General features: G+C 67.0%; 46 protein-coding genes and 1 pseudogene (1 of these 47 running past the window's edge). 26 read left to right on the top strand and 21 right to left on the bottom strand.

Features of this window, described 5'->3' with window-relative positions; translation table 11 throughout:
- From AAGA11_09085 to guaB, 6 genes are all read right to left on the bottom strand, one after another.
- Positions 1 to 1,063: the 5' portion of a hypothetical protein gene (locus tag AAGA11_09085; protein MEM9603005.1), read on the bottom strand. 38 nt of this gene lie to the left of the window's left edge; the window shows 1,063 of its 1,101 coding nt (coding positions 1-1,063); its start codon is at positions 1,061 to 1,063; the stop codon falls past the left edge of the window.
- Positions 1,064 to 1,154: 91 nt separating this feature from the next.
- On the bottom strand, positions 1,155 to 1,850 hold the full coding sequence (gene tsaB, locus AAGA11_09080) for a tRNA (adenosine(37)-N6)-threonylcarbamoyltransferase complex dimerization subunit type 1 TsaB (GenBank protein ID MEM9603004.1): 696 nt from the start codon (positions 1,848 to 1,850) through the stop codon (positions 1,155 to 1,157).
- Positions 1,847 to 3,811: an ATP-dependent DNA helicase gene (locus tag AAGA11_09075; GenBank protein MEM9603003.1), complete on the bottom strand. Its 1,965-nt coding sequence runs from the start codon at positions 3,809 to 3,811 to the stop codon at positions 1,847 to 1,849. Before AAGA11_09075 ends, tsaB begins: the two co-directional genes overlap by 4 nt.
- Before the next feature lie 18 nt (positions 3,812 to 3,829).
- Positions 3,830 to 4,336 carry a tetratricopeptide repeat protein gene (locus AAGA11_09070; GenBank protein MEM9603002.1) on the bottom strand — a complete coding sequence of 169 codons (507 nt, stop codon included), beginning with the start codon at positions 4,334 to 4,336 and terminating at the stop codon, positions 3,830 to 3,832.
- A gap of 5 nt (positions 4,337 to 4,341) precedes the next feature.
- Entirely contained in the window at positions 4,342 to 5,919 is a 1,578-nt protein-coding gene (guaA, locus tag AAGA11_09065) for a glutamine-hydrolyzing GMP synthase (protein ID MEM9603001.1), read from the bottom strand.
- A gap of 42 nt (positions 5,920 to 5,961) precedes the next feature.
- A complete protein-coding gene (guaB, locus tag AAGA11_09060; protein ID MEM9603000.1) occupies positions 5,962 to 7,416 on the bottom strand; it encodes an IMP dehydrogenase in 1,455 nt (484 codons plus the stop codon).
- A 139-nt stretch (positions 7,417 to 7,555) separates the two neighbouring features.
- On the opposite strand from guaB, the gene xseA reads away from it, so the two are divergent.
- The 8 genes from xseA (at position 7,556) to acs (ending at position 17,892) form a co-directional block, all read left to right on the top strand.
- Positions 7,556 to 8,920 (top strand): exodeoxyribonuclease VII large subunit, encoded by a 1,365-nt coding sequence (gene xseA, locus AAGA11_09055; protein ID MEM9602999.1) that lies wholly within the window; start codon positions 7,556 to 7,558, stop codon positions 8,918 to 8,920.
- 35 nt (positions 8,921 to 8,955) lie between these two features.
- Positions 8,956 to 9,384, top strand: a complete 429-nt coding sequence (locus AAGA11_09050) for a TIGR01244 family sulfur transferase (protein ID MEM9602998.1) — start codon at positions 8,956 to 8,958, stop codon at positions 9,382 to 9,384.
- 123 nt (positions 9,385 to 9,507) lie between these two features.
- Positions 9,508 to 10,353, top strand: coding sequence for an RNA polymerase-binding protein DksA (dksA, locus tag AAGA11_09045; protein ID MEM9602997.1), 846 nt, complete (start codon positions 9,508 to 9,510; stop codon positions 10,351 to 10,353).
- A gap of 16 nt (positions 10,354 to 10,369) precedes the next feature.
- Complete coding sequence (gluQRS, locus tag AAGA11_09040) at positions 10,370 to 11,248, top strand: tRNA glutamyl-Q(34) synthetase GluQRS (protein ID MEM9602996.1); 879 nt, start codon at positions 10,370 to 10,372, stop codon at positions 11,246 to 11,248.
- 66 nt (positions 11,249 to 11,314) lie between these two features.
- Entirely contained in the window at positions 11,315 to 11,524 is a 210-nt protein-coding gene (locus tag AAGA11_09035; GenBank protein MEM9602995.1) for a hypothetical protein, read from the top strand.
- Positions 11,517 to 14,465, top strand: a complete 2,949-nt coding sequence (locus AAGA11_09030; GenBank protein MEM9602994.1) for an ATP-binding protein — start codon at positions 11,517 to 11,519, stop codon at positions 14,463 to 14,465. Before AAGA11_09035 ends, AAGA11_09030 begins: the two co-directional genes overlap by 8 nt.
- Entirely contained in the window at positions 14,462 to 15,790 is a 1,329-nt protein-coding gene (locus AAGA11_09025) for a sigma-54 dependent transcriptional regulator (GenBank protein ID MEM9602993.1), read from the top strand. Before AAGA11_09030 ends, AAGA11_09025 begins: the two co-directional genes overlap by 4 nt.
- A 158-nt stretch (positions 15,791 to 15,948) precedes the next feature.
- The gene (acs, locus tag AAGA11_09020; protein MEM9602992.1) at positions 15,949 to 17,892 is read left to right on the top strand and encodes an acetate--CoA ligase; all 1,944 of its coding nucleotides are present in this window, start codon (positions 15,949 to 15,951) and stop codon (positions 17,890 to 17,892) included.
- Positions 17,893 to 17,943: 51 nt separating this feature from the next.
- On the opposite strand, the gene ppsA is transcribed toward acs, so the two are convergent.
- The gene (gene ppsA, locus AAGA11_09015; protein MEM9602991.1) at positions 17,944 to 20,310 is read right to left on the bottom strand and encodes a phosphoenolpyruvate synthase; all 2,367 of its coding nucleotides are present in this window, start codon (positions 20,308 to 20,310) and stop codon (positions 17,944 to 17,946) included.
- Between the two features lie 134 nt (positions 20,311 to 20,444).
- On the opposite strand from ppsA, the gene AAGA11_09010 reads away from it, so the two are divergent.
- A complete protein-coding gene (locus AAGA11_09010; protein ID MEM9602990.1) occupies positions 20,445 to 21,272 on the top strand; it encodes a pyruvate, water dikinase regulatory protein in 828 nt (275 codons plus the stop codon).
- Between the two features lie 6 nt (positions 21,273 to 21,278).
- Here the strand turns inward: AAGA11_09010 and htpX are convergent, their stop codons facing one another.
- A complete protein-coding gene (gene htpX / locus AAGA11_09005; protein ID MEM9602989.1) occupies positions 21,279 to 22,148 on the bottom strand; it encodes a protease HtpX in 870 nt (289 codons plus the stop codon).
- 88 nt (positions 22,149 to 22,236) lie between these two features.
- Positions 22,237 to 24,477 carry a DNA topoisomerase IV subunit A gene (gene parC / locus AAGA11_09000; protein MEM9602988.1) on the bottom strand — a complete coding sequence of 747 codons (2,241 nt, stop codon included), beginning with the start codon at positions 24,475 to 24,477 and terminating at the stop codon, positions 22,237 to 22,239.
- Between the two features lie 94 nt (positions 24,478 to 24,571).
- On the opposite strand from parC, the gene AAGA11_08995 reads away from it, so the two are divergent.
- Positions 24,572 to 25,903, top strand: a complete 1,332-nt coding sequence (locus AAGA11_08995) for an amidase (protein ID MEM9602987.1) — start codon at positions 24,572 to 24,574, stop codon at positions 25,901 to 25,903.
- A 7-nt stretch (positions 25,904 to 25,910) separates the two neighbouring features.
- Here AAGA11_08995 and AAGA11_08990 read toward each other — a convergent pair whose 3' ends face one another.
- A complete protein-coding gene (locus AAGA11_08990; GenBank protein MEM9602986.1) occupies positions 25,911 to 26,657 on the bottom strand; it encodes a YdcF family protein in 747 nt (248 codons plus the stop codon).
- A gap of 1 nt (position 26,658) precedes the next feature.
- Entirely contained in the window at positions 26,659 to 27,132 is a 474-nt protein-coding gene (locus AAGA11_08985) for a DUF1249 domain-containing protein (GenBank protein MEM9602985.1), read from the bottom strand.
- 129 nt (positions 27,133 to 27,261) lie between these two features.
- On the opposite strand from AAGA11_08985, the gene infA reads away from it, so the two are divergent.
- Complete coding sequence (infA, locus tag AAGA11_08980) at positions 27,262 to 27,480, top strand: translation initiation factor IF-1 (protein ID MEM9602984.1); 219 nt, start codon at positions 27,262 to 27,264, stop codon at positions 27,478 to 27,480.
- A gap of 70 nt (positions 27,481 to 27,550) precedes the next feature.
- Here infA and clpA read toward each other — a convergent pair whose 3' ends face one another.
- Together clpA and clpS are read right to left on the bottom strand one after the other, a co-directional pair.
- Complete coding sequence (gene clpA / locus AAGA11_08975) at positions 27,551 to 29,812, bottom strand: ATP-dependent Clp protease ATP-binding subunit ClpA (GenBank protein ID MEM9602983.1); 2,262 nt, start codon at positions 29,810 to 29,812, stop codon at positions 27,551 to 27,553.
- 42 nt (positions 29,813 to 29,854) lie between these two features.
- Positions 29,855 to 30,175, bottom strand: a complete 321-nt coding sequence (gene clpS / locus AAGA11_08970; GenBank protein ID MEM9602982.1) for an ATP-dependent Clp protease adapter ClpS — start codon at positions 30,173 to 30,175, stop codon at positions 29,855 to 29,857.
- Between the two features lie 214 nt (positions 30,176 to 30,389).
- Between clpS and AAGA11_08965 the strand changes: the two genes are divergently transcribed.
- Positions 30,390 to 31,556: an HRDC domain-containing protein gene (locus AAGA11_08965; GenBank protein MEM9602981.1), complete on the top strand. Its 1,167-nt coding sequence runs from the start codon at positions 30,390 to 30,392 to the stop codon at positions 31,554 to 31,556.
- Positions 31,557 to 31,565: 9 nt separating this feature from the next.
- On the opposite strand, the gene AAGA11_08960 is transcribed toward AAGA11_08965, so the two are convergent.
- Positions 31,566 to 31,838: a hypothetical protein gene (locus tag AAGA11_08960; GenBank protein ID MEM9602980.1), complete on the bottom strand. Its 273-nt coding sequence runs from the start codon at positions 31,836 to 31,838 to the stop codon at positions 31,566 to 31,568.
- A 166-nt stretch (positions 31,839 to 32,004) separates the two neighbouring features.
- Here AAGA11_08960 and gpt point away from each other — a divergent pair, with 166 nt between their 5' ends.
- The 3 genes from gpt to AAGA11_08945 are packed head-to-tail and all read left to right on the top strand — an operon-like array spanning position 32,005 to position 34,450.
- Positions 32,005 to 32,502: a xanthine phosphoribosyltransferase gene (gpt, locus tag AAGA11_08955; GenBank protein MEM9602979.1), complete on the top strand. Its 498-nt coding sequence runs from the start codon at positions 32,005 to 32,007 to the stop codon at positions 32,500 to 32,502.
- Positions 32,503 to 32,523: 21 nt separating this feature from the next.
- On the top strand, positions 32,524 to 33,381 hold the full coding sequence (locus AAGA11_08950) for an ATPase (GenBank protein ID MEM9602978.1): 858 nt from the start codon (positions 32,524 to 32,526) through the stop codon (positions 33,379 to 33,381).
- 1 nt (position 33,382) lies between these two features.
- Positions 33,383 to 34,450, top strand: a complete 1,068-nt coding sequence (locus AAGA11_08945; GenBank protein ID MEM9602977.1) for a homoserine O-succinyltransferase — start codon at positions 33,383 to 33,385, stop codon at positions 34,448 to 34,450.
- A gap of 9 nt (positions 34,451 to 34,459) precedes the next feature.
- Here AAGA11_08945 and AAGA11_08940 read toward each other — a convergent pair whose 3' ends face one another.
- From AAGA11_08940 to AAGA11_08930, 3 genes are read right to left on the bottom strand one after another with little or no spacing between them, the layout of a single operon-like run.
- Positions 34,460 to 35,314 carry a hypothetical protein gene (locus AAGA11_08940; protein ID MEM9602976.1) on the bottom strand — a complete coding sequence of 285 codons (855 nt, stop codon included), beginning with the start codon at positions 35,312 to 35,314 and terminating at the stop codon, positions 34,460 to 34,462.
- Positions 35,311 to 36,009, bottom strand: coding sequence for a haloacid dehalogenase type II (locus AAGA11_08935; protein MEM9602975.1), 699 nt, complete (start codon positions 36,007 to 36,009; stop codon positions 35,311 to 35,313). Before AAGA11_08935 ends, AAGA11_08940 begins: the two co-directional genes overlap by 4 nt.
- On the bottom strand, positions 36,002 to 36,436 hold the full coding sequence (locus AAGA11_08930) for a PaaI family thioesterase (protein ID MEM9602974.1): 435 nt from the start codon (positions 36,434 to 36,436) through the stop codon (positions 36,002 to 36,004). Before AAGA11_08930 ends, AAGA11_08935 begins: the two co-directional genes overlap by 8 nt.
- 357 nt (positions 36,437 to 36,793) lie before the next feature.
- Between AAGA11_08930 and AAGA11_08925 the strand changes: the two genes are divergently transcribed.
- The 4 genes from AAGA11_08925 to AAGA11_08910 all read left to right on the top strand — a co-directional run bounded on the left by AAGA11_08925 (position 36,794) and on the right by AAGA11_08910 (position 43,049).
- Complete coding sequence (locus AAGA11_08925) at positions 36,794 to 38,206, top strand: sigma-54 dependent transcriptional regulator (GenBank protein MEM9602973.1); 1,413 nt, start codon at positions 36,794 to 36,796, stop codon at positions 38,204 to 38,206.
- A gap of 244 nt (positions 38,207 to 38,450) precedes the next feature.
- Complete coding sequence (locus AAGA11_08920; GenBank protein MEM9602972.1) at positions 38,451 to 40,103, top strand: electron transfer flavoprotein-ubiquinone oxidoreductase; 1,653 nt, start codon at positions 38,451 to 38,453, stop codon at positions 40,101 to 40,103.
- Positions 40,104 to 40,214: 111 nt separating this feature from the next.
- Positions 40,215 to 41,177, top strand: a complete 963-nt coding sequence (locus tag AAGA11_08915; protein ID MEM9602971.1) for a recombination-associated protein RdgC — start codon at positions 40,215 to 40,217, stop codon at positions 41,175 to 41,177.
- A 72-nt stretch (positions 41,178 to 41,249) separates the two neighbouring features.
- Complete coding sequence (locus AAGA11_08910) at positions 41,250 to 43,049, top strand: SulP family inorganic anion transporter (protein ID MEM9602970.1); 1,800 nt, start codon at positions 41,250 to 41,252, stop codon at positions 43,047 to 43,049.
- Between the two features lie 48 nt (positions 43,050 to 43,097).
- Here AAGA11_08910 and AAGA11_08905 read toward each other — a convergent pair whose 3' ends face one another.
- On the bottom strand, positions 43,098 to 43,874 hold the full coding sequence (locus AAGA11_08905) for an enoyl-CoA hydratase (GenBank protein MEM9602969.1): 777 nt from the start codon (positions 43,872 to 43,874) through the stop codon (positions 43,098 to 43,100).
- A 118-nt stretch (positions 43,875 to 43,992) separates the two neighbouring features.
- On the opposite strand from AAGA11_08905, the gene paaG reads away from it, so the two are divergent.
- From paaG to AAGA11_08880, 5 genes are all read left to right on the top strand, one after another.
- Complete coding sequence (gene paaG, locus AAGA11_08900; GenBank protein ID MEM9602968.1) at positions 43,993 to 44,781, top strand: 2-(1,2-epoxy-1,2-dihydrophenyl)acetyl-CoA isomerase PaaG; 789 nt, start codon at positions 43,993 to 43,995, stop codon at positions 44,779 to 44,781.
- 50 nt (positions 44,782 to 44,831) lie between these two features.
- A complete protein-coding gene (locus AAGA11_08895) occupies positions 44,832 to 45,503 on the top strand; it encodes an SOS response-associated peptidase (protein ID MEM9602967.1) in 672 nt (223 codons plus the stop codon).
- An 81-nt stretch (positions 45,504 to 45,584) separates the two neighbouring features.
- On the top strand, positions 45,585 to 46,289 hold the full coding sequence (locus AAGA11_08890; protein ID MEM9602966.1) for a hypothetical protein: 705 nt from the start codon (positions 45,585 to 45,587) through the stop codon (positions 46,287 to 46,289).
- A gap of 289 nt (positions 46,290 to 46,578) precedes the next feature.
- Positions 46,579 to 47,064, top strand: coding sequence for a hypothetical protein (locus AAGA11_08885; protein MEM9602965.1), 486 nt, complete (start codon positions 46,579 to 46,581; stop codon positions 47,062 to 47,064).
- Between the two features lie 90 nt (positions 47,065 to 47,154).
- Positions 47,155 to 50,778 (top strand): OmpA family protein, encoded by a 3,624-nt coding sequence (locus tag AAGA11_08880; protein MEM9602964.1) that lies wholly within the window; start codon positions 47,155 to 47,157, stop codon positions 50,776 to 50,778.
- Between the two features lie 44 nt (positions 50,779 to 50,822).
- Here the strand turns inward: AAGA11_08880 and hrpB are convergent, their stop codons facing one another.
- Complete coding sequence (gene hrpB, locus AAGA11_08875; GenBank protein MEM9602963.1) at positions 50,823 to 53,285, bottom strand: ATP-dependent helicase HrpB; 2,463 nt, start codon at positions 53,283 to 53,285, stop codon at positions 50,823 to 50,825.
- 113 nt (positions 53,286 to 53,398) lie between these two features.
- Between hrpB and AAGA11_08870 the strand changes: the two genes are divergently transcribed.
- Positions 53,399 to 54,277 carry a CoA ester lyase gene (locus AAGA11_08870; protein ID MEM9602962.1) on the top strand — a complete coding sequence of 293 codons (879 nt, stop codon included), beginning with the start codon at positions 53,399 to 53,401 and terminating at the stop codon, positions 54,275 to 54,277.
- An 8-nt stretch (positions 54,278 to 54,285) separates the two neighbouring features.
- On the opposite strand, the gene AAGA11_08865 is transcribed toward AAGA11_08870, so the two are convergent.
- Together AAGA11_08865 and AAGA11_08860 are read right to left on the bottom strand one after the other, a co-directional pair.
- Positions 54,286 to 55,410, bottom strand: coding sequence for an MltA domain-containing protein (locus tag AAGA11_08865; protein ID MEM9602961.1), 1,125 nt, complete (start codon positions 55,408 to 55,410; stop codon positions 54,286 to 54,288).
- A gap of 17 nt (positions 55,411 to 55,427) precedes the next feature.
- On the bottom strand, positions 55,428 to 57,302 hold the full coding sequence (locus tag AAGA11_08860; GenBank protein ID MEM9602960.1) for an ABC transporter ATP-binding protein: 1,875 nt from the start codon (positions 57,300 to 57,302) through the stop codon (positions 55,428 to 55,430).
- Between the two features lie 118 nt (positions 57,303 to 57,420).
- On the opposite strand from AAGA11_08860, the pseudogene arfA reads away from it, so the two are divergent.
- Positions 57,421 to 57,492: pseudogene (arfA, locus tag AAGA11_08855) on the top strand (alternative ribosome rescue factor ArfA).
- The last annotated feature ends 179 nt before the right edge of the window (positions 57,493 to 57,671 follow it).

The raw sequence follows: 57,671 nt of genomic DNA, 5'->3' as shown, positions 1-57,671 counted from the left end.
TCTCCTCGACCATCCCCAACCGTTCGAACGCGGACTCTGCGTCACGCAGCACATCCGAGGCCCGGTCGATGCTCCGGTTCGACCGGTACAACTCGACCAGCACGTCGGGCTGCCGACGGTACATTGCGCGGCGCGAGGTGCTGGTGCGCAGCTCCTCGGCCTGTCGCCGGTAGCGCCAGGCGCCAACCGGGTCGCCGCGCGCCGTGAGCTGGTGGTAAAGCTGCATGTAGTCCCGCACCAGACCCAGCTTCTGTGTCTCGCGCTCGAATGTCTCGAGGCCAAGCGCCATCGCAGACTCGGCGCGACGCACCGACTCGCGGTCCAGACCGTGATCGCGCAACGCCGTCAGCATGCGTTGTGCGCTGTGCAGGTTGCCCGCCGAGGCATGCAATTCGAGCGCGCGCTGACCGGCGTCGAGGCTGGCAGCGACATCGCCGGCCTTGAGGTGCAGCTCGAACAGCGAGCTCAACGCGCTGGCAGCCGTGCCGTAGCGGTTCAACTGAAGGCTCGACCCCACAATGTGTTCGAGGGCGACGCGCGCATCGTCGCGGTATCCGTTCGCCATCGCCCAGCGCGCGATCAGCAGTTCGTCGTAGTCGAACGCGGCGCGTTGCGCACGTTCGCGGAACGCCATGTGCAGTCGGCCCATGTCAAGCAGCACGCGCGCGCGGCCGCGTTCGTCACCCATCGCGTCGTATTCGGCAAGGGCATCCGCGAGCCAGACGTCGGCGCCGTCGAGGTCGCCGCGTGCCATCGCCAGCACGCCGAGTTCGTGTACCGCCTCGGCCATCGCCTCGCGGTCACCCACCGCGACAGCCCGCTCGGCCTGCTTGACCAGCGCCGCGCGCGAGGTGCGTGATTGCACGGTGTGCAAGCGGGCTTCAAACTGCTGCCGCAAGGTCGCCGACGCCAACTGCTCAAGTCGAGCCGCACGCGCGTCGAATCGGTCGACGTCGGTGGTGGGCGCGGGTGCCGGATCGCCACGCCATTCAATCCACACCATGCCGGCCGCCACGGCCGCGCAGAGGCACCAGCCCGCTGCCACGTTCGGGATTCGGACCATCATCCCCCTCCTTATCCCACGACAGGTCACCGCCCACCCTGCCGCGTCGCGCGTCCCGCTGCAAGTGCCGCCGGGGCCGCACACACCGCGGTCAGCGCTGTTGCCGTTCCGCGGTGGTCAAAGCGACCTTGTCGCGCAGATACACGGGCTCGGCCTCGGCGGCCGACACCGTGTCGCCGCGGTGGAACCGGGGCAGCGCGAGCAGGACCGTGTCGCGTGCGTCTGGCACCTGCTTGCCGAACTGCCGAATCACGTTCGGACACCGCGCCGCAAGCGCCTCGCCGTGGGCCGCCCAGCCGGTGCCCACGCCGACCCAATTGGACGACGCGGGCGCCATCACCTGCCCGGGGTCACTGACGTGCTCAGCGACCGTTTCGCGCCAACGGCTGCCCTCGCGCTCAAAACAGCCCCAGTAGACCTGGCCCATGCGCGCGTCGATCGCCGCCGCCACACGGGTGGTGCCCAGTTCCCGCTTGGCCCCTTCGGCCAGGGTCTCGAGCGTCGACACCGCAACGAGTGGGCGGTCCAACGCCAGCCCGAACGCCTGCGCGGTCGCCGTGCCGATTCGACAGCCCGTGAAACTGCCGGGACCGCGGGTGAAAGCGATCGCGTCGAGCTCGCGCCGACCGACACCGGCAGTCGAGAGCATTTCCTCGATCATCGGCAACAGCCTCACAGCGTGCTCACGCGTGTTGAGAAAGCGGTGTGCGTGCATTTCCGAACCGTCGAACACGGCGACCGAACAGGCTTCCGTGGTGGTGTCGAGCCCGAGCAAAACCGTGCTCACGAGACCGGTGCCCCTTCACCCTCGGTGCCGTCGGCCGACGCAGCGTCGCGGGCAAAGAAGGCCTCGACCTTGTCCGGCACGCGCGTGCGGTACATGCGCGGCAAGCTGTTGATGAACAGCGCACCGTAGTTCTTGGTGACCAGGCGCGGGTCACACAGCACCATCACACCGCGGTCACTCTCATCGCGGATCAGGCGACCGACGCCCTGCTTCAGTTGGGTGATCGCCTGCGGCAACTGGAAGTCCATGAAGGCGTTTCCACCCTTGCGGTTCAGTGCGTCGATCCGGGCGCGCATCACCGGATCGACCGGCGAGCTGAACGGCAGCTTGTCGATGAGCACACACGACAGTGCCTCGCCCCGCACGTCCACACCCTCCCAGAAACTCGAGGTGCCGAGCAGCACCGCGTCACCCGCGCGCCGAAAGGCGTCGAGCAACTCGGTCTTGGCGCGGCTGCCCTGCACCAGCATCGGGTACTCGATGCGGTCGGCGAGCGCCTCGGCCGCGTGGTTCATCGCGCGGTGACTGGTGAACAACAGGAAGCAGCGACCCCGGCTAGCCCGGATCACCCGACGCGCCACATCGAGCACCGCGGCGTCGTACCCGGGCGAGGCCGGTGCCGGCATGTCCGGAGGCACCAGCAGCATCGCGTTGCGGCGGTAGTCGAAGGGGCTTTCGGCGATGCATTCCTCGGCGTCGGTTTCGATCCCGAGCTGGGCGCGAAAGTGCGAGAAGGACCCACCGACCGCGAGCGTTGCCGACACGTAGACGCGCGCCCCGGACAGTGCGCCCATGTTGCGCGCAAAGGGCGCAGCGACATCGAGGGGCGTGACGTTCAGCGCCAACCCCGTGTTGTAGGTTTCGAACCAGCTGATCGACGCCTCGTCGCCAGCACCGAGGTAATCGGACAGCAACGCGCGCTGGCGCTCGGCGCGCTTGCCGCAGGCCTCGAGCCCGCGACTGCGCTCGGCGGCAACCTCCAATTCCTCTGCCAGAACCCGGTACGCTGCGAGCAGCCGCTCACTCGCCGCGGCCACGGCGGCGCGCTCCGCCACCTCGACCCAGGCTGCGCGTTGGGTGTCGACCCCGAGCGCGAGTCGAAGGTCGCGCATCGCACGCTCGAGCTCCTCGGCACTGTGGCGCAGGCCCGCCTGGTCTGGCGCGGCGCTCAGGTGCTCGGCAATGGTGTCGCGCGCCAGCTCGGTGGCGTGCCGTGTCGACAACCGCTTGCCGAAAAACTGGGTTGCCACGTCAGGGAGTTGGTGGGCCTCGTCGAAGATGAACGCATCGGCGGTTGGCAGGATCTCGCCGAAGCCCTCCTCGCGCAGCGCGAGATCGGCGCAGAACAGGTGGTGGTTGACCACAACGACGTCCGCCTCTTGCGCGCGCCGCCGTGCGTGCGTCACGTAGCAGCCGTCGAGTTCGTCGGGCTCGTGCTCGGCACAGTACTCGGCGTTGGAGGTCACGTGCTGCCAGATCGGGTCGTCCTCCGGCACCGCCGAGAACTGGCTGATGTCGCCGTCGTGGGTGCGCAGCGCCCAGCGCTCGATGGTCGCGAGCTTGGCCTGCGCGTCGGGGTTGTCGAGCTGTGCGAGCCCTTTGGCGCGCGCGAGGCGCGACCGGCAGAGGTAGTTCGCGCGTCCCTTGAGCAGCGCGGTGCGCGGCGACACATCAAAGACCTTGGCGACGACCGGCAGGTCCTTCTGGTAGAGCTGGTCCTGAAGGTGTCGGGTGCCGGTCGAGACGATGACCTTGAGGCCCGACCGCAGCGCGGGCACAAGGTACGCGAAGGTTTTGCCGACACCGGTGCCGGCCTCCGCGATCAAGGTACCGCGGTCGGCAAAGGTGGATTCGATGGCGTCGGCGAGCGCTTGCTGACCCGGTCGGGGTTTGAACCCGTCGATCAATGCCGACAGCGGGCCGTCGGCCCCAAGGACCTCGCCCGCAGATTGCGTAGTCAACGCACGGTCACCCGCGATTCAGATTCCAGGCTTGAACAAACGCGCTTGCAGCTTGGCCTGTTCGGCACCGTCGTAGTCGCGCATCTGCTCTCGAGATTGCACGATTATCAACCAGTTGCGGTAGCTCAGCAACGGTGGCACAGGTTTGAGGGTGTTCGAGCGCATGGCGTATTTCTCGGCCGCGTCCCACTGCTCGAGGCGAAGGGCGATTTCGCCGAGGCGGCTCCAGAGGGCCCGGTCGTCCGGCGCGATTTCCAACGCCGAACGCAGGTGGCGGAATGCGAGCGCGAAGTTGCCGACGGCACGCGCGTCCTCGGCGCGACGCCAGGCAATCACGACCTGCGGATCATCGAAGGTGTGGGTGACCTTCTGGGTCGGCACATCGACGGGCAGTACATCGGGCGTTGCGGCCGGGCCGCCGCCCACGCTGCCGCAACCGGCAACAGCGAGCAGCACAGGCAGCAGCAGGCCTGCCACCGGCCCCCGTCCTGTGCCCGTGCCATTGCGCGCCTGGAGAGCACCCATGTGCCTCACTCCCATTCGATGGTCGCCGGCGGCTTGCCGGAGATGTCGTAGACCACCCGCGACACACCCGGTAGGCGGTTGATGATGCGTCGCGAGACTTCGTCGAGAAGATCATAGGGCAAGTGTGACCATCTCGCTGTCATGAAATCGGTTGTCTCTACGGCTCGCAATGCCACCACCGGCGCATAGCGTCGGCCGTCACCGGTGACGCCAACGGAATTGACCGGCAGGAACACGGCAAAGGCCTGTGAGACCGAGTCGTACAAATCGTGCTCGCGCAACGCCGAAATGAAGATGTCGTCGGCAATTCGCAGGGTGTCGGCCGCCTCCCGGCTGACTTCGCCGAGAATGCGCACGCCGAGTCCCGGCCCCGGGAACGGGTGCCGGTACACCATGGTTGCCGGCAGGCCCAGCGCCACGCCCACAGCCCTCACCTCGTCCTTGAACAATTCCCTGAGCGGTTCGAGCAGTTCGAAGGCCATATGTTCCGGCAAGCCGCCGACATTGTGGTGGCTCTTGATCACGTGCGCCTTGCCTGTCTTGGCACCGGCCGACTCGATCACATCCGGGTAGATCGTGCCCTGCGCCAGCCAGCGCACGCCCTCGAGTTGCGCCGCCTCACGCTCGAACTCGGCGATGAACTGGTGGCCGATCGCCACGCGCTTGGCCTCGGGATCACTGACGCCTTCGAGGCGGGCCAGGAAGCGGTCAGCCGCGTCGACTCGCACCACCCGCACGCCCATGTTGTGGGCAAAGGCCTGCATGACCTGGTCGGCCTCGTTGAGCCGCAGCAGGCCGTTGTCGACAAACACGCAGGTCAGCTGGTCGCCGATTGCCTGGTGCAGCAACGCCGCCACGACCGAGGAGTCGACCCCGCCCGAGAGGGCCAGGAGCACGCGGTCCTCGCCCACCCGCTCGCGCATCTGGTGCACCAGGTCTTCGGCGATGGTGTCGGCACGCCAGAGCCCGGCACACCCACAGATGTCGCGCACGAAACGGCGGTAGATCGCACCGCCCTGCGGTGTGTGCGTGACCTCGGGGTGAAACTGCAGCGCGTAAAACCCCTTGGCCGGGTTTGCCATGCCGGACAGCGGCGCGTGCTCGGTGCTCGCGATGCAGACGAAGTCCGGGGGCAAGTCGGTGACCCGATCGCCGTGGCTCATCCAGACGTCCAGCAGCCCGTGGCCGGCCTCGTTGCGGCGGTCTTCGATGTCCCGCAGCAGCTCGGAGTGCCCACGGGCCCGCACCTCGGCGTAGCCGAACTCCGACGTCGACGAGGGTTCGACCGCCCCGCCGAGCATCGCAGCCATGATCTGCATGCCGTAGCAGATGCCGAGCACCGGCACGCCGAGTTCGAACACACTCGGGTCGGGTTTGAGCGCCTGATTCGCGTGGGTGGCCGACTCCGGGCCACCGGAGAGGATGATGCCGTTGGGCGCGTACGCGCGCACGGCCTCGGCATCGAGGTCACCGGGGTGCAGTTCGCAATAGACACCGGCCTCGCGCACGCGGCGGGCGATGAGCTGGGTGAATTGAGAGCCGAAATCCAGGACGAGGATGCGTGCCTGGTGGATGTCTGTCATGCGGTGTTTCGCCTGGGTCGGAGGGAGTGGAACCGATCGCGGTCAGCCGACACGGTAGTTGGGCGCTTCCTTGGTGATGGTCACGTCGTGCGGGTGGCTCTCGGTAATGCCGGCGTTGGTCGTGCGCACAAAGGCCGCGCGGTTACGCATGGCGTCGACCGTCTCGCAGCCGCAGTAGCCCATGCTTGCGCGCAAGCCGCCGAGCAGTTGGTGCAGCACACCGGCGAGCGGGCCCTTGTAGGGCACGCGCCCCTCGATGCCCTCGGGCACGAGTTTCTCGGTCGCACTGCCACTCTGGAAGTAACGGTCGGATGAACCCTGGCGCATCGCGCCGACGCTGCCCATGCCGCGGTAAGACTTGTAGCTGCGTCCCTGCCAGAGCTCGACCTCGCCGGGCGCTTCCTCGGTGCCCGCAAACAGGCTGCCCACCATGATGGCGTTGGCGCCGGTGGCAACAGCCTTGGCGACGTCGCCGGAGTAGCGAATACCGCCGTCGGCGATCGCGCCCACGTCGGTGCCCTGCAGCGCTTGCACGACACTGTCGATGGCCGTGATCTGCGGGACCCCGACACCGGCGACGATCCGCGTGGTGCAGATCGAGCCCGGACCGATGCCCACCTTGACGGCGTTTGCGCCCGCGTCGGCCAGCGCGCGCGCGGCGTCGGCGGTGGCAATGTTGCCGGCAATCACATCGATGTCGGACTGCTTCTTCACCCACTTGACCCGCTCGATCACGCCAGCGGAGTGGCCGTGCGCGGTGTCGATCACGAGCAGGTCGACGCCGGCGTCGATGAGTTGCTCGGCGCGCGACTCGGCGTCTTCGCCGGTGCCGACTGCCGCCGCGACCCGCAGCCGGCCTTCGCTGTCCTTGCAGGCGTTGGGAAAGTCGTGTGACTTCTGAATGTCCTTGACGGTGATCATGCCGCGCAACTCGAAACCGTCCGACACCACCAACACCTTCTCGATGCGGTGCTGGTGCAACAGGCCGACGACCGCATCGCGCGTGGCGCCCTCGGAGACGGTGACAAGCTTGTCCCTCGGTGTCATCACCACTGACACGGGTTCGTCCAGACGGGTTTCAAAACGCAGATCACGTTGCGTGACGATGCCCTGCAAGCGGTCGCCATCGACCACAGGCAGGCCGGATATGCCTTTGGACCGCGTGATGTCGAGCACCTCACGCACGGTCGTGGACGGACTGACACTGATCGGTTCGCGGATAACGCCGGACTCGAATTTCTTGACCTTGCGGACCTCGCGCGCCTGGCTCTCGACGTCCATGTTCTTGTGGACCACACCGATGCCGCCCTCCTGGGCCAACGCGATTGCGAGGTTGGACTCGGTGACGGTGTCCATGGCCGCCGACAGCAGTGGAATGTTCAGGTGAATGCGGCTCGTCAGGCGGGTCTGCAGGCTGACATCGCGGGGCAGGACATTGGACTCGGCGGGCACAAGCAGCACGTCATCGAAGGTGAGTGCTTCACTGAGGATGCGCATCGTGGGGTGGGGCTCCGTGTGGTGGGATCGACGCGGCGCGGGCGCGGCGTCACGACGATCAACGATGCGGCCACATTATACCCTGCGCCGGACCCGGATGCGCGCGCACTCGAACCGGCATTTCGCTACACTGCGGCGCGTGAACACCCACGCCCCACTGACTCGCACGGCGCGCGACGTCTACACCGTCAGTCGCCTCAACCGCACCGTGCGCGAGCTGGTCGAGCTCACGCTCGGCGTGATCTGGGTCGAGGGTGAAATCAGCAACCTCAGTCGCCCGGCGTCCGGCCACCAGTACTTCTCGCTGAAGGACGCCAGGGCGCAGGTGCGCTGCGCCTTCTTCAAACAGCGCGCGCGGCTGTCTCGGGTCGCGCTCGAGCCGGGCAAGCAGGTGCTCGTGCGGGCCCGCGCCTCGGTGTACGAACCGCGCGGTGACTACCAGCTCATCGTCGAGAGTGTCGAGCTCGCCGGCGACGGGCTGTTGCAGCAACGCTACCAGGAGAACCTCCAACGGCTGAACGCCGAGGGCCTGTTCGATGCGGGTCGGAAGCGGGCCCTGCCGCCTTTCCCGAAGCAGATCGGCGTTGTGACGTCCGCCACCGGCGCGGCCGTGCGCGATGTCGTCGACGTGCTGCGCCGCCGCTACCCGCTGGCCCCGGTCACCGTCTACCCCACAGCCGTACAGGGTGATCGCGCGGTGCCGGGCATCGTCGCCGCCATCGGGCTCGCCAACGACCACGCCGAGGTCGACGTGCTGCTGATCGTGCGTGGCGGCGGGTCACTCGAGGACCTCTGGGCGTTCAACGACGAAGCGGTGGTCCGCGCCGTGGCCGACAGCGTGATCCCGACGGTCAGCGGCGTGGGCCACGAGGTCGACACGACCCTCTGTGACCTCGCCGCCGACACGCGAGCCCCGACCCCCTCAGCCGCAGCCGAGCTCGTGAGCCCGCCCCTTGATCAGCTGATCAGCCGGTTGGCCAGCTGCAGCCGGCGCCTGAACCGCAGCATGCAACAGCGCACGGCGCGTGCGCGTGACGGTCTCGGCCGACTCCACGCGCGCCTCGCGCGGCAGCAGCCGGAACGCCAGCTCGAAACCGCGCAACAGCGGCTCGATCTCGCCCGTGTGCGCCTCGACCGTGCGATTACCGCGCAGTTGAGCCGACACGAAACGGCCTTGCGCGCACAGACCCGTCGCCTGCGCGCGCAGTCACCCGCACGGCAACTGGCAACCCAGCGCACGACCCTCCGCCGCGTCAGCGCCCAACTCGCCCAGGCCATCCGCCACCGCGTGCAGGATGCCGAACGGCTGTTGGGCACGCAGACACGGGCACTTGACGCCGTCAGCCCGCTGGCGACGCTCGAGCGCGGCTACGCGGTCGTCAGGCGCGCCGCCGACGGCCACGTCGTGCTGGACGCTGCGCACGTCAACCCGGGCGAGCGGCTTCGCATCACGTTGCGCGAGGGTGAATTGCACGCCGATGCAAGCGACCCTGTTGAGGGGTAAGCTGAGGCGCGTTCCACCGACACACGAGGTTCAACGTGGCATCATTCAAGCCCCTCGACGACGCCTTCGCCGTCAGTGCTCAGATCAGCCTTGACGACGTCCACACCGCAGCACAACAGGGTTTCAAGCACATCATCTGCAACCGCCCTGACAACGAAGACCCGGGCCAGCCGGATTTTGCCGAGATCAGTGCTGCCGCGTCGAAGCTCGGTCTCACGTCGCACCACATCCCGTTCGACAACACAAGCCTGTCGCCTGCTGTCATCGACACGATGCAGGACACACTCGCCACGCTCGACGGCCCGGTGCTGGCCTATTGCAGATCCGGCACGCGCTGCAGCATCGCCTGGAGCGCGCTGCAACGGCGTGCCGGGCGGGACAGGGGCGAGATCGAGGCAAGCACCACGGCCGCTGGCTATGCACTCGAGCCACAACGCGGTGTGATCGACGCCCTCGCCGAGTGAGCGGCTTTCGTTTGCACGGAAACACCCCGCCGGTCGGTGGGCCAGCGCAGCCGTTTTTGCTTTGCAATTCGGTGCTGATCATGCTATCAAGTCCGGCTTGATTTAGCGGGGAGGCACTCACGCATGGCCGCAAAGAAAAAAGCCGCCGCGAAGAAAGCGACTGCAAGCGCGAAACGGACGGCGAAGGCAGCGTCGGCAACACCGTCGGACAGCGGCGCGAAACGGGCTGCTGCGCCGACGAAAGAGACCGCTGCGGCCAAGAAGACGGCTGCCAAGAAGACGGCTGCGGCCAAGAAAACGGCTGCCAAAAAAACGGCTGCGAAGAAGACTGCCGCGAAGACAACAGCTGCGAAAAGGACTGCCGCGAAGAAAAAGGCAGCCAAGAAGACCTCGGCCAAAAAGGCTGCCAGCACAAAAAAAACCGCCACCGTGAGCAAGGCCCCGGTGGTGAAGGCCAAAAAGACCGCGTCTGCTACAAAAAAGGCGAAAGCTGCCGACACAGGCGCCGCAGCGGCACCCAAATCGCCGCCCAAACCGACACCCCGAAAAACGACCAAGACCGACACTGTGCCCACTGCCTCACAACCGACCGACAACCTCGACGACTACATGAATGCCGAGCAATCCGAGCACTTCCGCTCGAAACTGCTCGAATGGAAGCGCCAGCTCATGGAAGAGGTCGACCGCACCGTCGACCACATGAAGGACGACGCAACCAATTTTCCGGACCCGAACGACCGCGCCACACAGGAAGAGGAGTTCAGCCTGGAACTGCGCACACGCGACCGCGAGCGCAAGTTGATCAAGAAAATCGACGATTCGCTGCGGGACATCGACAGCGGCGACTACGGTTATTGCGAGAGCTGCGGCATCGAGATCGGCGTAGCCCGCCTCGAAGCCCGCCCGACCGCGACGCTGTGCATCGACTGCAAGACGATGGAAGAAATCCGCGAGCGTCAGTCGGCCTGACCTGCCCCACCGCGCCGTGACCCCCACCGGGCGGTTCGCACCGTCACCGTCCGGGCCGCTGCACGCCGGCTCCCTGCTGGCAGCACTCGCAAGCTACGTGGACGCGCGCCAGCGCGGGGGCCGCTGGTTTGTCCGCATTGACGATCTCGACCCGGCCCGCAGCAGTCCGGATGCGACACGCGATATCCTGTGCTGCCTCGCGGCACACGGCCTGCACCACGACGGGCCCGTGCGCCACGCCTCTGCACAGCGCGACCGCCATCAACAGACCCTCGACACGCTCTGGCAAGGCGGACACGTGTACGCGTGCCGCTGCAGTCGCGCGGTGTTGCGTGCGCGTGCTGACGACGTGGGTCACACGCGCTACGTCGGCACCTGCCGGTCGCTCGACCTGCCTCGCACCGGCCACGCCGCCCGCCTACGGGTCGACGCCACCCCGGCGCAGTGGTGCGATGCCCTGGGCCGGCAGCTGTTCGAGCGGGTCGACGCGGCCGTCGCCGACTTCGCGGTGCAGCGGCGCGACGGGGTGATCGCCTACCAGTTGGCTGTGGTTGTTGACGACGCCATCGAACGGGTGACCGACGTGGTACGCGGCGCCGACCTGCTCGACAACACCGGTCGCCAGGTGTACCTGCACCGCGTCCTGGGACTCGCCACACCACGCTACCTGCATGTCGCCGTGGTGCATAGCAGCGATGGCCGCAAGCTCAGCAAATCGAACGGGGCCAGTGCTGTCGACCCGAACACAGCGCTGGCAAACCTCCGTTCAGCCTGGCAGCGACTCGGCCAGGCGCCGCCGCCGGCCGACCTCCGGGACACCGACGCCTTTCTCGTCTGGGCCACGGCCCACTGGCAGCGCGAGCGGGCCGCGTGCGACCGCGTTCCACCAGCCTGATTGCTGCACCGATTTGACGGAATCACGCGCAGAGCGTTACCTTGAGTAACAACGCGCGAGGATCCCGTGGCCCCTCAGTCCCCCGAACCCAGCCCGCCGCGCGGGCGGCTTGACTATACCCTGCTGGCAGTTGCGCTCGGGGTTTTGCTGTTCAATTCGCCGCTTTTCGCCTGGTGGACGGCGGTGAAACCACCGTGGTTCCTGCCCTATCTGTTCTGGGGACTGTTGATTCTCGCCATTGCGTTGTGTCAATTCGGAACACGGCGCGATGATTAGCCTCTGGGTGTTGGTCGGCACGGCCGTCGGCTACCTGGGTGTTCTCTTCCTGATCGCCTGGGCAGCCGACAACGGCTTGATCCCGCGGTGGGTCATCCGCCACCCGATCACCTACACCCTGTCGCTGGGGGTGTACGCGACCTCCTGGACCTACTACGGCAGTGTCGGGTTCGCCCGCAGCGAGGGGATCGGCTTTCTGACGATCTACCTCGGGCTTACGCTCGCCTTCGCCGCCACGCCGTTCCTGCTGCAACCGATCCTGCGGCTGGTGCGCGAGTACCAGCTCTCGTCGTTGGCCGACCTGCTCGCCTTCCGCTTTCGCGGGCGGGTGACCGGCGCGCTGGTGACCGGGCTCATGTTGATCGGCCTGATCCCGTACCTGTCACTGCAGGTCCGTGCGATCACGCAATCGACCAACCTGCTGGTGGCGGACACCGAGAGCGACCTCATGGCAATCGCGTTCTGCGCGACCCTGGTGGTGTTTACCGTGCTGTTCGGCGCCCGGCACCTGACACCGCGCGAGCGCCACGCCGGACTGGTGGCGGCAATCGCGTTCGAGAGCGCGGTCAAACTCATCGCGCTGCTGTCGGTCGGCGCGTTCGCCTGGTTCGGGGTGTTCGGTGGCGGGCAACTGGGCGAGTGGCTCGCGGCCAACCCCGAGGCACTGGCCAGCCTCTACGAGCCGGTCGCCGAAAGCTCCTGGACCAGCCTCATGGTGCTGTCATTTTGCGCGGCCTTTCTGCTGCCCCGGCAGTTCCACATGATGTTCACCGAGAACGACAACCCGCGGTCGTTGCACATCGCGTCCTTCGCGTTTCCGCTGTACCTGCTGCTGTTGAATCTCCCGATCATCCCGATCCTCTGGGCCGGCCAGCACCTGGTGCCCGGCACCCCGGCAGACATGTACGTGCTCGCGATCACACGTCACGCCCAGGGTGACTGGCTGACCGTGCTGGCCTTTGTCGGTGGCATCTCGGCCGCCAGCGCGATGATCATCGTGACCACGCTGTCGCTGTCGGCCATGTGCATGACCCACTGGTTTCTGCCCGCGGGCCTGCGCCGCGCCAACCTCCGACTCGACCTGCACCGCAGCATCCTCTGGGGACGCCGGTGCCTGATTGCGTTGATCATGCTGCTGACCTACGGCTTTTACCGCATCATCGAGCTCAACGCCGGGCTCGCGCAGATGGGCTTGATCAGTTTCGTTGCCGTGGCCCAGTTTCTCCCAGGCGTGTTGGCCCTGCTGTTCTGGTCGCGCGCGACCCAGGAAGGCTTCCTGCTCGGCCTCGCCGGCGGCGCGGCGGTGTGGTTCGGCACCCTGATCCTGCCGCTGGTGACTCACATCGATCTGCTCGACCAGCCGCTGTTGGTGCAACAGTTGATCGGCGGCGGCCAGACGGTCTGGTCCGACGCCACCTTCTGGAGTCTGACGGTCAACGGCACGCTGCTGGTGATCGGCTCCCTGCTGACACGCCCGACACTGCCCGAGATCGAGGCCGCCGAGATCTGTGTGAGCAACATGGAGCGCCCATTGACCGGCACCGTCGCCGCTCTGTCGCCCGACCAGTTCGAACGCCAGTTGAGCAACGTCATGGGGCGCAAGGCCGCGCGTCGCGAGGTCGAGACAGCGATGTCGGAGTTGCAACTGAACGCCAAGACAATCACACCGACGCAGCTCCGGCAGCTGCGAGAACGCATCGAGCGCAACCTCTCGGGATTGCTTGGGCCGGTGTTGGCACGGCTCATCGTCGACGATCGTTTGCTGTTGAAACAGCGCACCCACGAGGCGCTGTCCGACAGCATGCGCTTCATGGAGGGCCACCTCGAGCAGTCGCGCACACAGCTGCGCGGCGCGATGCGGCAACTCGACGACCTGCGCCGCTACCACCGCGACGTGCTGCGCGAGCTGCCGATAGGCGTCTGTTCACTTGACGGCCAGGGCACCATCGTGATCTGGAATTCGGCGATGAAGCAAATCACCGGCATCGAGGCCGTGCTCGCCGAGGGCCGCATTCCCGCCACCCTGCCCGCCCCCTGGAACACCGTGCTCACCGGCTTTGTCGCCGGCACTGACACGCAACGCAGCGAGCGGCTCAGTGGCGACGCCGACACACACCGCTCGATCAATCTGCACAAGTCGAGCATTGAAACCAGCATGGACGCGCCCCAGGCGCGCAACGGCCTCGTGATCCTAGTCGAGGACCGCACCGCCGTCGAAACGCTGGAGGCCGAGTTGGCGCACTCCGAACGGCTCGCCTCGATCGGCCGCTTTGCCGCCGGGGTCGCACACGAGATCGGCAACCCGCTGACCGGCATCGACAGCATTGCGCAGAACCTCGCCTACGAGGACTCGCGTTCGGCAATCGAACAGGCGAGTGAGGACATCGTCACCCAGACACGCCGAATCGGTGCCATCGTGAAGTCGTTGCTGGCTTTTTCGCGTGGCGACCCCCTGGCCCCGCTCGATCGCCAGACCTTCGAGCTGCAGGCCTGCATCGACGAGGCCTGCGCCCTGGTCGCGCTCGACGAGCGCGCCCGCACGCGACACGTCCAGGTGAGCTGCCCACGCGGCCTGGAGCTGACCGGCGACCCGCAGAAAATCATGCAGGTCATCGTCAACCTGCTGAGCAACGCGTGCGATGCCTCAGACCCCGGTGACGAGATCCGCATCGACGTGCGGCAGCATGGCAACCATGCCCTGATTTCAGTCGTCGACCAGGGTTGCGGTATCGACCCCGCCCACACTAAGCGTCTGTTCGAACCCTTCTTCACGACCAAACACGCCAACCGCGGCACCGGGCTCGGGCTGCCACTGGTGCACGCGATCGTCAACGAACACGGCGGGAAGGTCTCAGTTCAAAGCACGCGCGGGGCCGGTACGACCTTCCGCGTCACCTTGCCCATGCCCCACACACAACTCACACGCCTGCACGCCTCATGAGCCGACTGTTGATCATCGACGACGAATCCGTCATCAGAAAGGCGCTGCGCCGCTTCTTTGAACGGTCCGGTTTCGACGTGGAAGTCTGCGGCTCGATCGAGGACGCCTCCGCACTGCCGCTGGCGAGCTTCGACATCATCATCAGCGACCTGCGGCTGCCCGGCGAGCCCGGCACCGCCATCCTGAAGTTGGTGGACAAGGTCCCGGTCATCATCATGACCAGCTACGCCAGTGTGCGCTCCGCCGTCGACGCGATCCGCGAGGGCGCGATCGACTACATCAGCAAGCCTTTCGACCACGAAGAGTTGCTGTTGCTGGTCGAGCGCACGCTCGCGGTCGGCCGCGATCGGCGGCAACGGTCCGCCCTCGAACACGACATCGCGCGGGACTACCCAAGCGATTCGCTGATCGGCGACAGCGACGCCATGCGCACCGCGGTCAACCACATGGAGAAAGTCGCACCGATCGACATGCCGGTGTTGATCTCGGGCGAGTCCGGTACCGGCAAGGAGCTGTTCGCGCGTGCCATCCACAACCGCAGCACACGCCGGCACGGGCCCTTCGTGACCGTGAACTGCGGCGCCGGTGGCGACGGCATGATCGAGGAGAGCCTGTTCGGCCGCGAGACCGGCGACGGGAACGGGCAGTCAGCGGCAAAGCAGGGCCTCGCTGAAGCCGCCAACGGCGGTACCCTGTTTCTCTCGGCGGTCGACGCCCTGCCCGCCGATGCCCAGGCGCGCCTGCTGCAGCTGCTGCGCCACGGTGATGTGCGGCCGATCGGGGCGAGCTACACCCGCAAGGTAGACGTGCGCATCCTCGCGTCGACCCGCTTCGACCTGTCCAACGCGGCGGCGGAAAACCGCTTCGACACGGCGCTGCTCTACACCCTGCGTGTGGTCGAGATCACCCTGCCGCCACTGCGCGATCGGCGGACGGACGTGCCGGTGCTCGCGCACCACTTTCTGCGCCGATCGGCCGAGCGGCTCAACCGCCAGCTCGACGGATTCGAGCCCGAGGCCTTGAGCGCGCTGAACGCCTACCACTGGCCAGGCAACGTGCGCGAACTCGGCAACGCGGTCGAGCGCGCCGCGATCCTCAGCGACGGCCCGCACGTGCTCGCCAGCCAGTTGGCCCTGGACGCGCAGGTCAGCACGCCACCGGCGGCCGACCTGAGCCTTGACGACTACTTTCGGCACTTCGTCGAAACCCACCAACAGCAACTCACCGAGACCGAGTTGGCGGCTCGGCTGGGGATCAGCCGCAAGGCCCTGTGGGAACGGCGTCAGCGTATGGGAATACCACGCCAGCGCGGCAACGCTGTTTAGTTTGGTAACAGTTTCGGCCAAAGCCCGTTCTCACATGCGGACCTCCAATCAGAACGTGCTGATTTCTCTCGGAAAATGGTTCGAATGACACACAAGGTGCAGACAGGAATAATAGTTCCAGGGACGCTACCCCGTTGATTGCCACAGGAGACCCGCGCATGTCTGACGAGACGCTCTACCCGGTGCCAGCCGATTTCGGCGACGGCAACACCCTGACGCCCGCCGACTACGACCGCATGTACACCGAGTCGGTCGAAGACCCGGAAGGCTTCTGGGCCGGTCAGGCCAATGCGTTTCTGACCCTGAGCAAGCCCTGGGACACGGTGCTCGAGTGGGACTACCACACCGCCCATATCCGGTGGTTCGAGGGCGCCGAGCTCAACGTATCGGAGAACTGCCTCGACCGTCACCTAGCCACGCGCGGCGACCAGACGGCCATCATCTGGGAGGGCGACGACCCGGCCGACAGTCAGCACATCAGCTACCGCGACCTGCACGCTGCGGTGTGCAAGTTTGCCAACGGTATGAAATCGCTCGGTGTCGAGCGCGGCGACCGGGTCTGCATCTACATGCCGATGATCTCGGAGGCCGCGGTGGCCATGCTGGCCTGCACGCGGATCGGTGCGATCCACTCGATCGTCTTTGGCGGCTTCTCGCCCGACGCCCTGCGCGACCGCATCCTCGACGCCGAGTGCAAATTGGTCATCACCGCGGACGAGGGTCTGCGAGGTGGCAAGGCCGTGCCGTTGAAATCCAACGCGGACATCGCCGTCGGCGGCGCGGACTGCGTGCAGCATGTTGTCGTCGTCAAGCGCACCGGTGGCAGTGTCGGCTTCGAGGCGCCGCGCGACGTCTGGTACCACGAACTGGTCGATGCGGCGAGCGCCGACTGCGCCCCCGAGCAGATGGGCGCCGAGGACCCGATGTTCATCCTCTACACCTCGGGCTCCACCGGCAAGCCCAAAGGCGTATTGCACACCACGGCAGGCTACCTGCTGCAAGCCGCCACCACGCACAAGTACACCTTCGACTACCGCGACGGTGAGGTGTTCTGGTGCACGGCCGACGTCGGCTGGGTCACCGGCCACAGCTACATCGTCTACGGCCCGCTTGCCAACGGCGCCACCACCCTGATGTTCGAAGGTGTGCCCAACTACCCGACTGTCAGCCGGTTCTGGGAAGTCTGTGACAAGCACAACGTTGCAACCTTCTACACCGCGCCGACTGCCATCCGCGCGCTCATGGCCCACGGCGACGCGCCGGTCAAGAAAACCGCGCGCTCCAGCCTGCGGCTGCTCGGCACGGTCGGCGAACCGATCAACCCCGAAGCCTGGGAGTGGTACCACAAGGTGGTCGGCGACAGCCGCTGCCCGATCGTCGACACCTGGTGGCAGACCGAGACTGGCGGCCACCTGATCACGCCGCTGCCGGGCGCGATCGACCTGAAGCCAGGCTCGGCGACCAAGCCCTTCTTCGGCGTGCAGCCGGTGCTGCTCGACGACCAGGGCAACGAACTGCCGGACACCGGCGAACAGGCCGGTGTGCTAGCGATCAAGCACCCGTGGCCCGGCCAGATGCGCAGCATCTACGGCAACCACAAGCGCTTCCACGAAACCTATTTCCAGATGTACCCGGGCTACTACTTCAGCGGCGACGGGGCGCGGCGCGATGCCGACGGTTACTGGTGGATCACCGGCCGCGTGGACGACGTGATCAACGTCTCCGGCCACCGCATGGGCACCGCTGAAATCGAGTCGGCGCTGGTGCTGCACGACGCGGTCGCCGAGTCCGCCGTGGTCGGATTCCCGCACGACATCAAGGGCCAGGGCATCTACGCCTACGTCACCCTGATGGCCGGTGTCGAGGCGACCGACGCGCTGCGCGCCGACCTGGTCAAGCACGTGCGCAAGGAGATTGGTCCGATTGCCACGCCGGACGTGTTGCAGTGGGCACCGGGTCTCCCCAAGACCCGCTCGGGCAAGATCATGCGGCGCATCCTCCGAAAGATCGCGCACAACGAGATCGACAGTCTGGGCGACACGTCAACCCTCGCCGACCCGGCTGTGGTCGAGGACCTGATCGAGAACCGCGCACAAGGCTGAGGCCCGCGCGCACAGGAAAAAAACCCGGCCAATGGCCGGGTTTTTCGTGTGTCAGCCGGCGAGTCGCCGCCAGGTGTCGACCACCGTGTCGGGGTTGAGCGACACGCTCTCGATCCCCTCAGACTGCAGCCACTGTGCAAAATCGGCGTGGTCGGAGGGTCCTTGTCCACAGATGCCGACGTACTTGCCGCGGCGCAGACAGGCCTGAATGGCCATCGACAACATGGCCTTGACCGCCGGATCGCGTTCATCGAACTGTTCGGCGACCAGTTCGGAGTCACGGTCCAGCCCGAGGGTCAACTGGGTCAGGTCGTTGGAGCCGATCGAGAAGCCGTCAAACAGGTCCAGGAAGGCATCGGCGAGCACAGCGTTGGTCGGCAGCTCGCACATCATGACCACGCGCAACCCGTTCTCGCCTTTGCGCAGCCCTTGCGCAGCCATCACATCGAGCACGCGCTGACCCTCGGCCACGGTGCGCACGAACGGCACCATGAGTTCGACGTTGCTGAAGCCCATGTCCTCCCGCACACGCTTCATCGCCTCGCACTCCATGTGGAAGCAGGCCCGGAAGGCCGGTGCCACGTAGCGCGCGGCGCCGCGGAAACCCAGCATCGGGTTTTCCTCTTCGGGTTCGAAGACGTCGCCGGCGATCAGCTTGCGGTACTCGTTGGATTTGAAATCCGACAGCCGCACGATGACCTTGCGCGGCCAGAACGCCGCCGCAATCGACGCCACGCCCTCGGCCAGCTTGCTGACGAAGAAGTCTCGCGGGTCGCGGTAGCCCGCGGCGCAGGCCAGCACCTGTGAACGCGTCGCGTCGTCGAGTTTCCCGGGCTCGAGCACCGCCTTGGGGTGCACCCCGATCATGTTGTTGATGATGAATTCGAGCCGCGCCAGGCCGACGCCGTGGTTCGGCAGCTGGCCGAACTGGAACGCCAGCTCCGGGTTGCCGATGTTCATCATGACCTTGAGGTCGATCTCGGGCAGTTCGCCGGTGCTCTGGGTCGTGATCTCGACGTGTTGGCGGTCGGCGTAGACGTTGCCGGTGTCGCCCTCGGCGCAGGACACGGTCACGATGCGGCCGTCCTCGAGCCGATCGGTCGCGTCACCGCAGCCGACCACCGCCGGGATGCCGAGTTCGCGCGCGATGATCGCAGCGTGACACGTGCGGCCACCGCGGTTGGTGACGATGGCGGCAGCGCGTTTCATCACCGGCTCCCAGTTGGGGTCGGTCATGTCGGTGACGAGAACATCACCGACCTCGACGCGGTCCATCTCGGAGGCGTCCTTGACCAGCCGCACCGGGCCGATGCCGATCTTCTGGCCGATCGCACGCCCCTCGGTGAGCAACTCGCCGGTGGTCTTGAGTGCGTAGCGCTCCGTCGTGCCGACGGTCTCGCGGCTTTTGACCGTCTCGGGACGCGCTTGCAGAATGAAGAGTTCGCCGGTGCGGCCGTCCAGTCCCCACTCGATGTCCATCGGACGGTCGTAGTGGCGCTCGATCGTCACCGCGTACCGCGCGAGCTGCTCGACCTGCGCATCGGTCAGTGAAAAGGCCTGCTGCTCGGCGGGTGTCACGTCGACGGTCTGCACCGAGTGTCCCGCGCTGGTGTCGTCGGTGAACACCATCTTGTGCTGCTTGCTGCCGAGGTTCCGGCGCACGATCGCGTGGCGACCCTGGGCCAGCATCGGCTTGTGCACGTAATACTCATCCGGGTTGACCGCACCCTGCACCACGGTCTCGCCGAGGCCGTAGCTCGAGGTGATGAACACCACGTCCTGGAAACCCGATTCGGTGTCGAGTGTGAACATGACGCCAGCGGCGCCGGTGTCGGAGCGCACCATCTGCTGTACACCGGCCGACAACGCCACCTGGCTGTGGTCGAATCCCTGGTGAACGCGGTAGCTGATGGCGCGGTCGTTGTAGAGCGAGGCGAACACGTGGTGAATGGCCTCCACCACATTGTCCTCGCCGACGATGTTGAGAAAACTCTCCTGCTGGCCGGCGAACGACGCATCGGGCAGGTCTTCCGCCGTTGCGGACGAGCGCACGGCGACGCTCAGGGTCGGGTCGGCTGTCACCATCTCGCGGTAAGCCGAGCGGATGGCGTGGTCGAGCGTCTCGGGAAACGGGGTGCGCATGATCCAGTCGCGAATCTCGCCGCCGGTGCGCGCGAGCGCAGTCACATCGTCCGGGTCCAGGGCGTTCAGCGCCTGATCGATGCGCTGATCCAGGCCGTCGGTGGCGAGAAACTCGCGGTAGGCCGCCGCCGTGGTGGCAAACCCGCCCGGCACCCGGACGCCGGTGCTCGCGAGCTGGCTGATCATCTCGCCCAGCGAGGCGTTCTTGCCCCCGACCGCCTCGACATCGGTCATGCGGAGGTCGCGGAAATCCGTGGTGTAGTCAGACTGAGCCATGGGCGCTATCCCGATTTGAGGCCACAGACGGGGCCGATTCGTGAAAAAGGTGGCACAACTCTATAACGGGTCACGGGGATTATCGGTGACCGTGTCTACAATTTGAAACATTCTTCGCGCAGGGTGAGGACAGCATGGGTTGGACGACGCGAACCGTGTTCTACGTCTCGGACAGCACCGGTATCACCGCCCAGACCCTCGGTCACAGCCTGATGTCACAGTTCGAGGCGATCGAGACCCACGCGGTGGTGGTGTCCTTCGTGACCGGACGGGAACAGGCTGAAGCCTGCGTTGCCCGGATTCGGGCGGCGGCCGAGACCTCCGTTCACCGCCCGCTGGTGTTTTCCACGCTGGTGGACAAGGACATCGCCGCGGTCATCGATCAGGCCGACGCCTTGCACATGGACCTGTTCCGCAGTTTCCTGACACCGCTCGAGCGTGAGCTCGGCATGAAGTCGACGCACTATGTCGGCCGTTCCCACGCCACCGTCGACACTTCGCAGTACATTCGGCGCATGGACGCGGTGAACTACACGCTGCAGCACGACGACGGCCAGAGCCACCAACACCTCGACCACGCAGAGGTGATCCTGGTCGGCGTGAGCCGAAGCGGCAAGACGCCGACCAGCCTCTACCTCGCCATGCACTACGGCATTTACGCCGCGAACTACCCGCTGATCCCGGAGGATTTCGAGCGCGATGCCCTGCCCGGGGTGCTCGAATCCCACACGAACCTGCTGGTCGGCCTGACCATCGACCCGGCGCGACTGTCGTCCATCCGCAGCGAACGGCGCCCGAACTCACGTTACGCCGCGCTGGCGTCGTGCCGTGCCGAGACGGTGGCCGCCGAACGCCTGATGAGCCGCCACGCAATTCCGTGGCTCGACTCCACCGCGAAGTCGATCGAAGAACTCTCTGCCGAGATCGTGCAGCTGCGCGAGTTGGACGCGCCGCTGCTGTAGGCCGCATCAGCGACCGGCTTCGAGTGCAGCGATGCGCTGGTCGAGCGGCGGGTGTGTCGAGGCGAGTTTCTGCATCAGGCTGCCACGGCCACCCAGAATGCCGAACGCGGCCATGCTGTCCGGCAGGCCCTCGGGATCGTGCACCCGTTGCAACGCCTTGAGCGCGTTGATCATGCCCTGACGCGACGCGAGTTCGGCACCGGCGCGGTCGGCGACAAACTCCCGGCGGCGCGAGAACCACGCGGCAATGAAACTCGCGAGGATGCCGAGCACGAACTCTGCGACCAGACTGACGAGCATGTACACCATGTAGTTGCCGCGCTGGCCGTCCCGTCCGCCACTGGCGATCTGGCCGATGATGCGCGCGAAAAAAATGACAAAGGTGTTCAACACGCCCTGGATCAGGCCCATGGTGACCATGTCACCGTTCGCCGCGTGGCCGACCTCGTGGCCGAGCACTGCCTCGACTTCGTCGCGTTGCATGTGCTGCAGCAAGCCGGTGCTGACCGCGATCAGCGAATTGTTGCGGTTCATGCCCGTGGCGAAGGCGTTGGGCTGAGGCGAATCGAAGATACCGACTTCGGGTTTGCCGATGCCGGCCTGCTCGGCCTGCCGGTAGACCGTGTCGCGCAGCCAGCGCTCGGTCTCGTTCGCCGGCTGCTCGATCACGTGCACCCCCATACCGCGCTTGGCCAGGGTCTTCGACATGGCCAGCGAGATGAACGAGCCTGCGAAGCCGGCGATCAGTGCGAAGAGGAACAGGCCCTCGTAGTTGCCGGGCCCGAGCATTCGATCGATGCCGAGCAAACGCGAGGTGATGCTGAACACCAGCATCACCGCGGCATTGGTGGCGAGAAACAACACGATGCGCATCATGAGGTCAACCTCGGTGTATCCGGTTGTGCGGGTATCAGCCTAACGTTGGGGCCTCACTGCGGCAAACGCAAGGGACCTTGCCACGCCCTCATTTGCGCTCGACGGTGACCCGCGCCACCTTCTGGAACCCGCGCGGCAATTTGCGGCCACGCTTGCCCGGCTCGCCCAGGTAGTCGTCGAGGTCGCGGAACGACAAGGCCGTGTGTCGCTTGCCTGCAAACAGCTTGAGCACACCGCGCTGCGGCACGACCGCAACCGCACACATCGACTCGGTCCCGGACTTGACCTTCGCCGACGGGATGTTCATCAGCCGCATGCCCTTGCCCTTGCTCATCTCACCGACTTCGGCCAGGTCGAACACCAGCAGGTTGCCCGACGAACTGATGCAGGCCACCCGGTCGGTCCCTGGATCGCCCACCTGAGCGGGGTGCAGCACCGTCGCACCCGCCGGTAGCGAGAGCACGGCCTTGCCGGTCTTGTTGCGGCTCGTGAAGACTTGGATCGTGCTCTGGAACCCGTAGCCCGCGCTGCTCGCGAGCAGGTAGCGGGCGTTGGGGGCACCGTGCAAGGCGGCAACAAAGGTCGCGCCGTCGGGCGATTTCACGTGGCCCGACAGGGGCTCTCCGAGGCTGCGCGCCGACGGCAGACTGTGCGCAGAGATCGCGTAGCTGCGCCCGGTGGAGTCGAGGAACACCGCCGGGTGGTTGCTGCGTGTGCGCGAGTGACTCCGGTAGCCATCTCCGGACTTGTAGTTCAGTGTGACCGGATCGAGCTCGTGGCCCTTGCCCGATCGTATCCAACCGCGCTCGGACAACACGACCGTGATCGGTTCGGCCGGCACCAGGTCGGTGTCGGACATCGCGGCCGCGGCCTCACGCACGACGATCGGCGAGCGACGCGCGTCACCGTAGGTCTCGGCGTCGGCGAGCAGCTCCTTCTTGACCAGCGTCTTGAGCCGACGGTCCGACCCGAGCGTTTTCTCGAGCGACTGCCGCTCGGCCTCGAGCGCCTCCTGCTCCGCGCGGATCTTCATTTCCTCGAGCCGCGCCAGGTGCCGCAGGCGGGTGTCGAGGATGTAGTCAGCCTGAATCTCACTGAGATCGAAGCGGGCCATCAACACGGGTTTGGGTTCGTCCTCGGTGCGGATGATCCGGATCACCTCGTCGAGGTTCAGGAAGGCGATCAGCAGGCCGTCCAACTTGTGCAGCCGCGCCATCACGGCTTCGAGGCGGTGCGTCAGGCGTCGCCGGACGGTCTCGGTGCGAAACACCAGCCATGCGCTGAGCAGCTCGCGCAGGTTGAGCACACCCGGCCGACCGTCGAGCCCGATCACGTTGATGTTGACGCGGTAGTGCTTCTCGAGGTCGGTGGTGGCGAACAGGTGGCGCATCAAGGCATCGGCGTCGACCCGGTTGGTGCGCGGCACGATCACCAGCCGCGTCGGGTTCTCGTGGTCCGACTCGTCGCGCAGGTCCTCCACCAGGGGCAGCTTCTTCGCGTGCATCTGCGCGGCGATCTGCTCGAGCACCTTGGCTGGTGACGCCTGGTGCGGCAGCGCGGTGACGACGATGTCGTTGCCCTCGCGTTCGTACACCGCACGCTGGCGCACCGAGCCGTTGCCGGTCTCGTACAGCCGGGCGATATCCTCCGGCGAACTGATGATTTCGCCGTGCGTCGGGAAATCCGGCCCCTGGATGTGGGTCAGGAGCTCCGCGACGGTGGCGCGCGGCTTTTCGAGCAGGTGCACACAGGCGGCAACCACCTCCCGCAGGTTATGCGGCGGGATGTCGGTCGCCATGCCGACCGCGATACCCGTGGTGCCGTTCAGCAGCACATGCGGCAGGCGCGAGGGCATGACCGCGGGTTCGCTCAAGGTGCCATCGAAGTTCGGCACCCAATCCACCGTCCCCTGGCCGAGCTCCTGCAACAGGGTCTTGGCGAAGGGCGTCAGACGCGCCTCGGTGTAGCGCATTGCGGCAAAGGACTTCGGGTCGTCCGGCGAACCCCAGTTGCCCTGACCGTCCACCAGCGGGTAACGGAAAGAGAACGGCTGGGCCATGAGGACCATGGCTTCGTAACAGGCGGAGTCGCCGTGCGGGTGAAACTTGCCCAGCACGTCGCCGACGGTGCGTGCCGATTTCTTGTATTTCTGTCCGGCCGAGAGCCCGAGTTCGCTCATCGCGTAGATCAGCCGTCGCTGAACCGGCTTCAGCCCGTCACCGAGGTGCGGCAGGGCGCGATCGAGAATCACGTACATCGAGTAGTCGAGGTAGGCTTTCTCGGTGAATTCCCGCAGCGGTTGCTGCTCCGTCTCGTCGAATCCGGTCATGGGTGGGCGGTGTGCGAACTGTGTGCAATGCGGTTCATCATATACCATGGCCTTCAGTTTTCACGGCGCCACCACCCGCAAGCAACCCCATCACATGACAAGTCCGGTTACGCCCACCACCGCACCACCCTACGAGTCGATCGCCGCCTTTCGTGCACACACCCGGGCGCACCAGGACATGCTCGAGTGGTGCGCCAAGCGGATCGACGCGCTCAACGGACACCTGAATGCCCTGCGCGAGGTGCACCACCCGCCGATCAGCGCCAATGAAGGCCCCCTGCGGGGCGTACCCATCACTGTCAAGGACAACATCGGCGTCACGGGCTTCGAGACCTGGGCGGGTACGGCGGCGGCCCTGCCGCCCCGCTGGGCCGAGAGCGGCGAACTGATCGAGCGCCTCGAGGTTGCGGGCGCAGTCGTGACCAGCAAGAGTCACTGCGCGGAATTCGCCTTCGGCGGCAGCGGGTTCAACCCGCACCACGGCACACCGCGCAACCCCTTCGACCCCCACATCCACCGCGCTCCAGGCGGGTCGAGCAGCGGCACCGCCGTCGCTGTGGCGAGCGGCATGGCGTGGATCGGTGTCGGAACCGACACGGGCGGGTCGGTGCGGGTGCCTGCGAGTCTCTGCGGCTGCGTGGGCTTCAGGCCCACCCACGGTCGCTGGCCGACCGACGGCATCCTGCCGCTGAGCCCACTGTTCGACGACCCCGGCATCATCGCGCGGAACGCCGCCGACCTGAGCCTGGTCGCCGCAGCAATCGACCGCGTCAACCCGCGCGCCGCCCTCACGCTCGCCGGCGTGCGCTTCGCCACCGTCCCCGACCAGTTTCTGAGTGCCTGCGACGCCGACGTGCAGACCGCCTGGCGGCGAGCCTGCCGGCGCGCGGGACCCAGTGTCTCGTCGATGGGTGGCGCGGCGCAGCGGCTGCTGCAAGACGCCTTCGAGATGCTCGACAACGGGCCGAACACCGCTGCGAGCAACTGCGCACGCCTGATCGAGGCGGAGTTGCCGGGGTGGCGCGAGCGGCTGACGCCGCACGTGAGCCGTTTGCTGAACGAACACGCCGGTGTGCCGGAGGACATCATCGCCTCGCGCCACGCCCGGGTGCGCGAACTGCGGGCGGAGCAGGCAACGCTGTTCGGCGACGCCGACTTTCTGCTGTGCCCGACCTGTCCGGTGAGCGCACCGGCGGTGGCGATGCTCGACAACGAGAGCTACTACGAGCGCTACAGCAACCTGTTGCTGCGCTACACGGTTTTCCCGAGCCTGTTCGGGTGTTGCGCCGTCAGCCTGCCGATGGGGCGGGACACACACGGCATTCCAATGGGGCTGCAGATCATCGGCCGAGACGACGACGATCAGCGCCTGATCGCCTGCGCACGGACGCTCGAGGCCGCCTTGAATGACACGGCGGCCGACTGAGTTCGCGCTACATCCAGCCCTGAAGGCGGTAGAGCACGACCGCCGCCCACTCGCGCATCGCCACGGCGGTTTTCTGCAGACCGCTGATCTGTGGCAACCAAGCGCCCCAGGGGATGGCCGGTTGCGCCTCGGGTGCGACGGCGTGGGCGCACACCGTGAACCCCGCCTGCTCGAAGGTGCCGCGCGCCCGCGCCATGTGCGCCGCGCTGGTAACCAGCACGATGTCGAGCTCGGTCTCGTGCTGCGCCAGCAACGCAGCCGTAAACGTTGCGTTCTCGAGCGTGTTGCGCGAGCTCGATTCCTCGATCAACCGCACGCCGTCGAAGCGCGCGGCGTGGGGTTGCAGGAACGCCGCCATGGCCGCGGCCTCGGTGAAACGGTCGCTGTGCCGAAAACGGCCACCGCCTGCGAGCACCACCGTGGCGCCCTCGCGCAGCAACGGCACCGCGGCAAACGCTCGGCGCCAGGACAGGTGCGAGAGCTGCTCCGCCGGCAGGTCGACCGGGTAACGGGTGTCGAGGCCTGCACCGAGCACCACCACCGTGTTGCTGCTGGCCGCGTGGCAGGCCCGCAACGGCTGCTGACGTTCGAGTGTCACCAACCAGAGGTTACCGGTCGCCGGTGACGCCACCACCACCAGGCTGAGCGCCAGCGCCGCTTCGCCGAGCCCGGAACGCCCCACGAACCACGCGCGCGCCATCAGCACCACTGCAAGCAGAAACGGCCAGAGCACCGGATCGAGCACGTAGTGCACGTCACGCAGACCCGGCGTCGAGCGACGACAGGTCGTCGTCTGCCGTGCGGTTGAACTTGTGGCCTCGGTGCAGGTTGTAGCGCAGCCACTTGTACAGAAAGCGGTTGAGGGTCCAGCTGCGCTGCAGGTCGCGCACCTCGCGGCGCTCGAGCCGATTGCCGTGAATCAAACCGCTCATCGCCTCGGCCGAGCGCGCGTCGTGGTACACCCGCACGCAGAGGTCGGGTTTATCGACGCGCCCGGACCCAGGCGCGAACTCGTAGCTGAGGTTGACCGTGGTGGTGTAGCGGCTGCGCTCGAGCACACGCAAACGCAAGTCAAGGCAATCGGGCAGCACTGACCAGTACTCCCCCGCGGCCAGCTGAGCCAGATCCGGCACCAGCAGACGCATGTTCAGGTAGTTCTGCTCGTAGAGCGCCATCAGGCGCGTCAGCGGCGCGTGCGCGAGCGGTCGCTCACCGGCCTTGAAATACATGCGCCCCTCGCCGGTTGCCAAACGCCGTCGCCCGCACACGGGCGGAACGCGCCAAACTGCCCTGTTCCAGGATTGGTGGTATCATGGTTGGTTGGATACGTATCACTCCCAAGAGGCCCTTGCCACAGTATGGCAAAAGAAGAACCCATCCAGATGGAAGGCGTCGTCGCCGACACCCTCCCCAACACCATGTTTCGCGTTGAGTTGGAGAATGGCCACCAGGTGACAGCGCACATCTCCGGCAAAATGCGCAAGCACTACATCCGCATCCTCACCGGCGACAAGGTCACGGTCGAGCTGACGCCCTACGATCTCTCCAAGGGGCGCATCGTCTACCGCAGCCGCTGAGAGCACACGTGCACGCCGCGCGCGGCGGTGTGCACCTGCGTGACGGACATCGCCCGCCCCGTCCCGCGACTCAGGCGGGCAGCGACTCGTCGTCGAACGAGAACGACAACTGGCTGTCGTTGCCCACCGACACCGTGACCGTCCCGCCCTTGGCGAGCTTGCCGAACAGGATCTCGTCCGCCAGCGGCCGCTTGATCTTCTCCTGGATGACCCGGCGCATCGGCCGCGCCCCCATGTTCGGATCGAATCCGTGCTCCGCGAGCCACGCCCGCGCCGACTCGTCCACGATCAGCTGGATGTGCTTCTCGGCCAGTTGGCTCTCGAGTTCGATCACGAACTTGTCAACCACGCTGGTGATCACCTTCGCGTCGAGCGCGTCGAACTGCACGATGGCGTCGAGGCGGTTGCGGAACTCCGGTGTGAACGTCCGGTTGATCGCCTCCATGCCGTCGGTCGTGTGGTCCTGCTCCACGAAGCCGAGCGTGCGACGACTGATCGACTCCGCACCGGCGTTGGTGGTCATCACCAGAATGACGTTGCGGAAGTCGGCTTTGCGGCCGTTGTTGTCGGTCAGCGTACCGTGGTCCATCACCTGCAGCAGCAGGTTGAACACCTCAGGGTGCGCTTTTTCGATCTCGTCAAGCAACACCACGGCGTGCGGGTTCTTCAGCACCGCGTCGGTCAGCAGACCGCCCTGGTCGAAACCGACGTAGCCCGGCGGCGCACCGATCAGGCGCGACACGGTGTGCCGTTCCATGTACTCGGACATGTCGAAGCGCACCAGCTCGATGCCCATGACCTGCGCCAACTGGCGTGTGACTTCGGTCTTGCCGACGCCCGTCGGGCCGGCGAAGAGGAAACTGCCAATCGGTTTGTCGACCACACCGAGTCCGGAACGCGCCATCTTGATGGACGTCGCCAGCGTGTCAATGGCCTTGTCCTGCCCGTAGACCAGCAGCTTGAGGTCGCGCTCGAGGGTGCGCAGCTTGTCGAGGTCGGTGCTGGACACGTTCTTCTCGGGGATGCGCGCCATCTTCGCAACGATCGCCTCGACGTCGGACTGGTTGATTTTCTTCTTGCGCTTCGAGGCCGGCTGCAGGCGCCGGTTGGCACCCGCTTCGTCGATCACGTCGATCGCCTTGTCAGGCAGGAAACGGTCGTTGATGTAGCGGTCCGACAACTCCGCCGCCGCGCGCAACGCGTCCGCGGTGTAGGTGACGTCGTGGAAGGTCTCGAAGTTCGGCTTGAGCCCCTTGAGGATGTTGAACGTCTCCTCGACGGACGGCTCCGGCACGTCGATCTTCTGGAAACGGCGCGCGAGCGCCTTGTCCTTTTCGAAGATGCCGCGGAATTCCTGGTAGGTGGTCGAGCCCATGCATTTCAGCTCGCCGGTGGCGAGCATCGGCTTGATCAGGTTTGACGCATCCATCACCCCAACCGAGGCCGCACCGGCGCCGATGATGGTGTGGATCTCGTCGATGAACAGCACCGCATTGGGCTCCTGCTTGATCTGCGCGAGGATGCTCTTGAGGCGCTTCTCGAAGTCGCCGCGGTACTTGGTGCCGGCGACCAGCGCACCAAGATCGAGTGAGTAGATCACCGCCTCAGAGAGCACTTCCGGCACGTCTTCCTCGACGATCTTCTTCGCCAGACCTTCGGCGATGGCGGTCTTGCCGACGCCGGCCTCACCGACCAGCAGCGGGTTGTTCTTGCGCCGGCGGCACAGCACCTGAACGGCGCGCTCGATCTCGTGGTCGCGGCCGATCAGCGGATCGATCGCACCCTCGGCCGCGCGCTGGTTCAGGTTGGTGGCGAACTTCTGCAGCGGCTTCTCCGCCTGGTTCTCGTCGCTGCCGCCGTCGTTGACGGTGGAGTCCTCGTCGTCGCTCTCCTCGTCGCGCGACTTCGAAATGCCGTGCGAGATGAAATTCACCACGTCGAGGCGGGAGATGTTCTGCTTGCCCAGCAGGTAGACGCTGTGGCTGTCCTGTTCGCCAAACACGGCGACCAGCACGTTCTCGCCACTGACTTCCTTCTTGCCAGACGACTGCACGTGAAACACCGCACGTTGCAACACGCGCTGGAAACCGAGCGTCGGCTGGGTGTCGCGCGTGTCACTGTCGTCCAGCAGCGGCGTGTTCTTCTCGATGTAGCTGCGCAACTCCTCGCGCAATTCCTCGACGTGGCCACCGCATGCGCGAATCACTTCGGCGGCCTGCGCGTTATCAATCAACGCCAGCATCAGGTGCTCGACGGTCATGAACTCATAGCGCTGCTCGCGCGCCTTACGAAAGGCCCCGTTCAGGGTTTCCTCGAGTTCTTTGCTCAGCATCGTTAACCTCTAGTTCGGTGTGGTCTTCGCCTGCAACCCGCCTCAGGCTTCTTCCATCTGACACAACAACGGGTGTTGGTTGTCGCGTGCAAACTGATTGACGAGCGTCACCTTGGTCTCGGCGACGTCCCGTGCGTACACGCCACACACGCCCTTCCCTCGCGTGTGCACGTGCAACATGACCTGCGTGGCCGCTTCGCGGTTCATTGCGAAGAACTTTTCGAGCACGAGAACAACAAACTCCATCGGCGTGTAATCGTCGTTGACGAGCACGACCTGATACAGCGGCGGCGGCTTCAATGCCGGTTTGGCTTCCTCGGTGGCGAGGCCACCTTGGTCTTCGTGTTCCTCGCGCCTGCCCATACTCGGATTCCGTGTCTGACTGCCCAGATAGCAGGTTACATGCCGCGCCTTTCCAGCGTATTTCGGCTGGTTTTCGGGTGTCTACATGTCCCCACGAACAGTATAGGTTGGGGCGCCGACGCGGCAAATCAATGCCGCTGCGGACGCGCTGGCGGCAACCGACCCGGGCGGTCGAGGTGATATGCTTCATGCTGACACACGCCCCCCGCTTCCCGTGCCCCCAGCTTACCAACTTGTCGACACGCAACTCGACCTCGACACGCTCGCCGCCACCCTGTCCACCGTGCCCTGGGTCGCCGTCGACACCGAGTTCATGCGGGAGAGCACCTACTACCCCGAGCTCTGTCTGCTGCAGTTGGCCACCGCGGACTGGTGCGCGTTGGTCGACCCGCTCGCCGACGTCGACCTGACTGCGCTCTGGGAAGCGCTCTACCGACCCGAGCTCCGCACCGTGTTCCACGCGGCCTCGCAGGACCTCGAACTGTTTACGTTGCACCGGGGCGCACCGCCATCGGCGGTGTTCGACACGCAGGTCGCTGCGCCGTTGCTCGGCCACGCGGAGGGCATTGGCTACGCGCGTCTGGTCGAGGCAGTGACCGGCGTGGCACTGCCCAAGGACCAGACACGCGCGGATTGGTCCGCGCGCCCGTTGTCCGACAGCGCGCTGCGCTACGCAGCCAACGACGTGGTGTATCTTGCGCAGATCTACCCCGAGATGTCGGCGGCGCTCGAGCGCGCCGGCAGGCTCGACTGGCTGGCACCCGAGTGGGCCGCGCTCGGCGACGTCGAACGCTACCGACGCCCGCCGGACGCGGTCGCGCAGCGGCTCAAGGGCATCGACCGGTTCAACCCGCCACAGCAGGCGCGCGCCCAGGCCCTCGCCATCTGGCGCGAGGCGGAGGCGCAGGCGGCCAACCTGCCACGCGGCTGGGTGCTGAGCGACCAGGCCTTGAACGCCCTGGCGCGCAAGAACCCGACGGACGCCCGCGCACTGGCGCGCCTGCGCGACCTCAAGCCGGCCACCGTGTCCAGCCACGGCACCGCGCTGCTGCGGGTCTTGCGCGAGGCACCGGATGCGCCACGGTATCCGGTCAAACGCCGCCGGAAGTCGGCCGACTCGCTCGCCCAACGCTGCCTGCTCGATGCGCTGGCCGCGCACGTGTCCGTGATTGCGCTCGCGCGCCAGATCCACCCCGACGCCCTGGCTTCACGCGCGCAGTTGGCAAGCTGGCTCGAGAACGGTGATGGCGGTTTCGACACGGCGTGGCGCGATGCGCTGCTCGACGCCCCCCTGCGCGCGGTGCTCAGGGGTTCGGTGTTACTGCAGGTGCGCGACGGTGCTGTCAGCGCGGTGGATGCACAGGGGGGTGCAAGCGGCTGACGCGCGCCCTCAGATCAGAAAACCGGTGGCGAAAGTGGTGACCGAACACGCGATCGCCACCGCTGCACCGATCGACCACGAGCGGCACCGACGGCGCGCAGTCTCATCGGGCGCGAGCTCGGCTTGCGGCAGACCGAATGCCCCGAACTCGGCGCCGAGCATGCTGCCTTCGGCGCCCCGTTCGATGTCGGCCCGCAGGCGTTGTGAGCGAAACACGGCGTACACGCCGCACAACGCAAACGCACACGCCAGCAGCCAGATCAGGGAAGTGGTGTCGCTCATGGTGGGTCGTCAGCCTCGGGGTCTGTGTCGCTCTGCTGAGACTACGCGGGACGGTCCTGGCGATTTGTGGCCTGTGCCGCATTCCCGGGCGAGGCCGCAGCCGAGTTGATACCATGTAGCGCTCCCCGGCCGCCCGAGGCGGACACACACGGACACACCCCGCGCCATGCAGCGACACAAGCATTTCTACGTCTCCTGGGAAGAACTCCACCGTGACACGCGCACGCTGGCGGCACGCCTGCTGCCCGCATCACAGTGGCGCGGCGTGATCGCCATCTCGCGCGGCGGGCTGATCCCGGCCGCGATCATCGCGCGCGAGCTGAACCTTAGGCTGGTCGACACCATTTGCGTTGCCAGCTACGACTACACGGAACAGGGTGACATTCAATTGCTGAAGAACGTTGTGGGCGACCACGACGGCGAGGGCATGCTGCTTGTCGACGACCTCGTCGACACCGGCGCCACGGCGACGTTCGTGCGCGACCTCGTGCCAAAAGCCCGTTTCGTGACCGTGTACGCGAAGCCGGCAGGCCGCGGTACGGTCGACGACTTCATCGAGGAAGTGGGCCAGGACACCTGGATCAACTTCCCCTGGGACATGGCATTGGAACGCAACATTCCGCTGGTCGACCAGGTTGCCGACACCGAACCCACTCCCCTCTGAGCTGCCATACGAGACCCGGCCGTGCGATTGAGTGCCAGCGAATTCCGATCTTCCACCAACAAGCGCGTCTCGCTGTTCGGCATGTCCGGGGTGGGCAAGAGCACACTCGCCAGCCGCCTGCCGCGCGACGCCTGGTTTCACTACTCGGCCGACTACCGCATCGGCACGCGGTACCTCGAGGAGGAGATTCTCGACAACATCAAGAGTCAGTGCATGCGCTTGCCGTTCGTGCGCGACCTGCTGCGCTCGGACTCGATCTACATCCGCAGTAACCTGACGATCGACAACCTTGCGCCGCTGTCGACCTTTCTCGGCAAACTCGGCGACCCGAACCGCGGCGGCCTGTCGCTGCCCGAGTTCCAGCGCCGCCAGGCGCTGCACCACGACGCCGAGACCCAGGCGCTGCTGGACGTGCCGAAGTTCATCGACAAGGCCGCGCGCATCTACGACCTGCCCCACTTTCTCGTCGATGCCGGTGGCAGTGTGTGCGAGCTGGATGCCCCGGAGGTGCTCGACTGCCTGACCGCGTCGAGCGTGGTGCTCTACATCAGGACGAGTGACCAGGACGAAGCCGAGCTGATCGAACGGGCACGGTTGTCGCCCAAGCCGCTCTACTACCGATCGGCGTTTTTGGAGACCCACTTGGCCGAGTACCTGCGCGATCGGCAACACGAGTACATCGCCGAGATCGACCCCGACGATTTCGTGCGTTGGGTGTTTCCGAAGCTCTTTGCCGCGCGGCTGCCACGCTACGAGCAGATCGCCGCCGAGCACGCCTACGCGGTGTCGACGAACGAAGTCCGGGCCGTGCGCGACGAGGCGGATTTCATCGAGCTGGTCTGCACCGCCATCGACCGCCACCCGACCGAGCCGCGCTGACGTGCCCGTCGTCGCCCACAACGCGCTCCCGACCTTTCAGCGTCTGCGCGACGAGGGTTGCGATATCCTCGACCCGGACAGCGCACGGCGCCAGGACATCCGCAGTCTGCATGTCGGCCTGCTCAACATGATGCCCGACGCGGCCATCGAGGCGACCGAGCGACAGTTCCTGCGCCTGATCGACCGCGCCAACCGCGTCGTGCAGATCACCATCCACCCGTTCACCGTCGCCGCACTGCCCCGTGGAGACCGGGCCAGGGCCCACATCGACGCACACTACGAGCCTTTCGACGCGGTGCGCGAACACGGCCTCGACGCGCTGATACTGACCGGCGCGAACGTGACCCAACCTGCGCTCGAACGCGAGGCCTTCTGGCCCGAACTCGCCGCGATCACCGACTGGGCGGCGGAGCACGTGACATCGACGTTGTGCTCGTGTCTCGCGAGCCACGCCGTCTGGCAACACCGCTTCGGCCTGCGCCGGCGCAACCTGCCGTACAAGTGTTGGGGGGTGTTCGAGCACCGTGCCATCGACGCGACGCACCCGCTGGCGCAGACCATCAACACCCGGTTCTCGGTGCCGCACTCGCGCTTCAACGATGTCAGTCGAGACGCGCTTGAGGGGGTCGGTATCCGCGTGCTCACCGAGAGTGCCGAGGCCGGCGTGCTGACGGCAGTCAGTCCGGACGGTTTCCGCTTCGTGTTCATGCAGGGTCACCCGGAGTACGACACCAACAGCCTGCTCAAGGAATACAAGCGCGAGCTCGCGCGCTACGCCAAAGGCGACATTGCCACACCACCGCCGTTCGTGCGCCACGTCTTCGACGACCGGTGCAAGGCGATCCTGACCGAATACGCCGACCGCGTGGCGCACGCACGGACCGCTGGCACGCCCACCCCACCCTTCCCCGAACACCTGATCGAGCCGGCACTCGACAACGTCTGGCGAGACACGGCCAAGGCCATGGTCAGTTCCTGGATCGGCAAGGTGTACCAACTCACCAACGTCGACCCGACCAAGCCGTTTCAGGACGGTGTCGACCCGAACGACCCCCTGGGCCTACGCTGAAGCGGGCGATCAGCGCGCGACGTCGTCGAACAGCGACGCCGCCCAGGCGAGGACACCGGGCCGCCGGGCGCAGTCGAGCACGAACTCCTGCCCGCGCGGCACCGCGTGCAACTCACAGTGGCTACCGCAATCGCGCCAACGCGCTGCCCGTGCGTGGCAACTGAGGCAATCGAGGCCCGCGTCCGTCTCGATCGGCAGGAAGGCGCGCGGCAGGCGCCACTGGCTGCGTGACCAGCCGTCCACCGTGAGTTGCCGCAGCGCCGCCGTGTGGCGCCAGTGTCCGCCGCCGGCGCACCCAATCGCCGTGCCGTCAAGCACCAGGCGCGGTGCGGCGACGAACAGCGCGTTGCCGCCGTTGAAACGGCGCGTGCAGTGAACGTGCGACGCCCAGGGCGCCCCGGGGGGCGCAGCGCGGAGGTCGATGACTTCGCCGACCTGTAACCACCCGAAAAGCAGATGCAGATCCGGCGCACCGGGCACGAAACGCCAGCGGCGCCGATGGCGTTCGGCAGCGCGAAACCAGCCGAAGAACAGAAACAGGTCACCGACACCGACGCCAAGGCGCTCGAGGTGGCCTAATGCCGCACCCGCCTGGCCAAACGCCGGTCGCCAGCCCGTCAGCCGCGGCTGCTGGTCGGCGTCGAGGTCCGGGTCCAGGTGGACGTGCGAGGTTGCGCGCAAGCCCGGGCTCAGCTGCGCGACGAGGGTGGCGACCCGAGGCTCGGATCCGCCGATATCGCGGTAGCGCTGCGCCGACTGTGGGTCCGGGATCGGCAGCGACTGCAGCCGCCCGCCGGGCAGAATCGGGCTCGGCACCCCGCCGGCCGCGCTGTCGAAGCCCTTGCGGCTCAGAACCAGCTTCACTCCGAGGGTGTGTCGGGCAGCAGCGGCAGCAGCGCGTCGAGCGTCCGGATTTCGGCTTCGGCGCGGCCACTGAGCCGCTCGACCGGCTGCCCGCCGCGGTTGATCCAGACCGGTTTGTAGCCAAAGTGCGCCGCGCCCGCCACGTCCCAGGCATTGGAGGACAGGAAACACACCTCGTGCGCGGCGACCCGCATGCGATCACACCCCGTCTGGTACACCACCGGTGCGGGTTTGAACACGCGCAACGGATCGACCGAGACGAGTTCGGCGAGCCACGGGCGAAGCCCGGAGCCGTCCACCGCGGCGTCGAGCCACGCGACGGTGCCGTTTGACAGGATCCCGAGGGGCCAACCGTTGGCGTGCAGCGTCGCGAGCGTCCCGGGCACCTCCGGGTAGGCCGACAAGGTGGTGTAGGCCTCAAGCAACCCCGCGCGCAAGGCCACGGCGTCGGGTTGCGGGTGCGCCGCGAGGGCGTAGTCCAACGCGTCCGCCGTGACCTGCTCGAAATCGGTGTAGTCCTGCATCAGGCTGCGGAGCCAGGTGTACTCGAGCTGTTTCTGTCGCCAGGTGGCCGAAAGCTGCTCGGCCTCGTCGTTCATGCCTGAGCGCAGGCGGGCGACGGCCGAATGCACGTCGAACAGCGTGCCGTAGGCGTCGAACAGGCAGACTCGCGTTGCGTGCAGGGCATCAGACATGGTCACTCTCCACCGGGGGCACCGAGTAGGTGCCAGTTGCATGGGCAAGACAGCGGACGGTGTCGCCAGCGGTGTAGAGGCTCACCTCCCCCACCACCAGGCGCTTGCCAACCTTGAGGGGGTGGGCCACGGCCAGCAGGTCCGCCGGCGCCGGCTTTCGCAGGAAGTTCATGTTCAGGCTGGTCGTCACCGCGAGCGGCTCGAGCCCGACCTGCGCCAGCACCAGGGCATACAGAGCGACGTCTGCGAGTCCCATCATGGTCGGCCCGCTGATCGTGCCGCCGGGGCGCAGCGACTGCGCCGAAAACGGCGCACGCACCACCACGCGGTCCCGCTCCAGGGTGTCGAGCTGCACCCCCATGTCCACTGCAAAGGGCAGTTGCTCGTGCATCAGTCGCTCGAACTGCGCACGGTCGATTCGGCTCAAATCCGGCTCTCCAGGCCCCATCTCGAGCCGCAATATGCCACAGACACCCGGTCCGGCCGTGCCTGTCACCGTTTCAGGAGACGGCCACGGTGATCCAGACCGACAGAAATTTGTGACAGCCCGCGCAAGACGTGCACCGTCGGCTGGCCTTTCACCTGACGGTCAGTAGTATCAAGTTACCCCGCAGGCTGTGGGTCTGGCTGTCGCCCCGGCGCAGCACGCCCCAACCAGCCACGGCACACCCGACACGGACACGCCGTGCCGCGGTGCGTTGGGCGGGGGGTGGCCACGGCGTGACACGCGCGGCCGGGGATGCGCTGCGGCGCGTTGACACCTGAACCAGACGGGAACTGCCCGATGAGCACGACTGAACTCGACCAACACTCTCACACGACGCCCTCGCCTGTCCTGGCCAGCGAGCTGCCGCGGCGCGTGTTCTTCCTGTCATCCGGGTCGGCCGACGCGCCCACCATCGAGTCGCTTCGCGCCGCCGATTGGGACGTCGAAGTCTGCGAGAGCGCCGACGAGGCCAGTACACGCCTCAGTGAGGGCGACTTTCGCGTCGCCGTGGCATCGATCGACGGGTTTTCGTCCGACAGCAACAACGCCTTGCACAAGCTGTTTGCCAACCACGCACTCTACTGGATCGCGATCGTGCCGCCGGTGCTCAAGAGCAACCCGCAATTCGTCGAGACCATCGGCCAGCATTTTCACGATTTCCACACCCACCCGGTCAACGTCGATGCCCTGGCCGGCACCATCGGCCACGCCTTCGGCATGGCGATGTTGCAGCCCACCACGGTGCCTCGGCAGCTCGTCGACCTCGGCGAGGTCAACCTGATTGGCGACTGTCCTGCGATGCACGCGGTGTTGCAGTCGCTGCAACGCGCCGCACGGGTCAACGCCCCGACGCTGATCATGGGCGAGAGCGGCACCGGAAAGTCGATCGCCGCGCGCGCCATCCACGCCCTGTCAGAGCAGTCCGCGAACGAGTACCTCGAGCTCGACTGCTCGCTGATCCCGACCGAGATGTTCGAGATCGAGTTGTTTGGTGAAGAACGCATCACATCTGACGGTGTGCGCCAGGTGTCACGCGTGGGCGTGCTCGAAGCCGCACACGAGAGCACACTGCACCTCGCCAACATCACCAGCCTCAACGCCGATGCCCAGACACGCATCCTGCGTTTTCTCGAGACCGGCAGTTTCTCGCGGGTCAACTCCAGTGCCCGTTTGGACTGCGCGCCACGCCTGGTGGTGTCCACTCAGGACGACATCGAAGCGATGGTCGAGTCCGGCCAGTTCCGCGAGGACCTGTACTACCGCATGCGCGTGCTGTGCGTGTCGCTGCCGCCGCTGCGCGACCGCAACGGCGACCTCGAGCTGCTGGCCGAGCACTTTTTTCGGATCTTCACCGGTGATCGCCGCGGTCGGGTGAAGGGCATTTCCCACGCCGCAATGGCGGCGATGCACCGCTACGCCTGGCCCGGCAACATCCGAGAGCTGCGCAACCGCATCCGACAGGCCATGATCCTGGCCAAGTCGAACCTGATCCAGCCCGCCGACCTCGAGTTCGAAGAGGAGAGCGACACCGGCATCATCAGCCTCGAGAAAGCCCGTATCAAAGCCGAGGGTGACTACATCCGCGTGGCGTTGCACCGTAACTACCACAACGTGACCGAGACCGCGCAGCAACTCGGCGTCTCACGGGTCACCTTGTACCGCTTAATGAAAAAATACCAGATCGACATCGGCACCGAACGCGGCCGCTAGCCACCACGCGCGTGGTCCACACGGCACCACGCGTCCGGGAATCAACACGCAGTCCGACGTCACGGCCCGACGGCTGTCCGAGCCTCCATGGCGTCGGATCGCCGACGCGAGTACGCGGTGCCAGCGCCCCTCGGGTGTCGGAAAGCCGAGGCCGGATTTAGGCGGCTATGCGACGTTTTTACCCGCATCCGACGCCTTGCCAACTCTATAATGCGCTTTTGGCACACGCTATGGGGATCGCACCATGGAACGCGAATCGATGGAGTTCGACGTCGTCATCGTCGGCGCCGGTCCGGCCGGACTCGCCACCGCCTGCAGGTTGATGCAGCTCGCGGAGGAGAACGGCGAGGAGCTGACGGTGGTGTTGCTGGAGAAGGGTTCCGAAGTCGGCGCCCACATCCTCTCCGGCGCCGTGCTCGAACCGACAGCGCTGCAAGAACTCTTCCCTGACTGGGAGGCGCGGGGTGCGCCGTTGAAGACCGCCGTTACCGAAGACGAGGTCTACTTCCTCACCGGTGCGGAGACATCCTTCAAGTCGCCCAATTGGATGGTCCCGGCGCCGATGCACAACCACGGCAACTACATTGTCAGCCTGGGCAACGTGTGCCGCTGGCTCGGTGAGCAGGCCGAGTCCCTCGGCGTCGAGATCTTCCCGGGCTTCGCCGCGGCCGAGGTGTTGTACAACGAGGACGGCAGCGTCAAGGGCGTGGCGACCGGCAACATGGGCGTCAACCGTGAGGGCGAACAAAAGGACAGCTTCGAGCCCGGCATGGAGTTGCACGCCAAGTACACGGTTTTTTGCGAGGGCTGCCGTGGACACCTCGGTAAGGAGCTGATCGCGAAGTACAACCTCAGCGAAGGTCGCACACCGCAGCACTACGGCATCGGCATCAAGGAGCTCTGGGAAGTGCCGGCCGACAAACACAAACCCGGCCTCGTCGTTCACGGTGCCGGATGGCCCCTGTCGGAGAACGGCGCCGCTGGCGGGTTCTTTCTCTACCACCTCGAGGACAATCTCATTTCGGTGGGATTGGTCACTGCGTTGTCTTACGAGAACCCCTACCTCAGTCCTTTCGACGAGTTTCAGCGGCTCAAACATCACCCGGTGCTCAAACAGCACCTTGAGGGCGGTACCCGCACCAGCTACGGCGCGAGGGCGCTGATCAAGGGCGGGTTCAATGCACTGCCACGCATGAGCATGCCCGGGGCGCTGCTGATCGGCTGCGATGCGGGCACCATGAACGACGCCAAGATCAAAGGCAGCCACACGGCGATGAAGTCGGGACTGGTCGCTGCCGAGACCCTGTTCGCGCGCCTCGCAAACGGCGACGCCGGAGGTGCGACAGTGTCGGAGTACGACGAGAACTTCAAGAACAGTTGGGCTGGGCAGGAACTGCGCAGCACGCGGAACTTCAGCGCCGCGATGCACAAGTTTGGCACTTGGCTCGGCGGCGCCTACAACTACATCGATCAGAACGTGTTCAAGGGCAAAATGCCATTCGAGCTCAAGGACACGGAACCGGACCACAGTGTGCTCAAGTCTGCCAGCACTGCGCTCAAGATCGACTACCCCAGGCCGGACGGCGTGATCAGCTTCGACAAGCTGTCCTCGGTTTTTCTTTCCAACACCAACCACGAAGAAGACCAGCCGGTTCACCTGCAATTGCGTGATCCCGACCTGCCCATCCGTGTAAACTTGGAAAAGTGGGCCGAGCCCGCTCAGCGGTACTGCCCGGCCGGGGTGTACGAAGTGGTCGAGGACGGCGGCGAGAAGCGCTTCCAGATCAACGCGCAGAATTGTGTGCACTGCAAGACCTGCGACATCAAGGACCCCAGCCAGAACATCACATGGGTGACCCCTGAAGGGGGCGGCGGCCCCAACTACTCCTCCATGTAGGAACAGCCGTCGTGCGCGGCGCTACGCGCCCGCTGCCAGTCAACGCCGCCGCACACGGCCACACCGGGGCCAACTCGATCGAGTTGGCCCGTCTTTTTTTTAGCCGAAGCCATGAAACTGTCGAACCTCTGTCTCTACCGCCTGATCGAACCGATCGGCCTCAGCCCGGAAGCCCTGGCGGAGGCACTCGCCGACCACACCTGGCAACCCTGTGGCCAGTTCGACGCCGAGACGCTCGGCTGGCACCTGCCCGCAGCCGGCATCCACGATGAGCTGGTACACGCTGCCGAGGGGCGTGTGCTGCTGAACGCCCGGCGCGAAACCAAGCTGCTGCCGGCGAGCGTGTTGCGCGACCACATGCGCTACGCGATCAGCGACTTCGAGGACCAACACGGCCGCAAGATGGGCAAAAACGAACGCGAGACACTCCGCGAACGAGTGACCCTCGAGCTGCTGCCGCGCGCCTTCACCCGCCACGCTGACATCTCCGTGCTGATCGACGATCGGCGCGGCTGGCTGCTGGTCGACAGCGCCAGTGTCGTGCGCGCCGAGGCCGTCACGGGGCTGTTGCGCGACGCCCTCGGCAGCCTGCGGATCCGTCCGCCCGAGCCCACATCGGACCCCGTTGAGCACATGACCCGCTGGCTCGCGCGTCCGGGCGGCCTGCCCCGCCACTTCGCACTCGGTGACGAGTGCGAGCTGACCGACCCCGACGCCGGGGCGGTCGCGCGCCTGCGCCGGCACACCTTGACGGGATCCGAGGTCGATTCGCACCTCAACGCCGGCAAACGCGTCACCCGTCTCGGGCTGGACTGGCGTGAACAGGCGAGCTTCGTGCTGGGCGATGACCTCATCGTGCGCAAACTGAAGTTTGCGGACACACTCAACGAGGACGAGCGTGACGACGACGAGGCCGCCCGATTCGACGCCGACTTTGCGCTGTTCTCGCACACTGCGCTGGCGGTCTGCGATGACGTTCTGGCGGCGCTCGGAGGCGAGGCGACGCCGTCGTCAACCTCGGCCAACGCGCGCAGCGGCGCGGCACAACGGACTGCCACCGAGGAGCCGGCCTGAGGCAATGCAGGCCCTCGCCACCACACAACCCATGAGCTGCCCTGAGCAGCAGGCCGCACCGGGCCCGTCCGCGTGAACCCTTTTATCCGGCTCTTCCCGGCACTGCGCTGGTGGCCGCTCGTCAACCGCAACACCGTACGCGCCGACCTGCTGGCGGGGCTGACCAACGCCGTCATCGTGCTGCCACAGGGCGTCGCCTTCGCGTTGATCGCCGGGTTGCCGCCCGAATACGGGTTGTACACCGCGATGGTCACGCCGGTGATCGCCGCGCTGTTCGGGTCGTCCTGGCACCTGATCAGTGGACCGACCACCGCCATCTCGATCGTGGTGTTTGCCACCGTATCGCCCTATTTCGACCCCGGCACACCGGATTACATCAGCGCCGTTCTGACCCTCACACTGATGGCGGGCACCTACCAGCTTGTCTTCGGGCTGGCGCGCCTCGGGAGCATGGTCAATTTTGTCTCCCACACCGTGGTGGTCGGCTTCACCACCGGCGCCGCGGTGCTGATCTTCACCAGTCAGATCAAGACCGTTTTCGGACTCGAACTGCCGCGCGAGAACTTCGTCGGCACCTGGGCGCAGGTGGTCGAGCACGCGGGTGCCATCAACCCCTGGGTGTTGGGCATCGCGGCCACCACGGCCGTGACCGCCATCGCGGTCAAACGGATAAACCCCAGCCTGCCTCACCTCCTGATCGGCATGGTCACCGGCGCGCTCGCCACAGCGCTGACCGACGCGACCGCGCACGGCGTGACCCTGCTCGGGCCCCTGACATCACACCTGCCCTTGCCCAGCGTGCCGCCACTGTCCTTCGACATGCTGCGCACGCTCGGGTCCTCGGCACTGGCCGTGGCGATCCTCGGCCTGATCGAAGCGGTGTCCATTTCCCGATCGATCGCCGTCAAGAGCTACCAGCGCATCGAGGGCAATCAGGAGTTCATCGGCCAAGGTATGTCGAACGTCGTCGGCAGTTTTTTCTCGGCCTACGCGGGCTCGGGCTCGTTTACGCGCTCGGGGGTCAACTACGCCGCGGGCGCACGCACGCCCTTGTCGGCGATTTTCGCCGCGATCTGGTTGGGGTTGATGCTCCTGTTCGTCGCCGACTGGACCCGCTACCTGCCCCTCCCAGCCATGGGCGGCATCATCCTGATCGTCGCCTGGGGTCTGATCGACCTGCCTGAAATACGCAAGGTGTTTCGCGCCGGCATCCACGAGTGGTCCGTGTTGGTGGCGACCTTCCTCGCGACCTTGTTCCTCGAGCTCGAGTTCGCCGTCTACGGCGGTGTGTTGCTGTCGCTGCTGCTCTACCTCAACCGCACCTCACACCCGGAGGTCGAGAGCCTCGCACCGAATCAGGACGCGCCCAAACGCCGCATCGAGAACGCCGACCAACACAAGCTGCCGCAGTGCCCACAACTGAAGATTGCCGGCGTCGGCGGGTCACTGTTCTTCGGCGCGGTCAACCACGTCGAGGGCGAGCTCGACGTGCTGCGCAAGCGCGACCCGCAACAACGGCACCTGATGGTCGTGTGTGACGGCATCAACTTCGTCGACCTGGCCGGCGCCGAGCTGCTCGCCCGCGAGGCGGAAAAACGGCAGAAGATGGACGGCTCGATGGTCCTCGTGGGCCTGCACACGCCAGTGGTGCGTAGCCTCGAGCGCTTCAACGTGGTCGAGGAGATCGGTGAGCACAACCTCATGGATTCCAAGACCTACGCGCTGCGGGACATCAGCAAGCGCTTCGATCTCGCCATCTGCCGACGGTGTTCCCTGAAGATTTTCCGCGAATGCAATGGGCTGTCGGCCCCGCTGCCGGAGGCGCAACCGGGCGGGCTGCGCACGCACGCCGAGGACGAAGGCAGGCGCTGACGTGCGCCTCGCCGGTGCGGGCCGGCCCGCCGCCCCGCGCGCCGCGGCTCAGCGGTGCTTGAACTCGGCAGGCCGCTTCGAGACGAACGCGTCCATCCCTTCGCTCTGGTCTTCGGTGGCAAAGCAGGCGTGAAACACCCGCCGCTCCAGCCGCACCCCCTCGCTGAGCCCCATTTCGTGCGAGGCGTTCACGCAGTCCTTCGCCATCATCGTGATCGGCGCCGAGTAGCTCGCGATCGTGGCGGCGGCCTCGAGCGCCACATCGAGCAACGCGTCCACCGGCACCACGCGTGCGACCAGACCACTGCGTTCGGCCTCCTCGGCTTTCATGTTGCGGCCGGTGAGCACCATGTCCATGGCCTTGGCCTTGCCCACCGCGCGGGTCAGCCGCTGGGTGCCGCCCGCGCCCGGGATCACGCCGAGTTTGATCTCCGGCTGCCCGAACACCGCGTTGTCGGCGGCAAAGATCATGTCGCACATCATCGCAACCTCGCAGCCACCGCCGAGTGCGTAGCCGGCCACCGCCGCAATGACCGGTTTGCGGCAGGAGGCGAGCCGCTCCCAGCCCGCCGTGATCAGGTTGCGTTGGTAGGCATCCATGTAGTCGAGGTCCTTGACCTCGGTGATGTCGAGACCGGCCGCGAAGGCGCGCTCACTGCCGGTGATCACCATCGCCCTGACGTTCTCGTCCGCCTCGAAGGCGTCGAGCGCGGCGGTGAGCTCGGTCATCAACTGTGACGACAGGGCGTTGAGCGCCTTGGGCCGGTTGAAGGTGATCAGCCCGACGTTTCCGCGGGTTTCGGCAATCAGGGTCTCGTACGCCATCACAGCGCTCCAGTGGACATCAGGGGGGCCTGCAAGTGTGCCACGGACACGCGGGCCAGCGCACGGACCGCGGCGCGGTCTGCGGTACACTGGCGAACCGCCTCACTGTGATTGACCGATGCACTACGAAACCCTCGTGCTCGCCAAGGCCAAGGGCGTGGCGCGCCTGGTGTTGAACCGACCGGCACAGCTCAACGCGTTCAACGAACGCATGCACAACGAACTGGCCGATGCGCTGATCGACATCCAGTCCGACGACACGGTGCGCTGCCTGTTGATCACCGGCAGCGGTCGGGGCTTCTGCGCCGGGCAGGACCTCGGCGCGGTCGACATCGATTCGCCCGAACCGATCGACCTTGGCGCGGCGTTGGAGAAACACTACAACCCGTTGGTGAACCGCATCACCGGCATGAACATCCCGGTCGTCGCAGCTGTCAACGGCGTCGCCGCCGGCGCCGGCGCCAACTTCGCGCTGTGCTGCGACATCGTCATCGCCGCCCGCTCAGCGAGTTTCATCCAGGCGTTCAGCAAGGTCGGCCTGGTGCCCGACTGCTCGGGCACCTGGTTCCTGCCGCGCCTGCTCGGCCCTGCCCGTGCGCTCGGGCTCGCGCTGACAGGCGACAAACTCGACGCCGAGACTGCGGCCGACTGGGGGTTGATCTACCAGGTCGTCGACGACGACGCGTTGGTCGCCACCACCGAGCAACTCGCAGAACGCCTGGCTGCCGGGCCGACCGCGGCGCTTGCGCTGACCAAACGGCTGATGGCCTGCAGTTGGAACAACAGCCTGCCGGAGCAGCTCGACCTCGAGCGCGACAGCCAGCGGGCGCTGAGTCACAACAGCGATTTCCGCGAGGGCGTGCGGGCCTTCAACGAGAAGCGCCCGGCGCGATTCACCGGCAACTGATCTCACCACCCGGTCGGCGCCAGCCGGCCGACCGCGCGCGAGGTAACGCCATGTGCGGCAGGCTCAATCTCTCGGACCTCGACGGGATCCGACACCTCATGGCCCAGATCGGCATGCCGCTGTTCCAGGGCGACGACCTGCCGCGCTACAACGTGGCCCCCTCGACGAGCGTGCCGGTGTTGCTCGGCGACGACACCGCCGAACCTCGGTGGGCACGCGCCCGCTGGGGGTTCCGCGTGCGCACCCAGGCCGCGTCCCGCGACGTCTTCAACGCCCGCTCGGAGAGCATCGACACCAAACCGCTGTTCTGCGACCACGTTGGCGTCCACCGTGCGGTGATGCCGGCATCGGGTTTCTACGAGTGGGCTCGCCGCGGCGCCGAGCGGCAGGCCTACCATTTCAGCCACAGCGCCGATTCAGCCCTGCTGATGGCCAGCCTCTGGCGCCGGGACCCTGACGGCCGCATTGAAACGGCCACGCTGACCACGGCGGCAAACAGCGACATGCGCGGTATCCACGACCGCATGCCGCTGTTGCTCCGGCCGAGCGAGGCCGATCGCTGGCTGCACGGTGATTGGCGCGGTCTGCTGAGCGTGCCCGCATCCGGTGTCCTGACCGCGTGCGCAGTGGCCTCCCACGTCAACAACGCGAAGCACGACGCAGCCAACTGTCTGGCCCCGGCGGAAACCGAGCCGTTCACGCCCGACCTCTTCGGCAGCTAGCCGTATCAGCGCCGTGACAGGTCAGAGGCCTGTGCCGTGCCACGCCGGCTGTGGTCCGCCATCGCACTTGAGTGCGGTTGCGTGGCTGGGGTAGCGTCGGGGTCACCGCTGATCGCCGCTGACCCGATGCTCTACCGATTCTGCCTTGCGCTGCTCGCCGTTCTCGCGCTGGCTGCCCTGACCCGCTACACGCACGCCCGCCACGCGCCGGTTATTCAGGCCGGGGTGCTCGCAGGCGCGCAATCGGCCTTGTCGGCGCGACCGGGGCACGCGTTGGCCGTGGTCGCCGAAGGCCGTGACCTGCTGCTCGAGGGCACGGTGCCGGCCACCGGCGCTCTGCAAACCATCCAACGCGCGTTGATGGCCATTCCGGGCGTGCGCACGGTGAGCACGGTCGGTGTCCGCCAGGGTGGCGACCGCGCCACTTTCGACGACGGCGCACGCTTTTCCAGCCGCATTTTCGCCACCCGCGACGGCATGCAACTCGCCGGCGACGCGCCCAGCCGAGCCGCGCGTGCCCGCGCGCAGGCGCTGCTCGGAGGCGAGTTCGACCTGAGCGTCAACCCCGCCGGCGACGACGCCTGGATGGACCTCGTCCTGATCGTCAACCGCTACCGACGTCAATTCGACCGCATCGAGGTGGACTACGCCGGGACCACCGCGACCGTGGTCGGCGACACCGACAACGCGGACGCGATCCGCGACCTGCGCGTCGACCTTGCCAACGTGTCAACTGCACGCATGCGCGTCGTCGAAACCCTCACGCTCCGGGGCGGTGGCGGCTGAATGGACGCGCGGCCGCAGAGAAAACCCCGTCATCTGAACGCCTTGGGGCCGCTGACCCGCTTTATCGCGTCGACGCGATCGGATAACCTGATGGCGCGGTTCGCAATACAACAGTGGCGCGATCCCGCGCCAAACCCTCTGGGACAACTGAGACAACGCTACCTGCACCGAAGCGCCGCGACCGCGTCTCCGACGCGCTGCCGCCGTGCGCCGGGCGTGCCTGCCGCCGTCGTCATGACGGCTCTGCGGCACCACCAGGTCGTGCGTGTCACGCTCGGGAGCTGCTGACATGGGTATGTGGTTTTGGGTCATCATCGCGGCCATCGTCCTGGTCGCGCTGAAACTTCTGATGGGGAAATCCGACGACACCACCACAGTGTCGACCGGTGGCGCCGAGACCGCCGCCAACGACGCCGCCGAGGCGATCACGACGACCGTTGACAATAAGATCGACGCCGCCGAGCGCGCCGCAACCGACGCGGTTGAGAACGTCGGCGACTCGGCATCGGCCGTGGCCTCGCAGGCCGAGGGCGCGGTTGACGCGGCCACCGATGCCGCATCGCAGGCCGCGAGCACGCTCGCTGACACCGCAACAGAGGCTGTCGAGCTCGCGGGCGAGACCGTGTCCAGTGCCGCCGCAACCGCAACCGACGCCGCCGACTCGGCCATCGAAGCCGCCGCGGGCGCCTCGCCCGCCGCTGCAGCAGGCGAACCGGTCAGTTGTGCCGCACAACAGATTTCCGGCAGCAAGAAGGGCGCTGTGTCACTCGCGTAGGCGCAGCCGCCACGCACCGACACGCCGCGCTCGACGCCGCCACGCACGCAACACATGCATTTCACCGTGACAACGCAGAGGACCTTCACCATGTCTCACGGCCCACGAAAACAACGCGGGGTGCTTCAGGCCCTGACACCCGCAGCGCTGGCCGCGGCCGCGGTCCTGCTCATGGCGATCACGGTGCGTTTCTGCACCAGCCCGGACGTCGACAAGGTCGCCGACCTCAACGCCGAGCTCGAGAGCGTCAACACCCGCGCGCAGACCCTGGAATCCGACCTCGCTGACGCGCTGTCCGCCCAAAGCGAATCGGCGAGCGCGCTCTCTGAATCGCAGGCCGAGTTGGCTGCACCCGCCGAAACCCTGGCCGAGGTGAGCGCCGATCGCGACCGGCTCGAACAGGAACGCACCGCCCTGATCGACGACACCATCGCGCCGCTCGAAGCCAACGTCGTGACGCTGCAAACTGACCTGAGCTCGTCGCAGGAGGCTGCAGCTCAACTGCAATCAGACCTCGAAACTGCCGTCGCCGAGCGCACCTCGCTGGTGGCCGAGCACGAGGCCTCGCTCGCTGAGATGACAGCCGCGTCGGAGGCCCTCACGGCCGAGATCGGCACGCTCAAGACGGAGCTCGATGCGCAAACGGCCAACGCCGCGGCGTCGCTCGAGGCGATCGACGGCCTGAGAGCCGAACAAGCCCAAGCGCAGGCCCAGCTCGACACGCTGATGAGCGAGCGCGATCAACTGAACGCTACCCTGGCGGACACCCAGTCGGCCCTCGCCGCAGCCCAGTCCGAGCTCGACGCGACCGTCGCCGAACTCGGCGCGGCGCGCGAGAGCGCCGCGAGCCTTCAGACTTCGCTCGACGCCCGCGCCGACGAGTTCGGTTTGTTGAACAACCAGCTCGACTTCGCCCGGGGCGAGAAACAGGACCTCGAAGTTCGTCTCGACGACCTGTCGACCGCGTTCGCCAACCTCGAAAACCAGTCCGCCGAGCAGGCCACCGACCACCAGTCCCAGATCGAACTGCTGACGCGGCAGCTTGAGCAGGGCCAGGCCGATGCCGCCGCCGCTACCGACGCGCTGACCGCCGAGCTCGGTGTGGCGATGCAGGAAACCATTCCGGCGCTCGAGGGGCAGGTGCAGAGCCTGACCGAAGAACGCGATGGTTTGGTGCGCGCGCGCGAGGCCCTTCAAGCCGACATCAGCCGCCTGCAACAGGACGTCAACGCGATCACCGCAGAGCGCGATGAGCTCAATGCCACCGCGTCGCAGCTGATGAGCGATCTGGACGCCGCCGGCACCGCGCAGAGCGAGCTCAGCGCCAATCTGGAGACCCTGCAGGCGTCAGCCGACACCCAATTGCAGGCCCTGCAGGGCGCCTTCGACACCACGGCGTCCGAACTCGACAGCGCCCAGGCACAGCTCAGTGCGGCCACCGCCGCCAAGGACGACGCCGTGGCCGCCCTCGACGCCTTGCAGGTGACGTTCGACGAGGCACAGAGCAGCGCCAGCGCATCGGCCGACGCCGCCGAGTCGCAGATCAGCGAGCTCACCTCGACCGTCGCCGGGCTCGAGGCGGAAATCACCGAACTCACCGCGAGCCGCGACGCACTCACATCCGAGCTCGAAGCCACTGCCGCCGCCCGTGACACCGCGGTCGAGCAGGTCTCCACCCTGACCGCTGAGGCCGAAACCCTCCAGGCCGACCTCGCCAGCCTGACCACAGCGAAGGCGACACTCGAAACCGACGCCAGCGACGCGGCCAGCGTGCTCGAAGCGCAAATCACCGAACTCACCGGCGAGCGCGACGCGCTGGCCAGCGAGCTCGACACCACGGCGGCCGCCCGGGACGAGGCCAACGCGCGGGTCGCAACCTTGACCGCCGAGGCCGAATCCCTGCAGGCCGAGCTCGCCGAAGTCGCGGCAAGCAAGGCCAGCATCGAAACGGACGCCAGCAACACCGCAGCCGAACTCGAAGCCCGAATAGCCGAGCTGACGACCGAGCGCGATACCCTCAGCGCCGAGCTCGCGTCGACTGCGGCAGCCCGCGATGCGGCAACCGAACAGGTGGCCGCGCTGACCGAACAGGCCCAGGCGCTCGAAGCCGAGCTCGCGGCCCTGACGGAGAGCAAGGCGTCGCTCGAGGCTGACGCGGCTGACACGGCGAGCACCCTCGAGACGCAAATTGCGACGCTGACCGGCGAGCGCGACAGCCTCGCGGGCGAACTGGCAACGACCGTTGCAGCGCGCGACGCGGCGGCCGAGCACATCGACGCCATGACCGCCCGGGCCGAGTCGTTGGAACTCGAGCTGGCCTCGTTGATGTCGGCCAAGGACGCGATCGAGGCAGACGCCACTGGCATGACCACGGCGCTCGAGGGTCAGATCGCCGAGCTCGAAACCCAGGCCACGGCCCTGCAGGCCGAGGTCGCGTCGCTGACCGAGGCGAAGCGCACGCTGGAGACCGACCTCACGGCGGCCAACACCGCACTGGGTGAGCGTGACGCAGCCAACGCCGCGTTGACCAGCGAAGTCGAAACCCTGCGCCCGACCGTCGGCGAACGCGACGACGCGCTCGCTCAGGTGACGTCGCTCAGCGACGAGGTCTCGAACCTCACAACGCAAGTGGCGTCGACCACCGCCGCGCTCGACGAGCTCACCGTTGAACGCGATGCCTTGCAGGGCGAATTGGGCACAGCGCAGGCAACGCTCGAGAGCGTCAGCGCCGAACTCGATCAGACGCGGGGGCAGTTGGCCGACTCGCAAACGGCCTTGACCGATGCGACGGCCAGCGCCGCCCAGAGCGCCGAGCAGAGTGGCGCCGAGATTCAGTCACTGCAGTCGAGCGTCAGTGACCTCGAGGCCACACGCGCGAGCCTCGAGGCAAGCGTGGCCGATCTGACGGCGCAAAACGCCTCGCTGTCGGAACAGGCCGCCGCGCTGCAGGCCTCACTCGACGACACCACCGCCACGCTCAACGCGCGGCTGTCGGACCTCGAGGCCGTGCAAAGCCAACTCGCGTCGACGGAGTCGAGTGTCGCGTCGCTCACCGCAGAGCGGGCTGACCTCAACGACACGGTGTCAGCGCGCGACGCGACCATCGCCGAACGCGTGGCCGAAGTGAGCGCCCTGCAGGGCTCGGTGCAGTCGCTCGAGGAGGCGATCGCTGCAGCCAAGGCCGAGGACGCCGCGCTGCGGGCAGAGCTGGCCAGCCTGCAAGCGGGCAACGACTCGCTCGCGGCCCAGTTGATGCAACCGCGGCTTGACGCCGTCTCGCTCGCACAGACGCTGCGCGACGCTCTCGGCGACAACCCGGCGATTGCAGTCAAGACCGACAGTGACGGCAGTGTCGTGATCCAGCTGGCGAACGGCTCGCTGTTTCGCTCGGGCAGCGCGCGGCTGAGCCGCGAAGGCCGCGACATCATGCAGCAGGTGGGTGACGTGCTCGCTGCGGGCGACAACCTGATCAGCGTGGAGGGTCACACCGACAACGTGCCGATCAACGCCGCCCTGCAGGATTTCTACCCGACCAACTGGGAGCTGTCGCTCGCGCGGGCCAACGCCGCCACGCGGTCGCTGCAACAGCGGAATGGCATCGATCCGACGCGACTGCGCGCGACCGGTTTCGGCGAGCACCGACCGCTGGTGCCGAACAGCTCGCGTGAAAACCGGGCCCGCAACCGGCGCGTCGACATCCGCGTGCTGCCCTGACGGCTGCGCTGCGGCGCCACGCGCGGCGCCGCACCGCAACGGGGTCAGGAGCGCCGGCTGCCGCCGAGTGCGCGCGTGGTCTTGGCGGTCGCCTGGGCGGTCAACGGGTCGGCGGGCCACGGGTGCTTGGGGTAGCGTCCGCGCATCTCGCGGCGCACCTCCGGGTAGGCATTCGACCAGAAGCTCGCGATGTCACGGGTCACCGCCAGCGGCCGACCGGCGGGTGAGAGCAAATGCAGGCTCACCGCCTCGCGACCGGCGGCCACGCGTGGGGATTCCGTCAGCCCGAACACCTCCTGCAACTTGATCGCGAGAACCGCACCCGACTCGCTGTACTGCAGTGCCGCCGCCCTGCCTGACGGCACTGACACCGACACGGGCGCCACCGCATCGAGACGCTGCCGCTCCGCCCAGTTCAGGGTGTCGAGCAGCGCGTGCGCGACGGGCACACGCGACAAACCCTGAAACGACCGCACGCCGTGCACGCGCGGCGCAAGCCAGGTGTCCAGTGACGCCATCAGCGTGGCGGTATCCAGCGCCGGCAGGCCGGCGTCATCACCCAACACACGGCGGGCAAACGCCACGCGTGCCTGCAGCTGCTCGGCTGCGTCGTTCCACGACAGCACCCCGAGGCCCCGCACCCGCACCGCTTCCATGAGGCCGGCACACCAGTCGGCGTCGGAGAGCACACCCAGCGCCCGTTCGCGCACCACCAGGGCGCCGAGCTGCACGCGCTCGCGCGCGACCACGCGGGCCGCGTCATCGTCCCAGCCGCAGTGGCGATCGGTGTGGCAGAGGTGCCCGCAGTGCGCCAGCGCCGCGTCCAGATCGATCGCCACTGCCCGCCGGACCACTCGATCGCGGCTGCGCGCTGTTGCTTCACCGCCCACCTCAAAGACGACGATGGCGTCCTCGCCAACCAGCGGGTCGTCGTCCAGCAGACTCACGCCGAGCCCGCAGCCAAGGCGGTAGCGCTGCGGCGCGTTGTCGCGGCGGACACCGACGCGGTCGGCAAAGGCGCGCACCAGAATCGCGTCCTCCGGCAGCGGTGTTTCGGTTGACGTGGAACCGAGCCGCTCGCGCACACGGCGGCGCAAACGACGCACCGAAGCACGGTCACGTGCCCGTGCGAAGTCCGCTGCGTGGCGCTCGCCGCGCGGCGGTTCTGCCAGCTGCGCCGCCAGGTCGCTTGCGAACGCAAGGCACCCGTGGTGTGACCCCACCGCGGCCAGCACACCGAGCCGGGTCGGCAGCCCGAGCTCGGCAACCTGCCGGCCAAGTGCGGTGACCTGCCCGGTGTCTCCCAGCACGCCGCAGCGCTGCAGCGTGGCCTCCGCCAGCGCGAGGTGAGCCGCGGGCGGCGCGTCCTGCCAGGGCAACGCGGCGGCATCGGTGACGCCCCACACACGCAACTGCAACACCAGATCACACAAGTCGGCGTCGAGCACCTCCGCACGCCAGTGCGGCGGGCGCCGTCGGTGTGCCGCCTCGCCCCACAGCCGGTAGCACGTCCCCGGTGCGACCCGCCCGGCCCGACCGGCGCGTTGATCGGCGCTCGCCTGCGAGGCCGCCACGGTACTCAGCCGGCTGAAGCCGCTGGCCGCGTCGAAGACCGCCCGGCGCTCGAGGCCAAGATCGACCACCACCCGCACGCCGGGCAAGGTCACCGAGGTCTCGGCGATCGCCGACGACAGGATCACGCGGCGCCGCGACGCCGGCGCCAGTGCCGCCCGCTGCGCGTCCGAGTCGAGGGTACCGTGCAGCCAGACCCGTTCGGTGTCCCCGTCGAGCCGCGGCGCCAGCTGCCTGTCGACCGCCCGGATCTCCCGCAGCCCCGGCAGGAACACCAACACGTCACCGCTGTGCGCTGCGAGCGCGTCGCACACCGCGCGGGCCGCCGCAGCCGGGCGCTCCGCCGGCGCCGGTTGCGCCAGCCACACGACATCGACCGCGTGCTGACGGCCGGCGCAGCGCAACACGGGTGCAGCGGGCAGCACCGTCTCCACCGCGCGCGCGTTGACCGTCGCCGACATCAACAGCACCCGCAGGTCTTCGCGCAGGCCGCGCTGGACATCGAGGCAGAGGGCGAGCGCGAGGTCGGCCTGCAAGCCACGCTCGTGGGCCTCGTCGAAGACAACCAGGCCCACACCCTGCAGGGTCGGGTCGCCCTGCAGGCGCCGGGTCAACACCCCCTCGGTGACCACTTCGATACGCGTGTGCGGCCCGAGGACGCGCTGGTCGCGGGTCACCAGGCCGACCCGTTCGCCGAGGCGCTCACCGAGGTTGTGTGCAAGGCGCTCGGCCACGGCGCGGGCCGCCACGCGACGCGGCTCGAGCATCACCAGACGACGCCCTGACAGGCACGGAAGGTCGAGCAACGCGAGCGGGATCAGCGTGCTCTTGCCGGCACCGGGCTCGGCTTCAAGCACGGCATTGCCCGCCCTCAACGCGTGGCGGAGCGGTTCGATGATCGCCTGCACCGCAGGCTTGACGGCGTCGTCGGTCACGTGGGCACGGGGTTCATGGGGGCCGGGACAGCCGCCCCGAGACTGCCCTACAGTATAGGGCGCGGCCCGCCACCACGGCGCACGCCGAGGACCACCAGCCAAGCGAGTTCCCCATGACCACAGAGCCGACACCCGAGCCGCTGCGGCGCAGCCTCTTGTTCGTGCCGGCCAACAAGCCGCGCGCCCTGACCAAGGCGCAGTCGCTGCCGACCGACGGCGTGGTGGTGGACCTCGAAGACGCGGTCGCCGACGGCGACAAGGCCGGTGTCCGCGCCGAGCTGGCCGCGATGCTCGCCGACGCCGACTTCGGCCACCGCGAGCTCTGGGTACGCATCAACGCGCTCGACACACGCGCCGGCCAGGACGACCTGCGCGCCGTTGCCCGTCTGTCATTGACCGGCGTGGTGCTGCCCAAGGTCGACGACCCGGAGTCGGTGCACCGCACCGGGGTGCTGCTCGGCGACGCCAAACGGCTGATGTTGATGATCGAGACGCCGCGCGGCGTGCTGGCGGCCGCCGAGGCACTCGCCGCGCACGCCCAGGTGGCGGCGGCGATGTTGGGCACCCAGGACCTCGGCGCCGCGCTGCGCCTGCCGGCCTGGCCGGTCGACCGGCAGCCCTTTCTGCACGCGATGCAAAACACCCTGCTGGCGGCGCGGGCGGCCGGCGTCGATGCGATCGACAGCGTCAACCCGCACTTCCGCGACCTCACGCCGCTGACCGCCGAGTGCGCCCAGGCTCGGAGCTGGGGTTACGACGGCAAGGCCGCCATCCACCCGGCGCAGCTCGGGCCGATCAACGCGGCCTTCTCGGTCTCTGCGGCACAGCAGACCGAGGCGCTGAGTGTGATCGAGCACTTCGAAGCGGCGCTGGCACGCGGCGAGAGCGTGGCGAACCGCGACGGCCAGATGGTCGAGGCGCTGCACGCGGAGGCCGCGCGGCGCACGGTGCTGCGGGCCGAACGCGAAGCGGCGCGTGACGGCGCCGGCTGACGCCGCATTCAGCCCCCGCCGTCGGACTCGACAGGCCGAAACACGTACAGCCGGCCACGGGACTTCTGTGTGCCTGCGAGCCGCTCGGCGCGTTCACCGCGGCCAAAGAACACGTCGGCGCGCGGCCCGCCGGCAATGGCGCCGCCGGTGTCCTGCGCCACCATCAGCCGGCGGTAGGGCTGGCCGTCGTCAAGCGTGGTATCCAGCCACACCAGGGACCCGAGCGGGATCACACGCGGGTCGACCGCGATGCTGCGCTCGGCGGTGAGCGGCACCCCGAGCGTGCCCAACGGGCCGTCGTCACCGCGATCGCCGCGGCGCTCGAAGAACACGTAGCTCGGATTCTCGTTCAACAGCGCCTGCGCCGCGTCAGGGTTGTCCGCGAGCCACGCGCGAATGCTGAACAACGAGACGTCCTCGAGCGCAACCTCGTCGAGGTCGACGAGTACCCGTCCGATGGACCGGTAGGGATGACCATTCTGATCGCTGTAACCGACCGACTCGACCCGGCCGTCCGCCAGGGCCACCAGGCCCGAGCCCTGCACGTGCAGGAAAAACGCGTCGACGGGGTCGTCGACCCAGAGCAGCTCGTCGCCCGCGAGGGGCTGTTCAGGGCCGTCGATGTCGGCGCGCGTCCAATAGGGCACCACGCGTTGTTCGACCAGGCGGCCGCGCACCCGCCGCCCCTCGAGTTCGGGGTAGCGCTCGGCGAGGTCGAGGGTGACCAGGTCACGTGGGCGACGGTACAGCGGCCACCGGTAGCGCGCGTTCGGCGCGACACTGCCGTGCAACAGTGGCTCGTAGTAGCCCGTGATCAGGCCGTCCTCGGCACCGGCGTCACCGAGCACCGCATGCGGTCGGTAGTGCTGCATGAGGTGGTCGCGCAAGGCGATCGGCAATCCGGTTTGCGCGACTGCACACAGCGAACCCGTGCCCGCGGTCGACGGTGCCGCACACTGCGCGAGCACGGCGTCGAGCACGCCGTCGAACGCGTCGGCCTGCCAGCCCGCGAGCGCCGTGTAGGGCACCGCAGCGGCAATGTGCGGTTCCGGTGTACGCGGGGCGTCGACAACGGCGCAACCGGTCAGCGCCAGCACACTCCACACCACCGTCCGTTTCGCTGTGCGCCACATGTGTGTATCGATCCCCATCAGGGTGTGTCTATGCCAATGAAGCCGTCTGACTGCCGCCGCCAGAACCGCGCGTAGAGCCCGTTCACCTCGAGCAACTCGGCGTGCGTGCCCTGTTCCGCGATCTGCCCGTCGTCGAGCACCACGATCCGGTCCATCCGCGCGATGGTGCTCAGGCGGTGTGCCACGGCGATCACGGTCTTGCCCTCCATGCTTGAAGCCAGCGCCTGCTGGATCGCCGCTTCGACCTCCGAATCGAGCTGCGAGGTGGCCTCGTCGAGGATCAGCACCGGGGCGTCCTTGAGAATGGCACGTGCCAGCGCGATACGCTGCCGTTGACCGCCGGAGAGTTTCACACCGCGCTCGCCGAGGTACGCGTCATAGCCGCGTCGCCCCTTGCCGTCCTCGAGGTCGAGAATGAAGTCGTGGGCCTCCGCCTGCGCAGCCGCCGCGTGGACCTCGTCGTCGGTCGCCGCGAGCCGGCCGTAGCGGATGTTGTCGCGCGCCGAGCGGTTGAACATCGCGCTCTGTTGAGTCACCAGGGCGATCGAACCGCGCAACGCGTCCTGCGCGACCTCGCGCACATCCAGGCCGTCGAGCGACACCTGACCGGCTTCGACGTCGCGCAAGCGCAGCAACAACTGGATGACGGTCGATTTGCCTGCCCCGGAACGCCCCACCAACGCGACTTTTTCGCCGGCTGCCACGCGCAGGTTGAAGCCATTCAAACCAACGCCGTCGTCGCGACCGTAGTGGAAATGCACGTCGCGAAACGCGATATCGCCCCGCACCCGCTCAAGCGCGGCCGGTGTGGCAGGGTCGGTCAGTGACCACGGCTTGACCAGCGTGCCGACACCGTCCTCGATCGTGCCGATGTGGTTGTAGAGGCCCATCAGCATGAACGAGAACCACCCGCTCATCGCACCGATGCGCGCTGCCAGCATCGCCGCAATCACCACCGCACCCACGTCGGTCTCGCCGAGACTCCAGAGCCAGAGCGCGAGCCCGACGAGCAGCACCGGGATCAACCCGGCCAGCAACGCGAGGGCCGTACGCAAACCCAGCACCGCGCGGCCGAAATCGAGTGCGACCTGGCGGTTTTCGTCGAGCGCCTCGCGCGCGTAGCGCACCTCGCGGCCATCGTGGGCAAAGAGCTTCACCGTCGACATGTTGCTGAAGCTGTCAACAAACTGCCCGCTGACCTTGGCCGAGACTTCGGCGCGCACCTTCGCGCGCGCGCGGATCCGCGGCAGAAACACACTCAGCGCGGCGATGTAGAACGCGATCCACAAGACAAGCCCGGCAGCCAGACGCCAGTCGGCGTCCGCAAGCACAGACACGGCGCCGATGATCAAGGCGAGCGCAAAGGTCACGGCGTTGAGCACCTCGAGCATCAATTCGGTGATGCTGGTCGCAACCTGCCGCTCCTTTTGCGCCAAGCGACCAGCGAAATCGTCGTCGAAGAACGACAGTGCCTGGCCGAGCGTGTAGCGGTGGATGCGCCAGTAGCTCAACGTGGTGAGCCCTGGCCCAAGGCTGAGCGTGTTCAGCCCGGCCTGCATGACCATCAGCACCGGGCGGACCACCAGCGCAAAGCCGAGCATCCACCACAGTGGCACGGCCGCGTCGGCAAAGAAGGCCTCGGGGCCACCCTGCACCGCGAGGTTGCTCAGATAGCCGATGCACCAGGCGGCGACGACATCGCTGAGGCCGACGAGCGCACTGACGACCAATTGCAAGCCCACCGCCCGCTCGGCGCCGGCGAGCGACCAGCGGATGTAGGCAAACAACGCCGTGGGCGGTGCCTGAGGCGAGTCTGCCAGTGGGTCGAACAGCGACTCGGCCCAGTGCATCCAGCGGCGAATCGGGCGCGGTATTCGGGCGGTGTGGGGCATGCGACAATGGTAACCCGAGTGTGCCTCAGCAGCAGCAGCCAGCCGCCGATACCCTCAGCACAGTGAACCGCTTTTCAGGAGGAACCCGACCGTGAACACGCGACGACGCGCCAAGGCGATGGTGATGTCACCCCGCTTTCGGCCCAAACAGCAACAGGCCAAAAAAGGCAAAGGCAGTTACCGCCGCCAGCAGAAACCCCGGTTCGACCCAAACGACCGGGGTTTTTGCGTTGTGGGGTTGGCTGCCGAGTCATCGTCGCACACCGTCAACCCGTTCTGCGGCACACGTCGCCCACTCGAGCCACACGCCAGCCCACTACACTAAGCGGCAATCTCACCGCCGACACCCCACCATGCACGCCCTCAAGA

This window comes from Pseudomonadota bacterium, from assembly GCA_039196715.1.
Taxonomy (GTDB): Bacteria; Pseudomonadota; Gammaproteobacteria; order CALCKW01; family CALCKW01; genus CALCKW01.
This window is presented reverse-complemented; position numbering and strand designations above follow the sequence as displayed.

Coding starts and splice junctions, on each gene's coding strand:
- AAGA11_09070 (MEM9603002.1), bottom strand. CDS start 4,336: ATGGGTGCTCTCCAGGCGCGCAATGGCACGGGCACAGGACGGGGGCCG.
- guaA (MEM9603001.1), bottom strand. CDS start 5,919: ATGACAGACATCCACCAGGCACGCATCCTCGTCCTGGATTTCGGCTCT.
- guaB (MEM9603000.1), bottom strand. CDS start 7,416: ATGCGCATCCTCAGTGAAGCACTCACCTTCGATGACGTGCTGCTTGTG.
- dksA (MEM9602997.1), top strand. CDS start 9,508: ATGGCCGCAAAGAAAAAAGCCGCCGCGAAGAAAGCGACTGCAAGCGCG.
- AAGA11_09030 (MEM9602994.1), top strand. CDS start 11,517: ATGATTAGCCTCTGGGTGTTGGTCGGCACGGCCGTCGGCTACCTGGGT.
- AAGA11_09025 (MEM9602993.1), top strand. CDS start 14,462: ATGAGCCGACTGTTGATCATCGACGACGAATCCGTCATCAGAAAGGCG.
- acs (MEM9602992.1), top strand. CDS start 15,949: ATGTCTGACGAGACGCTCTACCCGGTGCCAGCCGATTTCGGCGACGGC.
- ppsA (MEM9602991.1), bottom strand. CDS start 20,310: ATGGCTCAGTCTGACTACACCACGGATTTCCGCGACCTCCGCATGACC.
- AAGA11_09010 (MEM9602990.1), top strand. CDS start 20,445: ATGGGTTGGACGACGCGAACCGTGTTCTACGTCTCGGACAGCACCGGT.
- htpX (MEM9602989.1), bottom strand. CDS start 22,148: ATGATGCGCATCGTGTTGTTTCTCGCCACCAATGCCGCGGTGATGCTG.
- parC (MEM9602988.1), bottom strand. CDS start 24,477: ATGACCGGATTCGACGAGACGGAGCAGCAACCGCTGCGGGAATTCACC.
- AAGA11_08995 (MEM9602987.1), top strand. CDS start 24,572: ATGACAAGTCCGGTTACGCCCACCACCGCACCACCCTACGAGTCGATC.
- AAGA11_08985 (MEM9602985.1), bottom strand. CDS start 27,132: ATGTATTTCAAGGCCGGTGAGCGACCGCTCGCGCACGCGCCGCTGACG.
- infA (MEM9602984.1), top strand. CDS start 27,262: ATGGCAAAAGAAGAACCCATCCAGATGGAAGGCGTCGTCGCCGACACC.
- clpA (MEM9602983.1), bottom strand. CDS start 29,812: ATGCTGAGCAAAGAACTCGAGGAAACCCTGAACGGGGCCTTTCGTAAG.
- clpS (MEM9602982.1), bottom strand. CDS start 30,175: ATGGGCAGGCGCGAGGAACACGAAGACCAAGGTGGCCTCGCCACCGAG.
- AAGA11_08960 (MEM9602980.1), bottom strand. CDS start 31,838: ATGAGCGACACCACTTCCCTGATCTGGCTGCTGGCGTGTGCGTTTGCG.
- gpt (MEM9602979.1), top strand. CDS start 32,005: ATGCAGCGACACAAGCATTTCTACGTCTCCTGGGAAGAACTCCACCGT.
- AAGA11_08935 (MEM9602975.1), bottom strand. CDS start 36,009: ATGTCTGATGCCCTGCACGCAACGCGAGTCTGCCTGTTCGACGCCTAC.
- AAGA11_08925 (MEM9602973.1), top strand. CDS start 36,794: ATGAGCACGACTGAACTCGACCAACACTCTCACACGACGCCCTCGCCT.
- AAGA11_08920 (MEM9602972.1), top strand. CDS start 38,451: ATGGAACGCGAATCGATGGAGTTCGACGTCGTCATCGTCGGCGCCGGT.
- AAGA11_08915 (MEM9602971.1), top strand. CDS start 40,215: ATGAAACTGTCGAACCTCTGTCTCTACCGCCTGATCGAACCGATCGGC.
- AAGA11_08905 (MEM9602969.1), bottom strand. CDS start 43,874: ATGGCGTACGAGACCCTGATTGCCGAAACCCGCGGAAACGTCGGGCTG.
- paaG (MEM9602968.1), top strand. CDS start 43,993: ATGCACTACGAAACCCTCGTGCTCGCCAAGGCCAAGGGCGTGGCGCGC.
- AAGA11_08895 (MEM9602967.1), top strand. CDS start 44,832: ATGTGCGGCAGGCTCAATCTCTCGGACCTCGACGGGATCCGACACCTC.
- AAGA11_08885 (MEM9602965.1), top strand. CDS start 46,579: ATGGGTATGTGGTTTTGGGTCATCATCGCGGCCATCGTCCTGGTCGCG.
- AAGA11_08880 (MEM9602964.1), top strand. CDS start 47,155: ATGTCTCACGGCCCACGAAAACAACGCGGGGTGCTTCAGGCCCTGACA.
- AAGA11_08870 (MEM9602962.1), top strand. CDS start 53,399: ATGACCACAGAGCCGACACCCGAGCCGCTGCGGCGCAGCCTCTTGTTC.
- AAGA11_08865 (MEM9602961.1), bottom strand. CDS start 55,410: ATGTGGCGCACAGCGAAACGGACGGTGGTGTGGAGTGTGCTGGCGCTG.
- AAGA11_08860 (MEM9602960.1), bottom strand. CDS start 57,302: ATGCCCCACACCGCCCGAATACCGCGCCCGATTCGCCGCTGGATGCAC.